The following is a 57671-nucleotide window of genomic DNA, read 5'->3' as shown; positions in this document are numbered from 1 at the left end:
CTACTGACGCAGTATCAGAAGGCTGAGATGAAGCTGTATCTGATGTAGTAGATGTTGTATTTGTTGCTGTCGCAGTAACTTCTGCTGCTTTAACATCATTATTTGTCCCAATCAATAATAATGTTCCTAATAAAATTGAAGCTGTTCCCACTGTAAACTTTCGAATTCCATATTTGTTTTGTGTGTTCGGTAAAAAATCTAATTTTTTCATGTTATTCCCCCGTAGTTCGTAAATAAAAATTAAGTATATTGCTCATTGTGCAGTCGATATGATTTTAAGCTATATAAAATTAAAGGATATAAATGATGTATAAAACATAATTAATATATTTAAACAAATGAGCAACGCTTAAATCAGTATATCAAACGATTGTAAAAATACAATCAATTTTTAAGATTTATAATATCTAATAAATTATTTAAGTTTCTAAAATATTAAGACATATATAGACAACGCGCATAGGACGAAGGATAGACGGGGTTTTATAAGAGGGGCGATAGGGGGTGAGAAGTTAATAGATTATGTATTTGCATAATCTTTATATAAAAAAACAAAAAATAAAGACTTGTTTAAAGATAAAATAGGCATCTAAAAAGTTGTTATAACGGCAGTTGTAGACATTAGGGCGATATTATTTAAAAAATAAAAACTAAAACATCAATTTTTCGGTTATTAAATTTAGTTGACTATGCAAAAAAATTGTTGTAACAATATCGACACATATGAAAGGTGGGCACCGAGGTGCCCACCTATAAACGTTTATTATTTTATATTAGAACGCTTACGTCTTCCAAAAATGAAAAGTGTTCCAAGGGCTGCGAATAATGTTCCAATTATACCAGTATGTGTCGTTTCTTTACCTGTATCAGGTAATGCATTAGACTTACCTGATTTTTCTTGTGAGCTAGATATTGTTGATGCATGAGTTGGCATAGGCGTTGGTTGTTTCGATGTCGTGTGTACGGATGTAGATCCTGGTGTTGGGTTCGGATTCGGTTCCGGAGCTGGGTTAGGGTTAGGCTCCGGAGTTGGATTAGGGTTAGGCTCCGGAGTTGGATTAGGTTTAGGTTCCGGAGTTGGGTTAGGGTTAGGCTCCGGAGTTGGATTAGGGTTAGGCTCCGGAGTTGGATTAGGGTTAGGTTCCGGAGTTGGATTAGGGTTAGGCTCCGGAGTTGGATTAGGTTTAGGTTCCGGAGTTGGTTCTGGTGTTGGGTTCGGATTCGGCTCAGGTGTCGGTTGATAGAACCCAGAATCAACTGTCATATTATCTGCATTATTAATTGACGCAGTTGTTGTAATACCATTTGAATCTAGACGGTTATCGCCGACATTAGTAAGCGTTGGCTCAAAGCCATCTGGTGTCGTAAATGTAACAGTGTAATCACCATTTTCAAGGTCATTAAATACATACTTACCAGAAGCATCTGTCGTCGTAGTAACAATTGATCCATCCGGTTTAGTAAGTGTGACAACAACGCCCTCAATACCGACTTCATTCGAATTTTGAATACCATCATGGTTCGAGTCATTCCATACATAGTCACCTAAATTATATTTGGCAGGGACAGGTGTCGGGTTAATAGTTGGTTTGAAGAACCCAGAATCAACTGTCATATTATCTGCATTATTAATTGACGCAGTTGTTGTAATACCATTTGAATCTAGACGGTTATCGCCGACATTAGTGAGCGTTGGCTCAAAGCCATCCGGAGTCGTAAATGTAACAGTGTAATCACCATTTTCAAGGTCATTAAATACATACTTACCAGAAGCATTTGTCGTCGTAGTAACAATCGATCCATCCGGTTTAGTAAGTGTGACAACAACACCCTCAATACCGACTTCATTCGAATTTTGAATACCATCATGGTTCGAGTCATTCCATACATAGTCACCTAAATTATATTTGGCAGGGACAGGCGTTGGTTCTGGTGCTGGCTTATAAAATCCAGAGTCAATTGTAAGGTTATCCGCGCCATTAATCGTCACAGGTACTGTACCGCCGTCAGAATCCGTCGCATCATTACCACCTGCATTAACCACGGTTGGTGTATAGCCATCTGGTGTTACAAACTCTACCGTATAATCTCCATTAGGCAAACCAGAGAATAAATAGTTACCGTATTCATCTGTGACTGCAGTATCAAGTATAGTTCCCTGACTATCTTTTAAAGTTACGACGACATTTGGAATAGGGGTTTCACCTGCGTCTTGAACACCATTTTGATTCGCATCTTCCCATACATAGTCGCCTAAACGATATGTTTGTGCCGTACCATCACCAGAACCGGTACTTGTTTCAACAGTAAAGCCATTATCGAAATAGAAACTTGATGATTTCCCATAATAGTCTGTCGCATTAAGGGTAGCTCTTGTCGTTAACTCAGATCCAAGAGTAGGATCAAATTTAGAATCCATAACGACAACATAAGGACCGTCGATGGCACCAAAATTTATTTCTAATTGACCGTTCGCATTTGTGTAAATACTGCCATTTTGATAGAAGTTTTGAGCTAAATCTTGATATTCTGCCGCATTAAAATCATAACTATCAGTAAGTTGACTCGGATCTGGCACTTTATAAATATGCAAATTCGTCGTGTTTAAATCGATAATCGCATTACTATTCGCGTCTTTCGGGGCAAGTATTAACTGTGCTGAACTCAAGTTTTTATCTTGTGGATTTACGTAAACGACTTCTGAGAAATCATTGGTTTTGCCTGTCGCGTCCACACTTGTAATTAACGAATCGACTGAAGCGGGATCTAAGCCGTAATCATGGCGATCATAGTTATAGGTGATTGGTGTAGTATACGTTTCACCTGCTAAATTGTAATTTAATGTATACGTACCAGCTTTTTGAGCCGTTGTACGATCAGCGAATTGACTTAAGTCAAAGCTACCTGAGATATTTTCTTTATCATTCACCCAATCTGTAAATGTATACGTTAATGTTTTCGTTGTAGTGTCATAAACGCCATTTGCGACCACATAGCCTGATGGGGAATACAAATCTATAGGGAATTGATTATTATCTGCCGAATAGTCAAGCTCGCCATCTACATTGGCATATGTTGGCATTTGAAGTGTAAAGTAATCACCACTTTTAACTTTACCATTCACCGCATAATCTGCTTTTAATCGGAAGTTCCCGCTTTGGTTAGGGTCTATCGCATCTTGAGAGATTGATGCATTTGAAACTGTGACTAAATCATTCACGTTTGTGCCTGTAGCTGTAGCTCTTGAGATGCGTGTAGGTTGTGCAGAAGTGCTAATGGAACGTAATGTCGGTGTCGTTTCAGATGTAGTCGTTACAGTATTCGCATCTTTATTATCAGAAGATTCTTTCAATAATGCGTATAAAGAAGTATTATCCGTATTTGTATTAGACACAGTGGCTGGATTTGCACCTTGTGCTGTGACTGTATTTGTAGGCTTAGATTGAACAGAGGATGTAATGCCAGTCGTTGAATTTGGTGTAACAGCACTTAATGGTGCAGTATTATCAACGGTTGATGATACTGTCGTTTTAGTAGCTGCACTAGTTGATGTAGAATTAGCTGTTGATTGCAAGTCTGATGTAGACGCTTGAGAGGTTGACTCTGACGTTGATGTAGGCGCAGTTTTATTAGCGGTAGATGTTGTATTTGAATTCGTAGTCGTTTTATTATCAGTAGAAGTAGTATTCGAAGACGTTGATGTTTGACTATCCGTACTCGGTTTAGACTGAGGCGTTGTAGGTTGTGTGGATTGATCAGAAGAAGTTGTCGTGTCTTTTACCGCAGTTGGATTAGTAGAAGTTGATGACTCAGAAGTAGAGGTATTTGTAGAAGGCGATGTCTCAGAAGTAGACGTAGAAGTAGTCGCATTAGAAGTCGAATTAGGAGTTGTGGCCGTCGCCGTCTTTGGCGTTTCAGTCGTATTCGTTGTAGGTGATGCGATTGTACTTGGAGAAGACGTCGTATTAGACGATGTGTTTTGAGATGTTGACGACGTATCAGGCGTTGATGTTGGTGTACTTTCCGCTGCTTTAACCTCCTCATGATGACCCATTAATAAAATCGAACCTAATAAAATCGATGCCGTACCCACCGTATACTTACGAATGGCGTACTTGTTTTGCTTATTTGGTAAGAAATTTTGGTTCTCCATAAAAATCCTCCATATGATATAAGTTTTTGTTGTCCAACATACTGTAACAACGCATAAAATTGCGCCATAAAGCGATACAATATTTTATTTAAAAACAATAAAATGGACAACGCATTACTTAGTATAGCAAAATATTCTGAAAGTTCAATTGATTATATAATTCGGGATTCAAAATTTAATTGAAATTAATAATTATATAATTGTCTATCTTTAGAGCCCCTTGTGTTCTCACGTTTGTAGAAAAAATTTTTACATTAAATCAAAAACAGCTTAACAGAACATTTCATAAAATGATCTGTTAAGCTGTTTATTTTAATTCAATTTATGTTAAAAGGGACATATGAAAATCACACGCATTAATAGTGTTTCATCTCGATTTTAATGTCTTTAATATTTCTTGAATCGATCACATTACCCATTTTTTCAGCAGGCAATTTAGAATTTAGGTCAATATGATGTGAAGAATTATCATTCATATTTATAATGATACTTCCTGATTTTTTGCCATTTTGATAAAGTCCATAATGTTTAATTAACTGATGTCTAATTTTGAAATCAATTTGTTTGAGCGAGATTTCTTCTTTGTAAATATTAAAGTTGACGTGAGAAATGTGACCACCATGATTAATTGTTAATCGTGGACTTACAACAGGACCTGGATAGTAACGGCTATTTGATTTCGTAATACCACCAACAGAATAATTGGTAGCTTGATAGCCGTAGCCTTCATTCACAACGAATACATCAATATTGCTAAGTTGATTTTGATAAAATTGACTTCTGTTTTGTCCAACTAACGAAATCTCATTAAATTGGTGTGAACGAGAATCTTCAACCTCAACGACTTTCCCATCTCCATAACCTTTCTGATATCTAAAATCAAAACTGTGCTTTGAGTAGTATGTATACAAACTTTGAGCATCATTGGAAATATTTTTGTAAAATGAATTTGAATAAGATGGTCCTCCGTAGTAGTAAGAGGCAGCCTCTACAGCTTGTGTATTTGTTGTAGCGACACCTGTTGTGAATATACTTAATGCTAAACTGGCTTTAGCGATTGTAGATAATTTCATATCTATAACTCCTTTAATACTAAATAATCTTTAATCATAAAATTGGGAAATATCCCCATAAATTAGGCATAAAAAACAGCTTATCGAAATGATAAATTAGCGTTTTTATCAAAGCGATAAAGCTGTTGTTAAATCATTATTGACCTTTTTTATAAATATGGCGTTCTAATTCTTTTTTATCATATGCATTGAAATATGTGAGGATATAACCATGAATATCATAGCCTCTTATTTCGTTACCTGCTAATTTGAAATAAGCAGGGGTAACTTCAATTAATTCATCAAATTCGCGTTCTTTTCTTTGTGCTTCAGTTTCTGCGACTTTAATTTCTTTCGTCACGAGCTTACTTAAAACTTTACCAGACAATGGATCTACAACGACAAAATGTAGTTTTTCTCCATTATTCAAACGGAATCCTGCACCAGATGCGTTAAATGAAAACTTACCATCTTCACCAACTTGTAAATCTGGGAATTCGTTGCCTTCTCCAAGACTAGATGTCACATTGACAACCGCATTCGCAAATTTTGTTTTTCCAGTAATTGTTTTAGTGCCTTTACTTCCTTCAACCGGTTTATCAATACCATGGTTACTTACATAATCATAACCATGTATATTATCCACTTGTAAGTCATCCGCAATCGTATTAAGCACAAAAACTTTTTTTACATTATTTGGGTTATATGAAGTAATAGCAGATGTGATACTATCGAAATGACTTGCCTTTACATTGAAAATCAACGGAATTATCGCTTCATCTTCATCATTTGGCTTAAAAGTGATAGATACTAAATCATTATCTTTTAAATTAAAGTTTTCTAATGGTTTGCGTTTAAAATCAAACTCAAAGTAGCCTTTATCATTGATATGTTTCCAAATGCCATCAACACGAGATTTAGCATCAGCATTTGACATGGCTTTTTCATATTCGCTACTATCACTTAAATTAACAAACTTATTATTAATTGCGAGTGCGACACGGCCTTTTACAGACGTGTGTCCTTTAATAATGCCAGAGTCTTTAAGAATAGGTTCTACAAAAATTTGGTGATGGCCTTTATTTCTTTCTAATTGTCTAGTGGGAACCGAATAGGCCTTATCGTAACGACCGGTTTTAACACTTTTACTTAAGTCATTACTCTCTTCTTCCATAGCGTTTTCTTCATTTTCAGACTCAATATCTAGCTCTAAGTTGAAATTTGACGATGTTATTTCTACTTCTTGATTATAAACGATTTTTCTATCGTTTAAATTATAAGTGAAATTCCCATTGCTATCAGATTTTACGAGGTCACCTTCTACGGAATCTACGCTCTTTTTATCAATATTTAGTAAAATTGTTTGATTAGGCAATGTTCTACCTGTTATCTGATTGTCACCTGGTTTTATTTCATTTAGTTCCACGAAATTTTTAGGTGTTTCTTTTTTCACAACGGTTTGTTTTTCATTTGTTTGTTCAGTGGTTTGAACGTGTGTATTTGTGTGACCTTCAGTTGTTTGTTGGGGGCTCAATACAACGCGTCTTTGGTCACTACTATAATTTGTTGACTGGCTTACATCAGAAACATGTTCAGAAGCTTCCGCCTGACCTTGCATGGTAATATACATCGCGGTCATGGCGATTGAGACCAAGCCGACTTTCATTTTACGTAATTTGAATTTCTCTCTCATTATAAACTCCTAAACTCTATTTCACATTTTTCAATATGTCTTTAATCTCATTTGGGGTGACTTTAACGTCTATACTTTTGGGTGGGTGATGTGTTGGGTTTAAAAGTAAAGTCATCTTTTTAATGACGTGTTACCTCAAATTCCCAACAATAGGGACATTGTTGGGAATTTAAGAAATCACGCTTAATATATTGTGTTGATTATTTTGAATTAAAATGCATCAATTAATTTGATTTACGTTTTCTACCTAATAGGAACAATGCACCGAGTCCTAATAAAAATGTACCAAGCAATCCAGCATGTGTTTTTTCGTAACCTGTTTCAGGTAAAGCTTTCGCTTGTGTTGTTTTAGCATGTGATACAACGTTAGTTGATACCGGAGTTGGGGCGCTTGATGATTGCATCATTGTTTGATTCATTGAAGCTACACCGAGTGTCGTTACAGGGATAGTTTGTGACGCTGGTGTCGTTTCAGCTGTTGTACTTAGTTGAGATGCAGTATTCGGACGAGATGCTGACTTTGCTTTAGTTGTTGGTTCTGTCTTTGTCTTAGGTGTTGTCTCCGAACGCGTTTCTAATGATGCTTCAGGTGATGTCACGGATTTAACCTCAGATGGCGCCTGTACGCTTACTTTAGGCATCGCTGTTGTGTTTGCCGCAACAGATAGAGCCGGTTTAGAATCAGTCATTGTTGCTGACTTTGTTTCTGTTGGCCATCCTGGTAATAGTTTAAAATTAGGTTGATCTATTCCAAGGCTTTTAAAATGACGTGCAATTTCTTCCTTGTCATTGGCATTGAAATAATCAAGCACGTTACCATGAATGTCGTAACCTCTAATTTCATCACCTACAAGACGGTAATACGCAGGGGTAATATCTAGTAACTCATTCAACGTTCGTTCTTTTTTCTCTTCTTCCGTTTCAGCTACTGTAATTTCTTTTGTGACAAGGTTGCTTAAAATCGCACCCGTTAATGGATCAACAACTGTGAAATGAAGTTTTTCGCCATTATTTAAACGGATTCCGACTTCTGAAGCATTAAATGAAAATTCACCTTTTTCATTTACTTGTAAATCAGGAAATTCATTACCTTCACCTAGGCTTGAATGAATATTAACCACTGCATTGGCAAACTTTGTTTTACCTTTGATTTCTCTTGTACCTTGACTGCTATCGACAGGTTTGTCGATGCCACGATCGCTTTCATACACAAAACCATGAATATCTTCAACTTCTAAATCAGATGCGCCATTGTTTAACGTTGCGACTTTTTTTACATCATTAGGGGAATATGATGTTGTAGCAGTAGCAACATTTGCAAAGTCACTGGCTTTAAGGTTGAAAATTAAAGGAATGAGTGCTTCTTCCTCATCATCTGGTTTGAATGTAATCGAGATTAAGTCATCTTTGTTGATTTGATGACTTTCAAAAGGTGTACGTTTGAAATCAAATTCAAAATACCCTTTATCATCAATGAATTTCCAAATACCTTCGTTACGTGCTTTTGCCTGCGCTAATGGTGTGTTTTTGTCAAAATCATCGTAACCTAAATTAATAAACTTATTATTAATAGCAAGAGCTACACGACCTTTCACAGATGTGTGGCCTTTAATAATGCCAGAATCTTTAAGAATCGGTTCTATGAGTACTTGGTGATGACCATTTTGTTTCTCTAATTGTTTCGTAGGAATCGCATAGGCTTTATCGTAACGACCTGTTGTTGTCGTATCTGTCGCCTCTGCACCTTCTTCTTCTAGCATAGCTTCTTCTGAACCTTCTTCAGATTCAATATCAAAATTTAAATTTGATGAAATCACATCAACCTTTTGATTATATACAATGTTTCTGTCATTCAAATCAAAAGTAAATTCGCCGTTTTCATTAGATTCTGCAAAACCGCCATCTCCGCCTTCAACAGAACCTAAACTTTTGCCATCAATAGTTAATGAAACGATTTGATTAGGTAACGTTTTTCCCGTGATTTTAGTATCACCAGGCGTTACTTTATCTAATTTAACGTAGTTCTCCTGTACGTTCTCTTTTGTATCTGTTTGTTTTGCCTCTACCGCTTCAGTAGGTTCAACAACTGGATTTGTTGGTGATTCAGTTACAAGTTGACGTTTAGGTTCAACTTGTTTGTCCTCAATATTTTGAATGCTTGTTGGCTGAGGGACTTCAGCCGTATTTTCAGAAGCTTCCGCCTGTCCTTGCATAGTCATATACATCGCAGCGATGGCAACCGAAACCAAGCCGACTTTCTTTTTACGTAGCTTAAAATTCTCTCTCATCATAAACTCCTAAAATTTATTTTTATTAAATATCAATTGAAATTTCTTTAATATCTTTTGGATTTATAACAACACCCATACGATCTTCTTGAAGTTTTTTATTTAATTCAAAAGTATAATAATCGTTTTTAATTCCTTTTTCTTTCATCTTGACAACTATTTTACCGTTACTAACACTACTTTTATATAAATCTTTTTCTTTAACTAATTTTTGTCTCAATCTAAAATCGATTTCTTTGAGTGTAATTTGTTCTTTGTTTGTTTCAAATCTTCCTAAGCTTTCTTGATAAATAGTATTGTCATTTTTCTTAGTTAATGTAACTGGTGGATTAGCATTATAGTCATAATATTGATTTTTATTAGTTTTAGTGATTCCATTTATTGAAAGAGTTGGTGCTTGTTTGCCGTTTCCTTCTCTCACTACAAAAACGTCAAGTTGAGATGATTCTTTATCTTTTATTATATTTTGTTCAGGACCTAATAATTTTACTTCTGTAAGTTGAGACTTATCAATAACCTTAACAACGTTACCTTCTCTTTCACCATTAACATTTCGTAAATCCCAAAATGTTTTACTATAATAATCGTGTAAGATTTGGGCCTCTTTAGAAACTATTTGGACTCCTACGTTCTGTACTGCTGCATCTGCTGATTGAGCGTATGTTGTCATTACTCCTGTTGTTAAAATTCCTAATGCTAAACTTGTTTTAGCAATCGTAGATAATTTCATGTTCATTGCTCCTTTTTTTCTATTTCCCAAAGTAATTGATTATCGGTGATTACGTAATACTAACAATCAAACTTATTATAGACCTGAAAGTTAAACGTTAAAATTAAATATTGCTTAACTTAACTTTAACGTTTATTAATTATGTTATAAATATGACTGCTTTAGTGCGTAATTACTACTAAAGGAGTATCTTTTCCAGGAATTAAAATTAGAAAAGACAAAATACTGCCTTATCAATGTTTTCAGTGTGTTGTCTAGGCCGGTCATGTATTTAAAATGATGTTCTAAATCAAGTAGCATGTGAATGACGTGTTTGGTGAGGTAGATGTTGAATCTTTTAAGAAAGTAGGCATCTAGTGGGGGAGGTGGTGGTAGAAGTAAAAAACATCCCCTAAGTGTATTTCACTTAAGGGATGTGTCTTTTATTTGCGCAAGTCTTTAGGCGTACGTTTGTTTCTTCTGAATAAGAAGAGTGCCCCAAGTCCGGCAAGTAATGTACCTATAAGACCACTGTTCATGTCTTTATGGCCAGTATCAGGTAATGTTGTTTTATGCGTTGTGGTATGTTTGTGTTCGCTAGAAACTGCTTGTGACGTAGTGTGTGTGACGTTTGGCACCACTGACGATTTTGGCGTAGATTCCGGAGCTGGTGTCGGCTCAGGTGTTGATTCTGGTGTTGGTTCTGGTGTTGGTGCTGGTGTCGGCTCAGGTGTTGGTTCAGGTGTTGGTTCTGGCGTTGGTTCAGGTGTTGGTTCTAGCGTTGGCTCCGGTGTTGGCTCCGGTGTTGGTTCTGGTGTCGGTTCAGGCGTTGGCTCAGGTGTTGGTTCCGGAGTTGGTTCCGGAGTTGGTTCTGGTGTCGGTTCCGGTGTCGGTTCTGGTGTTGGTTCTGGCGTTGGCTTCGGTGTTGGCTCCGGTGTCGGTTCCGGTGTTGGTTCCGGCGTTGGCTTCGGAGTTACCGTTGGTTGATAGAATCCAGAGTCGACAGTAAAGTTATCGCTATTATTAATCATGACTTTCGAAGTTAAACCATCTGAATCTAATTGGTGATCGCCCACATGAGTGTGTGTCGGTTTATAGCCGTTTGGTGTCGTAAAGGTAACGGTGTATTCCCCATTTTCCAAACCTTTGAAAACATACTTACCAGAAGCGTCAGTCGTCGTTGTTTCTGTTGAGCCATCAGGTTTTGTCAGTGTTATAGTGACGCCGGCAATGCCATGTTCATTAGAATTTTGGATGCCGTCTTTATTCGTATCATTCCACACGTAATCCCCGAGTTCATAAGTGGCAGGCACTGGTGTTGGAGTTACCGTTGGTTGATAGAATCCAGAGTCGACAGTAAAGTTATCGCTATTATTAATCATGACTTTCGAAGTTAAACCATCTGAATCTAATTGGTGGTCGCCCACATGAGATTGCGTCGGTTTATAGCCGTTTGGTGTCGTAAAGGTAACGGTGTATACCCCATTTTCCAATCCTTTGAAAACATACTTGCCAGAAGCGTCAGTCGTCGTTGTTTCTGTCGAGCCATCAGGTTTTGTGAGTGTTACAGTGACGCCGGCAATACCGTGTTCATTAGAATTTTGGATGCCGTCTTTATTAGAATCGTCCCAAACATAGTCCCCGAGTTCATAAGTGGCAGGCACCGGTGTCGGTTCTATTGTCGGTTGGTAAAAACCAGAATCGATGGTGAAGTTATCCCCGTCATTAATCGTTGCTTTTGTAGAAACACCGTTTGAATCTAAGTAGTGATTTCCGACATGGGATTGTGTCGGTTCATAACCTTGAGGTGTCGTAAAGGTAACGGTGTATTCTCCATTTTCCAATCCTTTGAAAACATATTTGCCAGAGGCGTCGGTTGTCGTTGTTTCTGTCGTGCCATCTGGTTTTGTGAGTGTCACAGTGACGCCAACAATACCATGTTCATTAGAATTTTGGATACCGTCTTTATTAGAATCGTTCCAAACATAGTCCCCAAGTTCATAAGTGGCAGGCACCGGTGTCGGTTCTGTCGTTGGTTGATAAAAGCCAGAATCTACAGTGTAGTTGTCATTATCATGAATTGTTGCGGTTGTAGAGACCCCATTCGAATCTAAACGGTTGTCCCCGATGTTGATTTGAGTTGGGACATAGCCATCTGGTGTCGTAAAGGTAATTGTATAGTCACCATTTTCTAAACCTTTGAAAACATATTTACCAGAAGCGTCGGTTGTCGTCGTTTCTGTCGAGCCATCTGGTTTTGTCAGTGTTACAGTGACGCCGGCAATGCCATGTTCATTAGAATTTTGGATGCCATCTTTATTCGTATCATTCCACACGTAATCCCCGAGTTCATAAGTCGCAGGTACCGGTGTTGGTTGTGAAGCGGGTTGATAGAATCCGGAATCAACGGACATGTTGTCAGCGTTATTGATTGTGGCTGTTGTGGATAATCCATTAGAGTCCAAACGATCATCACCGACATTAATTTTTGTCGGTTCATAACCTGCTGGTGTCGTAAAGGTGATCGTATAGTCACCATTTTCTAGACCGTTAAAGACGTATTTTCCAGAGGCATCGGTCGTCGTTGTTACCGTCGAGCCGTTCGGTTTCGTTAGTGTTACAGTGACGCCGGCAATGCCATGTTCATTTGAATTTTGAATGCCGTCTTTATTCGTATCGTTCCATACGTAATCGCCTAACGCATACGTGGCAGGCACGGGTGTCGGTGGTGTCACAGGTTTGTGGAACCCGGAATCGATTGTGACGTTGTCGGCATTATCTATAATAGCTGTCGTTGAAACGCCATTGGAATCTAAACGCTCATCGCCGACATTAATTGCTGTTGGCACATAGCCTTGTGGTGTGGTAAAAGTGACGGTGTATTCGCCATTTTCCAGACCGTTAAAGACATATTTTCCAGAAGCATCGGTTGTGGTTGTTACCGTTGAACCATCAGGTTTGGTTAATGTCACAATCACGCCTGCAATACCCACTTCATTCGAATTTTGAATGCCATCATTGTTAGAATCGTTCCAGACGTAATCTCCTAATTTGTATGTCGCAGGCACGGGTGTCGGTTCCGCAACAGGTTGATAGAATCCGGAATCAATCGATAAGTTATCCGCATTATCGATAGTTGCGGTTGTCGATAAGCCATTGGAATCTAAGCGGTCGTCACCGACATTAGTTAACGTTGGTTCTAATCCATGTGGTGTGGTAAAGGTCACAGTATACTCACCGTTATCTAAGCCAGTAAATAAATATTTCCCAGATGCATCGGTCGTTGTTGTTTCTGTTGTACCATCTGGTTTTGTCAATGTTACAGTAACGCCAGCAATGCCGTGTTCGTTCGAATTTTGTATACCATCTCGATTACTATCATTCCAAACATAGTCCCCTAAGTTGTGTTTACTTGCAGAAGGGATAGGGTTTGTGACAGGTTGATGGAAGCCTGAATCAATCGATAAATTATCTGCATTGTTGATAACGACAGTTGTAGACAAGCCGTCTGAATCTAAGCGATCGTCACCAACGTTAATACGTGTTGGTACATAGCCTTGTGGTGTGGTAAAAGTCACCGTGTATTCGCCGTTTTGTAAATCTGTAAAGACATATTTCCCAGACGCGTCGGTCGTTGTCGTTTCTGTCGTACCATCAGGTTTTGTGAGTGTGACGACAACGCCAGCGATACCGACTTCATTGGAGTTTTGGATACCATCGTTGTTAGAGTCATTCCAAACGTAATCGCCTAATTTATATGTGGCAGGCACAGGTGTCGGTTCAACGGTTGGGCGATAAAATCCCGAATCGATGGTGAAATTGTCTGCATTATTGATTTTTACAGTTGTTGATAAGCCATCAGAGTCTAAATGTGTATCGCCAACATGGGTTGCGGTCGGTTCGAACCCTGTTGGTGTCGTAAAGGTCACTGTGTAGTCACCGTTTTGAAGTCCTGTAAAAACATATCTTCCAGACGCGTCGGTCGTCGTCGTTGCTGTCGAACCATCGGGTTTGGTTAATGTCACCGTGACGCCAGAAATCCCGACTTCATTGGAATTTTGAATTCCGTCTTTATTGGAGTCATTCCAAACGTAATCCCCAATCTCGTATGTGGCAGGCACGGGTGCTGGCGTGCTTGTAGGTTGATAAAACCCTGAATCGATGGTGAAATTGTCTGCGTTTTGAATTATAGCAGTAGTAGATAAACCATCAGAATCAAGACGATAATCACCAACATGCGTTGCGGTCGGCTCAAATCCTGCCGGTGTCTTAAACGTCACCGTATACGTGCCATTTTGAAGTCCTTTAAACACATATTTCCCAGTGGCATCCGTCGTTGTGGTAACCGTTGAACCATCGGGTTTGGTTAATGTGACTGTGACGCCAGAAATCCCGACTTCATTGGAATTTTGGATTCCGTCCTTATTGGAATCATTCCAGACATAGTCGCCGAGTTCGTACGTAGCGGGTACGGGTGTCGGTTCGACAGTAGGTTGATAGAATCCAGAGTCCACAGAATAATTGTCGTTGTTGTTAATGGTTGCGGTCGTTGATAAACCGTTAGAATCTAAACGACTATCGCCGATATTTATTTTGGTCGGTTCAAATCCCGCTGGTGTAGTAAACGTTACCGTATATGTGCCGTTTTCAAGGCCGGTAAAGACATATTTCCCAGACGCATTCGTTGTCGTTGTCACAGTAGAACCATCGGGCTTAGTTAATGTAACTTTGACACCGGCAATCCCGACTTCATTGGAATTTTGAATTCCGTCCTTATTGGAATCATTCCAGACATAGTCACCGAGCTCATACGTAGCAGGGACTGGCGTTGGTTCAGGAGTAGGTTGATAAAAGCCAGAGTCAATCGTAAAATTATCCGCTCCGTTGATTGTTACGTCTACAATCTCACCATTGGAATCAATCGTTCTATCCGTACCTGACCCCACCGCTGTAGGAAGATATCCTTCTGGAGGAACAAATTCAATTGTATAGGTACCATTCGGCAAACCAGTAAATAAGTAGTTTCCGTAATTGTCTGTCACACCTGTTTTTACAACATCACCGTTGCTGTTTCTAAGTGTTACGACGACGTCTTCAATCGGGTCTTCACCTTCATCTTGAATGCCGTTTTGATTCGCATCATTCCAGACATAGTCTCCTAAACGATACGTTTTTACCGTGCCATCACCGGTACCAGAGCTCGTTTCGACCAAAAAGCCATTATCAAAATTATAATTTGAGGTATAGTTCTTTTGATCTGTCGCAATGAGTGTGGCTCTTGTTGATAAATCATTGCTGTGGTTAGGATCAAAATGAGCGTCCATCACCACAACAAAAGGTGTGCGGATTGCACCAAAATCGATTTCTAAGTTACCGTCAAGATTCGTATAAATCCAGCCGTTTTGATAAAATTCTGGAGCTAAATCTTGATAGCCTGCAGGATTAAAATAGTAACTGTCTGTTAACACACTTGGATCAGGCACTTGATAAATGTGAAAGTTGGTAGTGTTGTAATCAATTAAGGCATTACTATTAGGTGTATCTTTCCCCATAATTAACCGTGCAGCGCTTAAGTCTACATTTTTAGGGTTTACGTAAATAACTTCTGTAAACGTGTTGTTTTTTTCTGTTCCATCTACACGGGTAATCATCGTATCGACAGAAGATGGATAGACCCCATAATCATGATTGTCGTATGTGTAAGTAATGGATGTAGAGAAAGGTTCTCCAGCTAAATTATAGTCCAATGGATACGTGCCTGATTTTTGTGCGGTTTTACGATCGGCAAATTGTGCTAAGTTAAAGGTTCCGGAAATGTTTTCTTTGTCATTCACCCAATCTGTAAACGTATAAGTCAATGTTTTGGTATTGGTATCATAGACACCATTCGCAATGACATAACCTGCAGGAGAGTACAAATCAATCGGAAATTGATTGTTAGATGCTGAGAAATCTAATTCTCCATTGAGATTAGCGTAAGTGGGCATTTGAATTGTAAAATAGTCCCCTCCGTTTACTTTTCCATTGACGACATAATCTGCAGTTAAGCGGAAATTACCACTTTGGTTTGGGTCGATGGTTGTTTTAGAAATTTTAGGGTTTGTTACAGTGACTAATTGATTTACGTTTGCTCCCGATGTTGCGGCTAAAGTCGTGACAGTAGGAGAAGCGGTCATTAAACTAAAAGAACGTAATGTCGGTGTCGTTTCAGCCGTTGTCGAGGTGCTTTGTGGTGAAGTGTTCGAATTTGATGTTGTCGTATGTGTCGTGTCTGTTACTGTTGTATTTGTATTTGGCGAAGATGCTGAAGTGGAAGTGTCTGTCGTCGTACTTGATGTTGCTGGAGCTGTCGTTGTCGTTGATGTTGAGGTATTTGTAGAACTTACTGTAGAAGCAGTGGCCGTTGATGTGGAAGTATCTGTCGCATTGGCAGTAGACATTGATGTGTCTGGTAGCGTTGTAGGATTTGAATTTGATTGATTTGTGGTTGATGTCGTGTTTGTCGATGTAGAACTCGTTGTTGGAGACGATGTAGAAGACGTGGTATTTGGTGCGGTACTCGCAGTACTTTCAGCCGCTTTTGCCTCTTCATTCGATCCCATTAATAAAAATGTCCCCAATAGAATAGAAGCAGTACCTACAGTGAATTTTCGAACTGCGTACCGATTTTGTCTATTCGGAAGAAAATCGTATTTCTTCATGTAATTCCCCCATTTGTTTACAATAGTATATTTTAATAGTTACTCGAATAATGTATAAATATGGTCAAAATGTGTACAATATGAATCGCACGGCTATTTGATATGATATTTTATTTCTGTTTTAAAACAGACGAGTAACGCATAAATCAGTATAGCAGAATATTTAGGGAATTCAATAGATTCAAAATTTTTATTTTTTAAAGATATTTTAAAAATGTCTTTAACTAAAAATAAGCGTTTATACGGCGTTTTTTAAAAGGAATTAATATGTGATAATAGAAAAAATGAGTCATTTGCACTATAAATGATTCAAGTTCATACGCGCTGAGAAATAAAAACGTTGTCCCTTAAATAGGAAGTAGTAATCTATCACTCACGGGATATAAAACAGGTTTAGCGCGAGTTAGTCATGGAACACTACAGCATACTTTCATGATATATCACTCACGGTTGATGTGCAGCCGTTCATGTTGAATCAGCCACAATGAGGTGATGAGATGAATCGACGTCTAATACAAGTATTATTTCCAGGGAAATGACGAGCTATAAAGACTTTTATAGTGTGATTACCTTGTTTTATTAAAAGTGTTGATGGTATGACTGATGAGAACAAGTTAGATTGAAAGCAAGGAGCGGTTGCATATGGAAGTAGGTCATCATATTAAAGCATATCGAACAGCGATGCAGTTATCTCAAAGTGACTTAGCAGAGAAAATATATGTGTCGAGTCAGACGATTTCCAATTGGGAAAATGAAAGAAGTTATCCGGATTTACAAAATTTAATATACCTATCTGAAGTGTTCAACGTTTCCTTAGATCAACTTGTTAGAGGAGATGTAGAAGAAATGAAACATAACATTGATAGCTCCAATATAGAGCGTTATGGCAATATCATGGTGATAAGTATGTTTTTAACCGCAGTTTCCTTTGCGGCAGCACTCAAGTATAGTGAAGGATGGTTTGGGTTTTTGGGACCTTTTGTCATTTGGTTAATTTCCATGTATAGTGCAATAAAAGTAGATAAAATAAAGAAGAAACATGATGTAAAAACGTATAAAGAAATCGTCGATTATATGGAAAATGGTAAGAAAACAATAACGAAAGAAAGACATCGCTTTAAAAACGGTGTAGAAACTGTTGTTGTTGTGACAGGTGTCGTGAGTGTGTTTTTACTCATTACTCTTATAAGCATATGGTTATTTAACATATTACCTTTTTAAAGGAGCATTGATATGACTATTGAAAATCAATTATATGAAGAAGCTGTGAAGTTTATTCAACATAGGTATCCCACCGGCTGGGGTGGTGCAACTGCAATGTATTCTAAACAAGGGCAAATTTATATATCGGTAGCGCCTGAGATTATAAATGCTAGCACGGCTCTATGTATAGAAACAGGTGCGATTTTAGAAGCGCATAAAAATGAGGACGTCATTACGCATAGCATTTGCGTAGTAAGAGATGATGAACATAGTGATTTTAAAATTTTAACCCCTTGTGGTATTTGTCAAGAACGTCTCCGTTATTGGGGTGGCGATGTCAAAGTTGCGGTGACAAATCCAGACAGTAAATTAATATATAAACCACTAAAAACACTTCAATCCTACCATTGGAGCGAAGCATATGATGAATTAATTGATTACAGTTAACGAAAAAAAGAAACAACCAATACAGTCTTAAAATTGATTTACAATCAAACTTAAGTACAAAATATGTTAAATCCCTTTCAATAAATAATGATTGAGAGGGATTTTTAGTTTTATAGAAAAGGATAAAGAAGTAAAACAAGATAATTTAAAACATGAAATACGTTTATAAATAAGAAGTTATAAAGCTTAAAATTAATGAAAAAATATATGGATTACACAATCAATTTTCAGTATTATTAGAGTGTAATGAATATTTTAGTTTAATAAGAAACATCAGAATATTCGACCACATTTAAAAATTAAATAAATGTATTTAAAGAAATGCTTTAGTATAAAGGTTCAATTACACAAACTTATGACACGGGGGTAACTATGATACATATAAAAAAATTAAGTCTATGTATTGGTTTAGTAGTACTTACAATAATGATGGGAGGATGTGGCTTTATGAACAGTGAAAATAGTAAAGAAAACATTAATGAAACGAGTTCTGAAAAAAAGATTAAACAAAGCTTCAACAAATCATTAAAAATGTATCCGATTAAAAATCTGGAAGACTTCTATGATAAAGAAGGTTTTAGAGATGGGGAATTTGATAAAAACGATAAAGGGATTTGGGTCTTAAATTCTGAAATGGCTATACAAACTAATGGAGATGAAGATTTAAAATCTAAAGGAATGGTATTACGTATTAATAGAAATACAAGGCAAGCAGAAGGAGAATATTTTATTAGCCGCTTTAAGAATAGTAGCCATAAAGAGGAAAAATATCCGGTGAAAATGGTAAATAATAAAATTATTCCTGCAGAATCTATAGAAAATAAAAAAGTTGAAAAAGAAATAGAAAACTTTAGATTCTTTGTACAGTATGCGGATTTTAAAGATTTAAATTCATACGGTCAAGGTAATTTTGATTATAATCCGAACGTACCGAGCTATTCCGTTGAATATCAATTGTCGAATGATGACAATAATGTAAAACAATTGAGGAAGCGTTATGACATACCTTCTAAACACTCACCAAAACTATTATTTAAAGGTATAGGTGAATTCAAGGGATCTTCTATAGGATATCAGCAACTTAAAATACAGTTTGAAGCGGGAAAAAATAGAAATATTTATTTCGATGATTTAATAAAATTACAACCAAGCAGGGATTAAAATGAGTGAAAAAGAATATAAAATAACATCTGATAATATTAAAGACAATACTGAAGAAACAAGTGCCGTGTCTTTAATTAGTTATGATATAGAAAATGCAAATTTTCATACATAAGGTAAAGACATCAATATATATCGATAGTATGACAATCAAACATAATCCCAAAGTATGTAAAATCCCTTTCAATAAACGATGATTGAGAGGGGTTTTTGTTGTATAGAAAACGATAAAGAAGCAAAACAAGAAAAATTAAAACATGAAATAGGTTTATAAATAAGAAGTTATAAAGCTTAAAATCAATAAAGAAATATATGGATTGCACAATCAATTATTAGTATTATTAGAGTGTAATGAATATTTTAGTTTAATAAGAAACATCAGAATATTTATCCGTACCTAAATATTAAATAAATGTATTCAAAGAAATGCTTTAGTATAAAGTTTCAACGACACAAGCTTATGACACGGGGGTAACTATGATACATATAAAAACAATAAGTCTCTGCATTGGTTTAGTAGTACTTACAATAATGATGGGAGGATGTGGCCTTATGAACAGTGAAAATAGTAAAGAAAATAGTAATGAAACAAGATCTGAAAAAAAGATTAAACAAAGCTTCAACAAATCATTAAAAATGTATCCGATTAAAAATCTAGAAGACTTCTATGATAAAGAAGGCTTTAGAGATTCGGAATTTAATAAGAATGATAAAGGGACGTGGCTCTTAGATTCGAGCATGGTAATTAAACGAAAAACAGATGACAAGCACATAGTTAAAGGGGTAGTTCTACGAATAAACAGAAACACGAGAACATCTGAGGGGAAATATTATATAAGTCATATAGGTGAAGGGTCTTATAAAGATGACTATGAAGAAAGCTACCCGGTTAAAATGGTTAATAATAAAATCGTTCCAACCAAAGTTATTAAAGATAAAAAAATATTAGATGAAATAGAGAAATTTAAATTTTTTGTCCAGTTTGCCAATTTCAAAGATTTAAATTCATATGGCCAAGGTCATTTTGATTATAATCCCAATGTGCCAAGTTATTCAGCAGAATATCAATTATCGAATGATGATGAAAATGTAAAACAATTGAGAAAACGGTATGATATTCCAACAAATAAAGCACCTAAATTAAAACTAAAAGGGATAGGAGAATTCAAAGGATCTTCAATAGGTTATAAAAATTTAGAAATAGTTTTTGAGAAAAATAAGGATGAAGTTATTTATTACGGTGATACGGTAGACTATCAACCAAGTGGAGAGTGATGAAAAATGTGTAAAGATGACTCCGAAATAAGAGCGGATAGTTCAAATGTAATTACTAATACTTTTAAATTCATTAATATGTATGGGCGTACTTTTATAAATCAAGACTCAACGTAAGAGGGTGGAAATATGAGTAGTTTTAAAAGATTTAGTGTTTGTATTACAACAATAATGTTAGCTTTGGTAATAGCTGGATGAGGATTTAAGAATACCGAAAATACTAAAGAAACAAGTACAGAAGGGAAGATTAAGACGAGTTTTAATAATACTCTAGAAATGTATCCTATCAAAAACCTAGAGGACTTTTATGATAAAGAAGGCTTTAGAGACGGGGAATTCGATAAGAATGATAAAGGGACTTGGGTATTAAGTTCAACGATGGCTATTGAATCAAGTAAGGGAGTGCTTGTAAGTAAAGGGATGGTCCTATTTATTGATAGAAATAAAAAAATCGCACATGGTAAATATGTCATACATAATGTTTCAGAAGATCAAAATGGAGAGTTAAAAAGTCACGAAAAAGAGTATCCTGTGAAAATGGTAAACAATAAATTCATACCTACAAAACCAATCAAAGAAACACATATAGCTAAAGAAATTGAGTCATTTAAGTTTTTTGTACAATATGCAAAGTTCAAAGATTTAAATCAGTATAACAATGGACACTTTTCGTATAATCCGAATGTGCCAAACTATTCAGCGGAATATCATTTAAGCAATGATGATTATAATGTAAAGCAATTACGCACACGTTATGATATACCAACAAATAATGCGCCTAAGTTAATTCTGAAAGGTGTAGGAGAGTTTGAAGGGAGTTCAATAGGTTATAAAACCATTGAATTTGAATTCGATAAGCGACATGGTAAGAATGTGTATTTCTCTGATAGTATTAATTTTAAACCTAGTAGATAATATCATTGAGACGTTCTATCTATATGCTTTAACATCTAATTAGGGTGATTAAGAGTAATTTGGAAAAATACGTCTAGGCGTCAACATATCAAATGTAAAAGAGGTAATAAAATTGATGCGATTTTATTACCTCTTTTTTCTATTCAATTAAAGTTTATACTTTATGAATCGTCTTATTTATATCAAGAGATTCATTTGTAGAATTTTTTAGAAAGTAACGATGCGTTAGCACGATTTGTATGATGAGAAATCCTGCGTTGATTGTCCAATATAAACCTAATGCCTGGTATAATAAAAGGTAGCCTCTTTCATCTACCTTTTATTAAATTTCTCGAATTCTTTCTCTATGATTTATTGTCATTTCCGTCTATAATGTGAATGAGTCAAATTAGAAAGGTGAAGTTTATGAAAAAGGTGAGAAACAAACATTGGCATAGTCGTAACTTGTTAAACCGTTCTTTTAAAGTGTCCAGTGCTGTATTGGTTATCTCAACAGGGTTGCTGGGTAATCATATTTCTCCCAATGTGAATGCACAAAATGTTACACATGTGAATCAACAACCATCTCTGGAAGCATATATTCAACAACGTCAAGCTGAAGTAAAGCAGTGGCGAATGTTAACAGATCAACAAAAGGCACAATTGTCGTCAGATTTGAGCCAGGCGAAAAGCATTGATGCGATTGATCGTTTATTAAACGAGGTTAAATCAACTTCGACGCAAAATACGCGTCAATTAGAAGAGGCACGTGTGATACGTGAACAATTGAACAACAATATGGACCGTTTTTTTGCCGAACTCAATCACTCAGTTAATAAAGTTGATGGGGGTAAACTAAATGATGTGAACCTCGATACTACGACATCTGCACGTCATTTGCTGGATGAATTGAATCAAAAAGACCCTAAAAGCAGTGATATTAAAACAGATATTCAACAATTGTTAGCGTTACCTAATGGGGCGATGGCGTTCGACAATTACGTTGCTACGAAAACAGAAAGTTTAAAGGCGTTTGAGGCAAGACTTGTGCAACAACCGAATTTATCTGAGGAGCGTAAAGCGTTATTATCGAAAGAAATTGATGCGATAAAACATCAATTAAACACGCAAAATGATCTTGTGCTAAATCGATTGAAGTCAAGCAGCCATAAAACAGAAGCGGTGACATCGTTAATCAGACAAACATTTAATGATAGAGAAGCAGATACGATTTTAAAGCGTGTACAAACGAAAGATAAAACGGATGCGCAAATCGCAAACCAGTTGGTCAGTGAGTTTGATCGCTTATCGGCACATTCTAGTGATGATGTATTGCGTTCAATGATTGACAATACATCAAATCCTCAAGAATTGCTTGAGGCGTTGCTTTCCACACGATATGATACAGTTGAAGCGGCTAAAATAGCGTCTGACATTTTAAAAGGGCATCCGAATAGCGCGCAAATTGTAAATCGTTTAAAACAACGCTACGGACCACATATGACAGGCGATGACATTTTAGAAAATGTGTTAGATCAAGCGCATGATAAGCGTCAAGCCCTTGAAACGATACTCGGATCACAGTTCAATGATGAGACAGCGCGAGCGCTTGCGAAACGAATCGCGAATAAGGCAGATTCGCGCGCAGCATTGTTAAAACAGTTAAAGTCAGATGCGGATGGACGTCTTAATGATATCATTAAAGCGAAAAATGACCTTGACCGCATAAAAGTACAAATCGATAAAATGATAGGATTTTTAAAAGGCATGGATGGCGTTTTAAATGACCATTTACGCGGAGGGCAGTCTCACCTGTTAAATCCCTTTGGTTTATTTGACCGTGCGTTGAGCGGAAAAAGTATTTTAGACCGTATTCCGGATATCCCGAATCCTACACAAGGACGTGCGTTATCTCTAATTAAGCCATCGGATGACTTTTTAAGTGGACTATTTGACCATGAAGGTAATTTTGACTTACCTGCTGCAGGTCGAGTGGCAAAACAAACCTTACTACCATTCGGCATTGCGCTCATCCTACTTGGTAGTGTAGTGATTTGGTTCACTAAACGCCATAAATCGAAAAACTCATAATGACATTAAAGACTCCAGATGAGTTTACCACTCACTGGAGCCTTTTTATGGTTATTTACCTTTAATATATGATAATAATTCGGCATCGGATGCATCAATGGTGCGGTAAGAAATCACACCCAATCCTTTAACATTGGATTCTGAAATGACGATAGAACCGTCTGAATTGACTTTTTCAACGAAAGCCACGTGCCCATAGTATGCATCAGCGCCAAGTTGACCAGGTTCGAAGACGACAGCGCTGTGTTCAGATGGAATTGAACGGACACTGTAACCATCATTGGCTGCGTGTTGATCCCAATCGCGCGCATTACCTAAATGACCACCGATATGAAGACCAAATTGCGCCATACGATTGTAGACATACCATGTACATTGACCTTGAGGGTACGCCGCTCCACTAGCAGCTTCAGTAAATGGTTTGAAATGAGAAGCTGACGCCTCATGTGCTACGGTAAAGTTTGATATATCAGGCATGGATGTATGATCAAATTGTGTTAAGTTGTAATGTTTAATAATACTATTTAACTTATCTGCATAATGCGAGTCTGTCGCGTAAGTTGTCGCAAGATGTGCTGTGGCATCTTTAAAAGTTGTAGTGTCACTTTTCCAAGTTGGTTTGTAGATGTATGGATTTCCATCAATGCCGTTTTTAATTAAATCTGCGTAGTCCTGAAGGGAAGCTTTTTCATCTGGATAGCTCCGGAAAGATGCTGAAATTTGATATAACGCACCTCCGTTATCTTCTAACGTATTAAATGTAGCCGAGTGCCCGTGATATGTACCTTTAATCCCAAACAAGTTGTAGTGAGGCGCACGTGCCAATGCGCTGTTACCGGAATCTGATTCTAATATGGCTTGAGCAATCATCACAGATGCGTAAATATTTTCTTTCTGTCCGATATCATGCGCATCTTTTGCGATGGATTTAATAAATGCCCGTGTATCTTTGTTCTCTGTAACGATGTACGGGTTAGACGTTGATGACGTATTTGAAGTTTGAGGTAACGTGACGAATGTTGCTCTTGATCTGAAGTTGGAAGCTTTCACACCGTCTTCAAAAGATTGTTTTGGTGTTTCACTATGTTTGATTTCTTTTTGAGACGGTAACTGTGTATTTGTTTCGTTTGAATGTTTAGGTGAGTTGCCTTTTTTAGCGTCCACTTGGGTTGTCTTTGGATCAGGTGTCGTTTTCTTATCTTTGCCATATGCATCGATGAGCGCATCGTCAATGTGGTCGTTGGCCGTTGATGATGTCTCATTGCTTTCAGCATCTTGACCTTCAATATGTTTGTCTTCTGAAGTTGGCGCTTCGTTAGATGACGTCTCATCGTGCTTGCTATCAGGCGTTTCTGAAAATGTATCCTTATCACTCGGTTGGTTAGACTGAATCTTATCCGTAATGTTGTCGAGTTCATTCGCTACTGCTTGGTCTTCTTCAGAGAGATGACTGTTATCTCGTGAGGATTCAGATGTTGCTTCTGATGGAGATGCGTCATGTTCTGATGAAGGCACCTCTGTTTTCGTCGTTTCATTCGTAGTAGGATCAACGTCTGAATGCGCAGCTGATGGTGTTGGTTGCGCCAGGATAGCGTCGTTTTCTGATGTGTTAGCGTCTTTAGAAATCGTATTTGAAGGTGGGTCTAAAGCGAGCCAATTGTCCCAAAAGTGCGTCGAATGTTCTGTTGTAGGGTTGAATATGCCTAAAGGATGATTCAACGTATTTATCCATGATGGTAATAATGAAGAAGATGTCGTCTTTTTAGTTTTTTCTTTTTTAGTTTGAGACGATGTTTGTTGTTTCTCAGCCTTTTCTTTCTCATCTTTAGGCGTTTCATCAGTTCCATTTTTATCGATAGACGTCTCTGAAGAAGTGCTTTCTAATGTCGATGTTTCAGATGACGGGTTATCAGTTGCTGCATGAATCGTATGCACAGAATATGAAGGGAAGACTAATGTTGTTGAAAGCATACAGATGAGCAGTTTATGTGTCTTCATAGCGCTACCTCTCTTTAAAATTTAATCTTTATCTATGTACAAATGATAGTTGGAATTGTTAAAATGTGAATACTTGACAATAAGGTTGATGAACATCAACTTTATTTACTACACAACGTAACGAGACCATTATACCAATTTACTGGAAATATAGAAATGATAATTTGAATAATATGCATAAGAAATATAGAATAAGCTTGAGGTGCAAAATGAAAAACGCGATAAAATTATTTAAGATGGATTTGAAGAAAATTGTTAAAGCACCAGCAGTGTTCGTCATTCTTGCAGGGCTTGCGCTTCTCCCTTCTTTTTATGCATGGTTTAATTTAGACGCCAACTGGGATCCATATGGAAATACAAAAAACATAAAAGTTGCGGTCGTTAATGAGGACGAAGGAGATAAAGTGAGAGGCAAATCGTTGAATGTAGGCGATACTGTGGTGGAACAATTGAAAAAGGATGACCATTTCGATTGGGAGTTCGTCAGTCGTGAAAAAGCGGATCACGATTTACGAATGGGTAAATACTATGCGGCGATATACATACCTAAGGCGTTCACCCATCAAATTACCGGTACTCTTCGTAAAAAACCAGAACGGGCAAACATCGAATATAAAGTCAATCAAAAATTAAATGCGATTGCGCCAAAAATGACCAATGCTGGAACGAGTGCCATCGTTCAAAAAGCGAATGATAAATTTAATGAAACGGTAACGAAAGCATTATTAAAAGAAGCCAATCGTTTAGGTATTAAATTAGAAAATGAAATTCCAACCATTAATAAAATTAAAGATGCGGTTGCTACAGCAAATAATGCAGTGCCAAAAGTAAATGAAGTTGCCAAAAAGATTTTATATCTTGATGAACATCAAAATGAAATCGATCAAAAAGCGAATGAATTTAGAAACCTGGGGCGCTATAAAGGTGACGTTTTAAATGCGGTCGATAAATTGAATCAGGTGAACAATGCGGTGCCAGCCCTCAATGAGCGGGCCAAATTGATTCTCGCTTTGAATGCGTATATGCCGAACATTAAGCAAGCATTGAATGTTGCGGCAAATGATGTGCCACAAGCATTTCCTAAAATCAATCGCGGTGTCGATATAGCGAGTCAAGGCGTTGACCAAGGTTTACAAGGACTAAATGAAGCAGAACGCTTTTTAAATGATATTGATCAACGTGTGGGGCATGTCAACAATCAACGACAAAACACGCCACAAGCAAACACGCAAAAGCATATTCAAACAGCACCACAAAGTGCGCCAATGAATCGTGGGCATATTCAAACGACTCAGTTGAGTACGACCGGTCAAACGCCTTCAAATGGAGTGTATGATGCCAATGACACGAATGCGATGGCTTCGGCGTTGTCACAAGCATTATTATCGATGTCGAATCAAGCGGATCAACAAGTACAAAGTAGCCAACAAAATATCAAAGCATTAGAAAATGTGTTGTATGGTGTCATGGCGTCAAACCAACCGAAAGATTTTGTACCAACGTTAGACCATTTAAAATCGAGATTAGAACTCACAAGCAAATCGAATCAACAGCTCATAGACACATTAACTGATCTTGAAAATAGCGAAGGCGTAGACCTTTCGTCAGAAATTAAAGCGTTGGAAACAACAAACAACAATGTGAATAATTCAATTAAGAAAATCAATCAACTAAGCACGGCATTATCAAATGGCAGTTCGGGTAAGGCTGAAGCTATAGATTTATTGAAACAATTATCAAAAGTGAATGCGAGTTTAGAAGAATTAAGTCAATTCATCCAACAAGACTTAAATCAAAAATTGTCTGACGTGGCTCAAACGATCATTGCGTCTTTAAATAATGGACATATCTCGCTATCCACACTGCAATCCAAATTAAACACGATTCATCAAATTATAGATAATGGTCAGTCAATTTTACAAAATGCGAAGTCTCGATTAAATGTGATTCAAAGTGAATTGCCACTCATCGAACAACGTTATATTGACGCGATGTCCATCGCACAACGCTATTTCCCACAACTTGAAAACGATGTTGCGAAAGCTGCCGCGTTTGTGGGAAATGACTTGCCAGCATTAGAACAACGTTTAGCAGATACAACGGCAACGGCGAATCAAAATGTACCGAATTTATTTAGTCGTTATGATCAACTCGTGCGTTTACTCAATGAAAACCAACCACAAGCGAAACGAGACTTACACCAACTGGCTGAATTTATACGCAACGATTTGCCAGGCGTTGAAAAGGATTTAGCGAAAGCGGACAAATTATTTAAAGAAATTGATAAAGACGATACAGTAAATAAATTAGTTGACTTATTGAAAAATGATTTGAAAAAACAGGCGGATGTGATTGCGAATCCGATAAAAATTAACCAAGAAGATATCTTCCCAGTGAAAGATTATGGTTCTGCAAGTACGCCATTCTATACAGCGCTTGCGGTATGGGTGGGGGCACTCTTAATGGTTAGTTTATTAACAACAGATAATAAACATAAAGCGTTAGACTACTTGTCGAAACGTGAAATTTATTTAGGCAAACTTGGCCTATTTTATATTATTGGCATCATTCAAGCATTGATTGTCTCTATAGGAGACATTGTGATATTACATGCGCAAGTTGAAAGTGTACCGTGGTTTATAGGGATTACAGTGTTATCTTCGTTAGTGTTTGTGACGATTGTATACACGCTTGTGTCACTACTTGGTAACCCAGGTAAAGCATTAGCTATTATATTATTGGTTTTACAAATTGCCGGTGGTGGAGGCACATTCCCAATTGAAGTCACACCAGAATTTTTCCAAAAACTGCATCCATTTATCCCATTCTCATATGCTATTGACGCATTAAGGGAAGCAGTAGGCGGCTATGTCCCAGTGATATTAACACGCAAAATCGTTACCTTGATTGCATTTGGTGTCGGGTCCTTAATTGTAGGTATTATTTTAAAACCGATTACTGACCCAATAATGAGAAAAATTGCAGCACGCGCTGAAAAAAGTGACGTGATGGAATAACATGAAGCCTTATAACGTTGAACGTGGATTCAATGTTATAAGGCTTTTTTATGTATTAAATTGATTTAAGGTGTGTCGTACGTACGCGATCAATCAGTGTCACGATGTCTGTTTTCAGGTTATCAATTGTACGCGTTGCATCGTTTTGGTTACTCCAGTTGAGCATAATACTAATAAGACCACCAGCAATAAAATGATTGAATACGTCGGTGTCAATGTCTAACCGTTTTCCAGAGAGGAGCTCTGCATGGGTTTGTTGCCGAACGGCTAAATACACTTGTTTATAAATAATAGATGTGACTTCATCATGCATATAATGAGAGATGACATGGCGTAATATGACTTGATTGTCGTAAACATATGTTAATAAATTATCGATATATTGTTCTAGACGTAACGTCGCATTGTCGCTACGTATCGCGGACACGTGTTCTTGAGTAATGCGCGTGAGGGCGTGCTCTGTTGCACAAGCGAGGAGATGATATTTGTCCTTATAATGTCTATAAAAAGTTGAACGCTGTACGAGTGCGCGATCACATAAATCTTGAACAGTAATACGGTCGAATGCTTTAGTTTTTAAAAGTTCAGTAAATGCATGCATGAATGCTTTTTGGGTTTTGAGTACACGTAAGTCTTGTTTATTCATCGTTTAACCCCCGTTTATCGAACATTTATAAAGATGTGTCGCTTATGCGACAAAAGTGCTGAATTGACGCCCAACTTTATTTCACAAGGCGTTAAAATCTAATGTGAAAGGACGATACAGTCATTATTATCGTATTTTTGAGTGAAAAAAGGAAGTGTTAACAATGTATTATAGTAAAGGTAATTACGAAGCATTTGCGCGACCTAAGAAGCCAGAAAATGTTGAAAAGAAATCCGCATACCTTGTCGGCTCAGGGCTTGCTTCACTCGCAGCAGCCTGTTTTTTAATTCGTGATGGACAAATGGAAGGAACACAAATCCATATTTTAGAAGAAATGTCTAAGCCCGGCGGCAGTCTAGATGGGGATTATTTGCCAGTCAAAGGGTATGTCGTTCGTGGTGGACGAGAAATGGAAAATCATTTTGAGTGTTTGTGGGATTTATTCAGATCAATTCCTTCTCTAGAGGTTAAAGGTGCATCAGTGTTAGATGAATTTTATTGGTTAAACAAGGAAGATCCTAATTATTCTCGATGTCGTGTCATCGAAAAGAGAGGGCAACGTTTGGCCACTGATGGTGATTTTACGTTAACACCGACAGCATTGAAAGAAATCGTTAAATTATGTTTAACAAATGAAGCGGATTTAGACGATGTAAGCATTACAGAGGTATTTTCTAAAGATTTTTTTGACTCAAATTTTTGGATTTATTGGAAAACGATGTTTGCGTTTGAACCGTGGCATTCAGCTATGGAAATGCGCCGTTATTTATTACGTTTTATACATCATATTAATGGATTAGCAGATTTCAGTTCACTAAAATTTACGAAATATAATCAATATGAGTCGTTGGTGATGCCGATGATTCATTATTTAAGAGCACATCAAGTGCAGTTTGATTATAATGTGGAAGTTGAAGATATTAAGGTTGATGTAACCACTTCTCAAAAAGTCGCAAGGGAATTACTTATTAAACGTGATGGTCAGCGTGAAACATTGAAGTTAACGCCGGATGATCTCATTTTTGTGACAAATGGAAGTATTACAGAAAGTTCTACGTATGGAGATAATTTCACACCAGCACCTCCTTCACATGAATTGGGGGGAAGTTGGAAATTGTGGCAGAATCTGGCTAAACAAAGCCCCGAATTTGGGAATCCAGAGAAATTTTTCAAAAATATCCCTCCAAAAAGTTGGTTCGTTTCTGCGACTGCAACGACGAATCATGAAAAGGTAATACGTCAAATCGAAACATTGTGTAAACGTGATCCGCTAGCAGGTAAAACGGTCACAGGAGGGATTATAACTGTACACGACTCTTCATGGCAATTAAGTTTTACAGTCAACCGACAACAACAATTTAAATCACAGCCTGAAGATCAAGTGAGTACTTGGATTTACGCATTATATTCAGACGTGAAAGGCGATTATATTAAAAAGCCCATCACAGAATGTAGTGGCCATGAAATATGCCAAGAATGGTTGTATCATATGGGAATGCCTGAAGATCAAATTGAGCAACTCGCAAAAGATGAAATTAACACAATCCCTGTTTACATGCCATATATTACAGCTTACTTTATGCCACGCGCATTAGGTGATCGTCCACGTGTAGTACCACATCAATCTCGTAACCTTGCATTTATTGGTAATTTTGCTGAAACAGAACGCGACACAGTATTTACGACGGAGTATTCAGTGAGAACCGCTATGGAAGCTGTGTATCAACTGTTAAACATTGACAGAGGCGTACCTGAAACGATTGGCACAGAATTCGACGTTCGAGAATTGATGAAAGCCATGTATCACCTAAATGATCGTAAAGGACTCTCAGAAATAACGAAAACGAACAAAGTTCAGCGGACGCTTTTCAAAGGGATAAAACGCAAAATCAAAGGCACTTATATCGAAACATTACTTAAAACGTATCATTTATTATAAATGATGCAACATAAAAAGGACACGCGCCTATCCGACTGGGATAGGACGTGTCCTTTTCTTAATGTCATTTAACCGCTCCGCTCAATAACATTAATGAGATTACTTCATAATTGAAGCAAAAAAGTTTGAAAGTGAATGAGAGAATGATGATACAGTGTCTGCTGCTGCAATGGCTGTTTTCACTGTTTTTGGATTTTGGTAAAGTGCGTATAACACTTTTCCTGTATTTAATGCTTCAGTAGCATAATTTCTTGCTTGCACATACGTGTTATAAAATACGTTTCCGTTCGGTTTAATATCAAGTGGTTTAATGTGTGTTTTTGAACCATTGCCAAGTGCCGCTAAAACAAGTTTATCGATTGTACTTTTATGTTTAAAGTACGTGTTGAAATAATATTTTGCTTGTTCATATTTCGCTTTAAATCCTTGGTGTGATTGTGCAACATTATGATAGCCTTGAGTAAAATAATTTTTCAATGATTTGTAGTAGCTTGATGTTGTTGTCTGTTGTTCGGATTGAGTTGTTTGCGTTGCTTTTGATTGTGTTGTTTTAGTTTGCGTATCCGTTTTTGATGTTGATGCCTTATTTGATGTTTTGTTTGTTTCAGGTTTTTGAAGACGTTCTTTTTCTGCTTTTTCACGATGTGTTGTAAGAATGCCATCAAGTTGTTTTTGTAATTGCGCTTGAACGTGGTGAGGTGCTTTGTTCACTTCACGTTGTGCAAAACGGTGGCTGTTTACTGAATAGTCTTTGTTTAATGCCACTAATGCTTTATTTGCAGATGCAATGCGATCATTTTGACGTGCTTCCATTGCTTCTTTTGTAACTGGGATAGCAGGGAATAACTTTTCTAATTGTTCAAGTGTTAAGTTTTTTGTACCGTTAGGTCCTAACAATTCTTCAATGAATTTCTTTTGAGCATCAGAGTGTTCATAAAGAGGATACGTAGTACCTCTTTCTTTAACATGGCTTGATTTATGCGCTTGTTGTTTGTGCGATGCGTTATCTTTAGTTACTGGGATAGCAGGGAATAACTTTTCTAATTGTTCAAGCGTTAAGTTATTTGTACCGTTAGGCCCTAACAATTCTTCAATGAATTTCTTTTGAGCATCAGAGTGTTCATAAAGAGGATACGTAGTACCTCGTTCTTTAACATGGCTTGATTTATGCGCATGTTGTTTGTGAGATGCTTTATCTTTAGCTACTGGGATAGCAGGGAATAACTTTTCTAACTTTTCAAGTGAGATGTTTTTCGTCCCGTTAGGTCCTACAAGCTCATCAATAAGGGCTTTACGTACCACATTGTCTTCATAAAGAGGATAGGCAATGGCCTCTTGATATTGATGATTGCCTTTCTTTTGAGCAGCCTCTTTTGATGCTGGAATTGTAGGGTACAAACTTTTTAATTGAGTAATAGCTAAATTGTTAAGACTTTTAGATCCAAGCAAGCGTTTTAAAACGTCTTCATTAGACTCTACATCAAGCGGATATGTAATCGCTTCTTGATATTGATGTTTTGTTTTTTGGGTACGTTTTGTTGTCTTAGTTTTTGAATGTGCTACGTTTTTTTTAGCTGCTTCTTTAGCTACTGGGATAGGAGGAAATAATTTGTCTAACTCCTCAACTGTTAAGTTTTTTGTCCCATTTGGCCCTAATAATTTTTCAATAAATTTTTTTTGAGCTTTTGTGTTTTCAAAAAGTGGGTACGTAATACCTCTCTCTTTAATTTGAGTGCCAAAGTTTTCATAAAGCGGGTACGTAATACCTCTTTCTTTAACATGGCTTGATTTATGTGCATGTCGTTTGTGTGATGCTTTAGCTCTTGGCTGAATTGTTGCGTCTTGCGCTACTGGAATAATTGGAAATGAATTAATAATATTTGGTAATTGATCATCTGTTAATGTATTGTCTCTGTTTGAATTTGTTAAATATTCAAGAGAGCCTTTTTCAGATGGTACTGAAATATTTGGTAAATGAATATTTCTAAATTGTTCAGCACTAACAGTGTTATCTTTATTTGAGCTTAATAAGTAATCTAATTTTTGTTTGTTGTTTTCAAGGTCAATTACGCTATCTTTAGTGAATCTTCGGAATTCATCTACAGATGCCGTATTTCCACTGTTAGATCCTTGTAAAGCTTTTAATTCGTTACTTTTAAGAAAATCGTCACGTCTATCAAAATCTTTTTGAGTAGGTTTAACTAAACGATTGAATTCGTGTTCTGACACTTTACTTTTTGTGTTGGCGTTTGAAAGACGATGTGATTCAATCCAAATTTGTTGTGCATGGTCAGGGTTTTTGTGAAGTTCTTTCACTAAACGTTCAAGGTCACCAATTGGTAATTTATTGTTTTCTAATAAATTAATATACGCTTTACGTTGTGCCACACGACGCTCAGGGTTGGCAACGTCTTTTGAAGCTTCAGAAAAGACATTTTGCGCTGTTTCTTTTGTTGGATTTTCATGTAATTGTTTTAAGAATTCACTACGTTGTTTTTCATCTAAACCTTTTAATTGTAAAAGAAATTGGAAGGCTTTTTGGACAACATGTTGCTCTTCTTGTTTTGCTTTAAGGTCTTGTGCTGATGGTTTGTGACCATTGTCTGGTGTTTTGTAGCTTGTTGTGTCTGCTTTACCTACATTAGTATCAGATAGAGTATGTTTGTTTTTGACATTATTAGGTACAACATTAGGTACAACGTGATGATTTGCATTGTTAATCGGTTGATCTATACTAATTAATTTTTGAAGTTCTTCTTCAGTAGCTGAGTTATCTTTGTTTTGACTTGGAACGCTGTTAGATTCAATCCAAATTTGTTGGCTGTGATCTGGATTCTCAATTATTTTTTTGATATAACGCTCACGGTCAGCTGAAGATATATCTGGATTGTTTACAACTGAAAAGTAAGCATTGCGTTGTGCTAATCGACGCTCAGGATTGTTGACGTCTTTTGTTGATTCAGAAAATACATTTTGTGCGGTTTCTTTTGTAGGATTGTCGTGTAATTGTTGTAAGAATCGACTGCGTTGTGCTTCATCAATCCCTTTTAAATGGATTAAATGATAGTAGGCACGTTGCACATCTTTATGATCATTTTGATGCGCTTGTTGTTGAGGCGCATGCTGTTGATGTGTTTGGTAATGATGCGTAGATTGTTGATGTGTAGTGTATTCTGAAGCTTTTGCTTCTCCATTAGCAACCATTGTTGCAAGTGTAAGTGTTGCTGCTCCAATTAATAATCTCGAAATGTTCTGTTTTCTCATGATGTTGTCTCCTCTGTGTGTAAAATAATCATCCCAAGCAATTAGAAGTTTAGCACGCGGACATGGGTATGGGAATTAAACGAAGCTTAAATAAATGTAAAGCATTCATTAACTAAATTAAACAAATGCTTAACTTAAATCATTAAATACTGATAATATAGCATTTTTAACAATTCGGAGTTAATTTGAAAAATGACCTTATCCGCGCATACTTAAAGACGATTACATAAAAAGAAAAATGTGATTTAAAGAGATAAAAGATAGTATTGAAATTAAGACGTGTGACATTGTATAATTGCAAATAGTAATCATTACTATTTATAGAAGGGAATCACGTATGAAAAAGCATTTAAAAATTTTATTAGGGTTAGCGTGTAGTTGCGCTGTGTTAGTTGGCTGCGGTCCACAAGAGGACAAAGATAAAAATGATGATAAGTTGAGCGTAACGACAACTGTTTTTCCTTTACAATCATTTGTGAAACAAATTGGAGGAGCGCATGTTAAAGTGAATACGCTTTATCCTGCTGGCGCAGATTTACATCATTTTGAGCCCTCTCAAAAAGACATCATCAATGCCAGTCAATCCGATTTATTTATCTACACAGGGGATAATTTAGATCCTGTAGCCAAAAAAGTGGCATCGGCTATTAAAGCGGATGATAAAAAGTTATCATTAGAAAATCATATCGATAAGTCTGAATTGTTAACAGATACACATGAGCATGGATCGGATGAGCATCATCATGAAACAGGACATCATCACGGGGGATATGATCCTCACGTTTGGTTAGATCCAAAATTCAATGAGAAATTTATTGAATCGATTCGTGATGAACTTGTAAAAAAAGATCCGAGTCATAAAAATACTTATGAAAAGAACGCCGAACAGCTACTTAAAGATGTGGCAAATATAGATAAAAAATTAGAAAAAGCAACACAAAACCATAAGGGACATGCAGTCTTTATTTCTCATGAATCATTAGGTTATCTTGCCAATCGCTATGGCTTTAAACAAGTAGGGATTCAAAGCTTAAATGCAGAAGACCCTTCACAAAAACAACTTCAAAACATTGTGAAAGACATCAATGAAACGAAAGCAAAGTACATTCTGTACGAAGACAATCTTTCGAATAAAGTTACAGAAACAGTACGACAAGAAACGCGTGCAGAACCACTTCGCTTTAACAATATGGAGTCTGTTTCCAAATCACAGGCTAAAGACGCCACATATCAAAGTTTGATGAACGAAAATATTCAACATATTGAAAAAGCATTAAATGATAAGGTGACATTGGATACTAAGGATGACAATGATACTCAGAAACATGCCAAAGCCATTTATGACGGCTATTTCAAAGACAGTCAAGTTAAAGATCGCGCATTGTCAGATTATGAAGGAGAATGGCAGTCAGTCTATCCACTATTAAAAGCGGGAGCGCTTGATGAAGTGTTTGAACATAAAGCGAAGCAAAAAGGAGATAAATCCGCAAAAGCGTATAAAGCGTATTACAATGTGGGGTATCAAACAGATATCAACAATATTACGATTTCAAATGGTACCATTACATTTATGAAAAATGGACAGTCTGTAACAGGACAATATGAATATGCCGGTAAAGATATTCTTAAATATGAAAAAGGAAATAGAGGCGTACGGTACACGTTTGAGTTAGTTGGAACGGGTTCTAAAGATTTACCGAAATACGTGCAGTTTAGTGACCATAATATTGCGCCTACAAAAACAGGCCATTTCCATATATTTATGGGGAATGATCGTGAAGCGTTATTGAAAGAAATGGAAAATTGGCCAACATATTATCCGTCACACTTAAGTGAAAAAGAAATAAAAGAAGAGATGTTAGCACATTAACGATAAATATGAGATGAGTGTAATTAGGCTCCTCTCAAAGTAGATGTTTTACTTCATAATGCTTAAAAATCATAATTTGAAACGCAATCCAATTTGTTATGATGATACATCGATGCCAAGCATTTTCATAAGAAAACCATCGTTAAAACGCCTTCAAAAATTCATGCTTAAATGAATTTTGAAGGCGTTTTTCGTGTCTTCTGAAGTGAATCCATAAGGGATGATACCGTCAGAACTTTGTGGCCCTATAAGTAAGGCGATGCGATTAAAAAAGGAATACTATAGTGTATTTACATTTTTTTTACTGTGAGTAATAAGTAGATGAAAAAAGGTGCACCAAACGCTGCGATAAAGACCCCAGCAGGAATTTCTTTAGGTAAAAACAAAGTACGCCCAACCAAATCAGCTAATAAAATAGAAAGGGCGCCAATACAAGCAGACATCATCACTTGCTTCAACGTACTTTGTTTAATTAAAGTTTTAGCAATGTGAGGCGCAATTAAGCCCACAAACCCAATGTTGCCAACGTAACTTACAGATACGGATACAAGTAGCGTTGCAACAATGAGTTGTAATAATTTTGTTTGTTTTAAATGCAACCCTAAAGCCCGACCAATATCATCATCTAAGGCAGCAACCTTCATTCTTGGGATGAGAAGGATAAGTATTGGGATGATGGCGATTATCGTGATTAAGACAGCAAACGTATCTTCAAATGCGCTACCATACAAACTTCCCACTAACCAAGTATACGCTTTAGAGGCCGCAAATTCTTTAGAAGTCACCATTAACCCATGTGTTAGAGCAATAAAGAGTGTCTGCAAAGCGATACCTATAATAATTAACGTGGAAGGACGTATAGGTGTGCGGAATTGGAATAATAACAAACACATCATTGCTAACGTCCCACCTAATATCGCAAATAATGGCAACATGTGAATACTAATACTGTTAAAAAGTGTGATCACGCTAACAGCACATAAGCTTGCACCACCCGTGACACCAATAATATCTGGTGATGCAATGGGATTTTTGAGTACATTTTGAAGTAATAACCCACTGATACCAAAAGCCATACCAGTTAAAAGGGCGAGCGTGATTCTCGGTAGTCGAAGTACTTCCAGTGTGAATTGATTCACACTTTCTGAAGGGTGCATAAAATATGCGATGATTTCAGATAAAGTAATAAAGGAAGTACCACACATCATGCTTAATATAATGACTAAAAGAAGTAAACCCATAGTTAATAACACCCAAAGTGTTTCTTTAAGCGACATTTTAATAATCATAGGCGATAAACTCCTTTTCGCATTAAGTAGATTAAGACGCTCGCTCCTAGCACCGCTGTTATGACACCTACCGGAAGCTCTGAAGGCTGAATGATAACTCTCGCAATAATATCTGCACTTAACATTAAAATCGCACCTAACATAGCAGAATGAGGGATAAGATATTTATAGTTAGGTGGTAAAAGTTTTTTGCTGATATTAGGGACAATTAAGCCTATAAACACGACAGACCCTACTAAAGCAACGGATAAACCTGCTAAACTACTAATCAACAATATCAATATCCATTTTGTAATTTTAATGTTTTGTCCTAATCCAGTAGCGATGTCGTCATTTGTCATTAAAATATTAATTCTTGTAGACATAAAAAATGCAATGATGAAAAGTACGAGAAACAATGGAATGACCCAAGCGGTATCCCATATATTACGTAATGCAACGGAACCTGAAAGCCAAAACAAAAGTCCTTGTAAGTTCGTTTCATTCATAATCAAAATACCTTGTGTAAAGGCGGTGAACAACATCGATATTGAAGCACCCGCTAAAATGACACGTTGCGGTGAAAATTGTGTTTGTCGAAACATCCCAAGTGCAACAACAAGTAATGTTACTAAAATGGCACCTAAAAATGCGACGATCGTTAATATTTCAAATGATTCAATTTGAATGAAGGTAATACTAAAAACAATAAAAAAGACGGCGCCGGCATTTACTCCAAATAAACCAGGCGACGCAATCGGATTACGCGTAAGGGCTTGCATTAAAAGTCCAGACACTGATAATGCAGCTCCTGTAAGCATCGCAATGATTGTTCTTGAGGCGCGCGTACCAGTAATAAGTGTATGTATATCGTTGTTTGAATCAAAATGGAATAACGCTTGTATCAAAGAAGGGAAGGATACAAACGTTATTCCTATCATAAAACTTAATATTGTCACAACGATAAGACATAAACCGGCTATTATAAGCTGCTGCGTCGGTTTAACTCTCATAGCGTGGCTCCTTATTTTGTGACTTTTTGAATGTCCAATTCTTTATATAATTGATCAATTAATTCTAACGCTGAGTGATAACCACCTGCTAAATTCCATGTGATTTCATCAACATTGTTCACGACATGACCTTTTTTAACGGCGTCTAAATTTTGCCATTCGCGACTAGACGTCCAATCTTTTTCAGTTTTCGATACTAATTTAGCATCAGCCGCATGTGGGTCTGATTTGAAAATGAAAATCTGGTCTGCATTGATTAACGGAATGCTTTCTTTAGAAGCCAGTTCGATAATATCTTTACCTTTATCGACTTCTTTTTGTTGCGCATTCGGACGTTTGAAGCCTAAATCTTGTAAAATATCGCCAGCGTATCCGCCTGAATAAATACGTGTGTTACCAGCACGGAAGTTGACAACTGAAGCTGAGATTGGCCATTGATCACCATATTTTGCTTTCGCATCTTTTTTAAATGCGTTCACTTTCTCATCATATTTTTTTAGTAAATCTTGTGCTTCTTTTTCTTTACCAAGTGCTTTACCCATTAATTCAGTAGTGTCTTTAAACTTATATACAGTTTCGTGACTCACTGTTGGGGCAATTTTCGACAACTGATCATAGACTTTTTCATTACGTACTTTTGATGCAATGATTAAGTCTGGTTTCAATTTCGAAATCTCTTCTAAGTTTGGCGCTGGTTCTTGACCTACGATTTTAGTGTTTTTTAATTTATCTTTTAAATAATCGTACTTCGGTTGTTGTTTCCAGGATTCAACAGCACCAACGGGTTCAACACCAAGCGCCACTGCTACATCCGTTGCACCTTGATACAATGTGACAATTCGTTTAGGATGTTTAGGAACATCTGTCGTGCCGAGGGCATGTTTTATTGAAACGGTGTCGCCATTCTTATTTTGTGATGCTGTTTTGGAATCATTTCCACAAGCGGCAAGTACAAGTACAACCGCAAGAGACAGCATCAACAGTTGGTATAAATGCTTCATCGAGTATGGAAGCCTCCTCTAAGTTGATAATGAGAATCATTCTCAGGATTATTATGATAGAAATTACACAATTAGTCAATATAATTTTTGATTAATAAATTTGAAAGTCTACAGAATAGGGTTGATACAAATGAATAAATAAAATAAACCCCTGTGTGAGCTTCACAGGGGAGAGTGCCGTCAGTATGAAGGGAGACTGCTAAGTTAAATGAATAGGCTTATTTTTGTTGATACAGCACTTCAAATATTTTTCGTTGGTATTTATATTTAATTAAATAATATAAACCGACTTCAATGAGAAGATATATTAGGCTACAATACATCGCGATTTTATAGTAGGAAATGACACTATATTGGTCAAGATAAATGACGATGCCCCATGTAATCATCAGCGCTACGATAAAAGGGAGGAGAAAAATCCATATAATTGTGCTTGAAAGAGCATGCTTGATTGTTTGGAAATACCTAAACGTATCATCGTCTCATATTTTTTAATTTCAGTTTCTGCTGAAGAGTATAACCTTGAGTAAGTTAAACTGGCAATTCCGATTAGAAACGAAATACATAAAACGCTCCCTACATAAGCAATAATATTTCGTTGTAGTTTTTCGGTTGTATAGTACCAGTAAGCGGATGATAACGAATCATCATCCTGATTGATGTTTAACTGCTTTGCTAAAGCTTGACTATTGTAATGCTGCCAGTCATCAAATTGATAAGCGAAAAAGCGATTATTTTCAAGTTGTTGTGAAAGGCGTTTATATTTAGTATCAGAAATAACAGTGACACTTGTAAAATAGCCTGATAACGCAATTGTTTCAGATGTTGCCCCTTTATTGTTGTTGATTTGATGGCGCTCAAGGTCTTTTCCCATGAGCTCTCCCATCTTTGGGACGTTTTTACCATCGGTACCAATCATATAGTAATCATGGTCTTTCAAAGCTACAGGCTTTCTTTTAAGGTATTTAGCAATCTTGTTATACATTGAATTGGAAATCAGTACATCTCTATTTGGGGTCGAAAATTTTAAATAATTAACTTCTAGAAATTTAAAGCCTTTGTAATCTTTCAAAGTTTCTTTAATTTTATTGGCTTTTTCTTTATCATCAATGTTCTTATTTAAAGCACTGTACATCAATGAATACGGTAAGATTTTTTGAGTTGTCTTTTCTACATTTCTAGGTGCACCAATGATATAAATTAAAGAAGTCAATGTTATTGTAAATAACATCATTGTAATGGTCATCGTCTTTAAATTGGTATGAATGTGATAATTAAAATTACTGAGTTTAATCAGTCCGGCGCCTTTAAATTTCAATTTAGTCTGTTTCATGATTAACATATAGACAACAAATAAAAGGTTAAATATAAAATAACTGATTAAAATGAAAGCCAGGAGATAAAGCGGGTACATCAAAAGGCTTTCGCTATGTCTATTATAAATTAAAATTGGAATAATAATGGCAACACCTAATCCAATAATTGGTAAATAGCTATTTTCTGCTTCATCCTCTTTTTTTAGCAAACTTATAATCTTCTTCTTTCTTAAAACGATGGGTGCAATGATAGAGATAAAAAGAAATAATCCACCCATTAACAATAGAGTGAAAATCATCGCTTTAATAGGTAAATAGAAGTAAAGGTTCAATCCACCGATGATTGTTTCAGCTATCATTAAAAAGAATTTGGAAAAGACAATTCCTAAAATTGTTCCACAAATAAGCGCACCTAGAGAGATTAACCCATTTTCATAAAAAATAATGCGTTTAAATTGCTTGTTGGTCGACCCTATAATATTTAAAATTGCAAATTGTCTACTTCTTAATTTTAGAAAGTTATTTACAGAATACAAAATGAATACAAACGAAAAGAACAGTGAGATAAGCAATCCTAAATTTAGGATCACACCAATGGTGCTATCTTTATCTACAACTTTGAGTGCAGGGTGGAACGTTAAATTCGTAAAGATAAAAAATACAAAAACTGAAAAGGTACAACTGATGAAATGGAAAAAATAGGTTTTGAGGTCACGACTGATATTTTTGTATGCAAAATTAAGCAAGGTCAACTTCGTCACCTCCGAGCAACGTCATTGTATTCAAAATCTGTTGTTTATATTTGCTTTGGCTCGATTTATTTAAGATTTCTTGATAAATATTGCCATCTTTTATAATGTACGTTCTATCGGAATATGCCGCGATATTAGGATCGTGGGTTACCATAATGATAGTCACATTTAAAGTGTCATTTAATTTTTTAAATAGTTTCATGACATCTTTAGCGGATTTAGAATCCAAATTTCCTGTAGGCTCATCTGCTAATACGATTGAAGGTGCGTTAATGACAGCTCTTGCGATTGCTGCACGTTGTGCCTGTCCACCAGATACTTCATATGTTCGTTTATCCAAAATATTTTCTATGCCTAACATTGCACTGATTTCTTTAAGTTTGGCATCCATTTCTTTAAAATCCATGCCTTCTAAAGTTAAAGGTAAAATGATATTTTCACCAATCGTTAATGTATGAATTAAATTGAATTGCTGAAATACAAATCCAAGGGTGTTACGTCTAAATTTTGCGAGTTGTTCATCGTTAATAATATGAGGGTTTATGCCGTCTATTTCTACTGTGCCGTGTGTGGGTTCATCAATGGTAGAAATCGTATTGAGAAACGTACTTTTACCGCTTCCACTTGGCCCCATAATGGCAATAAATTCTCCTTTATCTACTTCCATATTGATATCGTTTAATGCTTTGAATGCAACTTTTCCTTTATACGTTTTTTCTAAATGAGATACTTTTAGAATCATGATATTTGCTCCTCTATTTAAACTTTTATTTTATCTCGTTAACAAGGTCATCTTTTATACATCAATCTTAGCAATCAAAATGTAGTAAAAAAATCCGATTACATTACAGAACCTTACAGATTTGTAATGTTACGGATTTATGGAAAAGTAATCTTATTTGATGAATCAACGTTTCTTTATTGTTAACTAAAAGTGTACGTGTGCTTGTGTCCCTTGATTAAGTTGTGACTCGATAGTAATCGTATGACCGAGGTTGTCGATGACTGTTCGTGCAATATAAAGGCCGATGCCACTTGAATCTGCGTTATTACGGCCATTGCTACCCACGTAAAAGATGTCAAATATACGTTTGAGTTCTGCTTCATGAATTCCCATGCCTTCATCAATCACTGAAAGTGTCACACCATTAGCATCACGATGAACTTGGATAATAACAGATTGTCCTTTATAACTATATTTAATGGCATTTGTGAGTAATTGATGTAACACTAATTTCAACCATTTAGAATCTGAATAAACATACGTATCGTCAGAAATTTCTAATCTAGGATAAACTTGAGCAGTGATAAAGTAGTCTTTCAAGTTGTTAATACATGTTTTACATATGTCTTGCAAATATACTTTTTCAGACACAAAATCATTTTTGAAATCATCAAGTTGATACATACTTAACATTTGGTTTAAGTTATATTGAATTTTGTCTAAGTTTTGATTGATAGGTTGAGCCAACATATCGTTTTCATGGTTCTCTAACATCAACTTTAGTACGGAAACAGGCGTTTTCATTTGATGTACAAAGCGATAAACTAACACTTTTTGCAATTGTTTATCTTCTTTATATTTCACGGATTGGTGTGCTTGTTCTTCGATAAGATGATCGATTAATGCATTAAATTGTTTCTCCATATAACTTCTAGGATCATGAATCATATAATCATTTAAGTTTGAATGTTTTTGCAATAATTTACCGTAAAGTTGACCACTTCGATATAAACGAAACATGACATATAGGAATAAAACAAAAGCGGTTAAGAAGCTGAAATAGAGTGCTTCTTTAATCCAGATGCCCTTTAAAAATAATAAGATACTAAAGAAAAGCGATTGTACTACAAACATAATGATAAAAAGCGACGCATAATCAAATATAAATAATTTAAGGATATGTTTATTTTTCATAGGTCACTTTATATCCAATCCCACGTATTGTCACAACTTTAATATTAGACTGAAGGTCTTGTAACTTTTTGCGGACACGACTCACAGTCACATTTAACGTATTTTCCTCAACAAAATGCTCATTGTCCCAAATTTTAAGTAGAATTTTTTCTCGGCTGACAGAGTTAGGATAATGTTCGAACAAAGAGTGAATCAATAATGACTCATTTTTCGAAAGATCAATTTCTGTACCATGACAGGACAATGTGAATTTTGATTTATTAAACGTACAATCACCACACTGAATGTTTGTCTCTTTCACCGCATAGTCTCCATAAGCTCTCCGTAACTGTGAGGTTATTTTTGCTAATAATAAATCATATGAAAATGGTTTAGTAATGTAGTCATCGCCACCACTCATCATTGCATGCACTTGATCCATGTCGTCTGATCTAGCAGACATAAACATAATCGGTGCTAATGTGATTTTACGTAGTTCCTGACACCAATAAAAACCGTCATAATACGGAATATTAATATCTAAAAGGATTAAATCAGGTTGTAAAGATTTGACAGTATGATCAATGTCTTTAAAATTGTCACATAATATAACGTCATAATTATACTTTAATAAATAGGTTTTTATGAGTTGTGCGAGTTGCTGATCATCTTCAATTACAAAGATTCGATACGCCATCGTAAGACCTCCTTTGAAGCGGTTTAATTATTATGCGTGAGTGATCATTTGCTGAAATTGAATATTTGTGTACGCTATATTATTAAATTGAAGGTAGCAATACCTTTTCTAATCTATACAGATAATTATAATATATGAACACAATATTGAAACATAAGACTTAATATGTATTTCTAAAGAATCATACAACATTAGATTTAATAATATAGATATGGGTCTATTCACTTCAATTAAGTTCAATACAAGGTAATTTCTAACAACTTTGGTTATAATAGTGAAAAAATAATGAATTGAGGTTACGACTGTGAAAAGAAGGATTTTATGGCTTGTAGGGGCTTTAGTGACAGTCATAGTGGCTATTTTAATCATAATGATAGTGGTACATAAACGGACAATATTTGAAGAAGAAGCAAAATCTAGATTCGTTCAAGATACGACACCGACAGTCTTTTTGCATGGCTATAGTGGGACGATCAATTCGATGAAATATTTAGTGAATGTAGCCAAAGATCAAGGTGTGACGCAAGATGTAGTGATTGCGTACGTATCTCTTGATGGTGATGTCACGCTTGAAGGTGACTTTTCCAAAAATACCAAAAACCCATTGGTCCAAATTGTTTTAGAAGACAATACACAAGTGGATTTAAACGAAAATGCATTATGGATTCGTAATGTATTGGAAAAGCTCAAACAAAAATATGGTATTAAACATTTTAATTTTGTCGCACACTCGATGGGAAATGTTTCTTTTGCGCAATATATGATTGATTATGGGGAAGATACGTCATTGCCTCAACTTAAAAAACAAGTGAATATCGCAGGAACATTTAATGGTGTTATCGGCTTAAATGAAGAATATAATGAAATTAAAGTTGATCATCAAGGCAAACCATCACGGATGAACCCGCCTTATCAAGAATTTATGCAGTTAAAATCCATTTATAAAGGTAAAAATATCGAAGTATTAAATATTTACGGCGATGTGTTGGATGGGACACATTCCGATGGCCGAGTATCCAATAGTTCGTCACAATCATTAAAATATTTGTTAGGCGATAGCCCTAAAAGCTATAAAGAACTAAAATATGAAGGTGATGAGGCGCAACATAGTGCACTTCATGATAATGCAGAAGCAGCAAATGCGATGATTCAATTTTTATGGGAAAAATAAAATTATATAATGACATATCGAACACATATAGCTAACGAATTTTAGTTATATGTGTATTTTTTTAATTTATAAATGTTGATATATAAAGGTTTTAAGAGAGATGCCAAAAAAATTTATAAAAACTTCTGTAATGCTGTTGATATATTTGTAATGTTATCGTAATATAAAAGTGTAATTTAACAATATACAGGAGTTGATATGATGTTCAAAATGTCTAAAGTCGTTTTAGCTACGAGTATTTTATTAACTGGAGTATCTTTTAACGCATTGCCAACGGAATCAAGTGTTGCTCAAGCAGCAGTAACGCCATATTACACATATACAGGTTACGCTGGACAGAATGCAAAATTTGTCACTAACAAAACGTTTATTCAAGCATTAAAGTTTAATAATGTGACGATAAACAATGTCAAAGTAGACGCGAGAGATCCAAAATACAAAGCGACTGATCCATATTATTTTAAAAAGAAATATGACCAAGTAATTGAATACATCAATCATAAACCGACTGCTATTACATTTTCAGTAACAAACAAATCATTAAAAGTTTCAGATGTGAAAAAAGCATATGCAAATTATCCTATGGCTCATGATTCAATACACAGAGGTATGACATATAATGTTAATGGTAAAAAAATCAGCTTTGTGTATAATGGCAATGACGTGACAAGTGTTATTATTGGCAGATATCACGCTTAAGATGGCATACACCTCCACTATCAGCGTAGTGGGGGTGTTTTTTTATCGAAAATCGATAATTTTTATTGATATTCGATAAAATAGATGATATGATTTTATTGAAAAACGATAAAAAGAGGTGTGGATTATGAAAGCGATATTTAGAATAACGATGTTAATGTTGGTGTTGCTTTTATTTTTTAGTATTGTTGTAGCTATTAAGTCTCTTATGAATTATTATGCGCTATTTGACTTGGATTTTGTAGATATTGAAATGAAGTATCATGCTTATGCGCTTATTTATATCTTGCAATGTGTCATGTTTATTGTCGTGGGTATTTTAACTTTAAAATTATTCTTTAAGATTTTTAAAGGCTTTGATTTTTCAGATGCGAATCATACGAAGATTACGGGCATTGCCATGTGTTTATTCATTTATGGGGTGCTTCCAAACTTTCAAGCGCTCATGACAATTAGAGAAAGCTATAAGGGCGTATTAAATACAAGCGATATGAGTCATGCGCTCATTATGATTATTGGTGTAACAATTTTAATACTCGCAGCAGTTTATGAAAAATCTCAAAAAATTAAAGCAGAACATGATTTGACAATTTGAGGTTATACAGATGATTAAAATAAAATTAGACGAAGTACTGAAAGAAAAAAACATATCATTAACAGAATTATCAGAAGCGGTAGACATCACGATAGCTAATTTATCCATTTTAAAGACCGGAAAGGCAAAAGCCATTCGTTTTAGTACACTAGAAGCAATTTGCGATTATTTAGAGTGTCAACCTGGGGATATCATAGAACATGTCAAAAATAAATAGTGAAGGGCTAAGACGTCGCCCTATCTGTGAAGCCAACAAAGTTTACTATAAAATAATCTTTGTTGGCTATTAATGTCTAAATTTTTTAGATTTGTCGAGGTCAGTCGCCTAGAACAGGGAAGCGCTTAGAATTCCTTTTTAAAAAATGAGAAGATATATGAACGTTTTGCCTCTTTGTGTGTAAATTCTAGTCTAATATAGATCCGTTAGAATCAATGACTTTTTTATACCAGTAGAATGATTTTTTCTTTGTTCGTTTTAATGTTCCATTACCGTGATTATCACGGTCTACATGTATGAGACCATAGCGTTTACTCATTTCTCCTGTAGTAAAAGACACACTGTCGATGATGCCCCACGGTGTGTACCCTATGACGTCAACACCATCTTCGTTAATTGCTTGAATCATAGCTTCGATATGTTGTTTTAAATAATGAATACGGTAGTCATCCTGTATTTCACCGTGTGCATCGATTGTATCGACGGCACCTAAACCATTTTCTACGATAAATAAGGGCAGTTGATAACGATTATAGAGTGTATTGAGTGTATAGCGTAATCCTATGGGGTCAATAGCCCAAGCCCAATCACTTTTTTCAAGGTAAGGGTTTTCTATGGAGCTTGGTAAACTGCCAAAAACAGGATTGTGATTAAAGTGGACGTCGTCTCTATGTTTCACTGTTGTAGACATATAGTAACTAAAGCCGATAAAGTCTACGGTGCCTTGAGCTAATATCGTTTCATCACCATCGCGTAATCCGATATGTAGATGTTTTTGTTCAAACATCTTTTTAGCTTAATGTGGATAATATCCTCTCACTTGAACGTCAGGGAAGAAAAAGCGCTGCCTATTACTTATTTCTGCTTCCATTATATCTTCCGGATGACAAGAATATGGATAAATTGGAACGTGAGATATCATATTGCCAATTTTAAAGTTAGGGTTAATGGATTTCCCCACTTTTACTGCGAGGGCGCTTGCAATAAGTTGATGATGGGCGACTTGATATAATACGTCTTCAGCATCCTCATCATCGTTCAACAAAACGCCTGCATTCGTCCATAAAAATAGAGGGTTACTCGTGTCCATTTGATTGTTAATTTCATTAAATGTCATCCAATATTTGACTTTGTGTCGATAGCGCTTGAAGACCACTTCAGCAAATCTTACAAATGCATCGACGACCTTTCTACTTCTAAAACCCCCGTAGTGATGTGCAAGGTGCAAGGGCATTTCGAAGTGAGAAAGGGTGATGATAGGTTCAATATGATGTTTGAGTAGTTCATCAATCACTTTGTCATAAAAACGAAGTCCTTCTTCGTTAGGTGTGAGTTCATCGCCTTTAGGGAAAATACGTGACCACGCGATAGAAGTGCGAAGACATTTCAAATGCATATCAGCAAATAATGCGATGTCTGATGGATAGCGGTTATAAAAATCAATGGCGTCATGATTGGGATAATATTGATGGGATTCGATAGTTTGTGTGATTTGACGAGGGTGATGCGGGCTGCCTGCAGTCATTACATCAATCACACTTAGTCCTTTGCCCTCTTGATCGTATCCGCCCTCAAATTGGTTTGCAGCGAGCGCGCCACCCCATAAAAAATTGTTTGGTAATTGTGACATCATCGTCATCCTTTCGTGTTGAAATCTAAGCATTACAAAAGTTATTTGTTCATATACATTATAAATGTACCGGTATAATTTGTAAAAACGTGTTCAATGATGAAACGGTGTTTTTAATGATATAATATATAGAAATGAATAAGAGTGAGGCATATTGATGTTAAAGTATGAAGAAATTGCACAGCAGATTCGTAGCATGTTAGAAAACGGCGTTTACCAAGCGGGTGACCGTCTACCTAATATCGAACAATTAAAAACGAAATATTGCGTCAGTAAGAGTACTGTGATTAAAGCACTTGAAACGTTAGAGAAAAACGGCTATATCTATCAGTCTCGTGGAAGGGGTATATTTGTCAGAAGTCCCAAAAGGTCAGGATACATTAATTTATTTACAAGTAATGGTTTTACAGACGATTTAAAACATCATACTGTCACGAGCCAAGTACTTGAGGTTCAAAACATTAAACATCCTAATGAAGAGATTCGGCACCAATTGCATTTAAATGAGCATGATGCGGTTTATTATGTTAAAAGAGTCCGCTATATCGATGGGGTAGTTTTGTGTATCGAACATGCCTATTTTAGTCAAAAATTAGTGCCCTATATGAGTGGAGACATCGCTAAAGGATCAATCTTTCAATATTTGGAAGAAAATTTGAAAATAAAGATTGGCTATTCAGATATTTATTTTCAAGTAGACACGTTGACGGAAGAAGAAGCGGATTTACTGCATCATAAAACAGGCGATCCTACCCTTAGATATGAACAAGTTTTCTATACAAAGACGGGTGTGCCATTCGATTATAGTCAAATTGTTTTCGATCAACACAATGCGCAATTTTATATTCCTTCTATTAAATGATTTCAAAGGGGGAAATGATATAGCAATAGGAATTCATCAATAAGTGAGGTGTAACATGAATATCGTCAAGACAAATACGTTAAGCCAAGAAGATAAACATGCATTTTTTCATTGTTATTGCGGGGGGAGCAGGATGGTGGTATCTTCCGGAGATTATGACTTGAATATATTACCTGGACTAGCTGCAATCGAAGGTGATGAAATTATCGGTATATTAACGTTTTTAGTGTTTGATGCCCATGTCGAAATCATATCTCTACATTGTACAGAGCAAAATAAAGGGGTAGGTACACGTCTCATTAACATGATGGATGATGTTGTAAAACAATATCAAAAACATAAGTTAAAAGTGATTACCACAAATGACAATTTGGATGCATTACGATTTTATCAAAAGCGAGGGTTTAGGGTTGTCAATGTGATACCAAATGCTGTAGAAACTGCTAGAGCTAAAAAGCCTGACATTCCAAAATTGAGTGAGTCGGGCATTCCTATAAAAGATGAATTGGTTTTATTAAAAACATATGTTTAACACTCAAATGCGCAATACCGTTTGAATGCTTTTAGCGCAAAGTTGAATCATATTTTCTTAGTTTACTTAGTTATATATGATATAATTAAATTATAAAAATTATTTAAATTAAGGGAGATTTAATTTTAAATTTCTCTTAATTTTTTTTATTAAAGTCAGTTCACACTTTATACTAATAGTGAGCTAGGGATTATCATCGTAAGTACATTGATTTTACTGCGTACCAATTAGCTTAACGCATATTTTAACCAAAGCTTAGTCAACACGAATGACATATATGCCTTGTGCGTTTAAAGAGGGATTGCAAGTAGTCGTACCATGACATGCTGGTGGAACTTTAAATCATTTAGTCAGAAGTTACAATGCCGTTTCGTCTCTCTAAATTCATGAATGTTTGTGAAAAGAAAAGGATTGTTGTATAATCCGTAATTGTTACGATTTGAAATATTGATTTCAAGAATTAATTAAAAAGAGAGTTGATTGATATTAAACAGAGAATTCTTAGCTTAGATGTTATGCGAGGAATTAGTTTAATTGGAATATTATTTATGAATGCTTTAGGTGTTCATTATTTTACAGTTTTTGATGAACCTTTCCATTACTACAAAGATTCCTGGAGTCAATTTTTATATCAACTTAATTTAGTGTTTATACAGAACGCTTTCTATCCTATATTTGCCTTTTTATTTGGTATAGGGTTAGCGATTATGTATACCAATATGATCAATAAAGGTATGAAACCTGGTATCGTATTATATCGTCGTATTATTGCGATGCTAGCGTTTGGGCTTATTCACGGTTATTTCTTATACAATGGTGATATTTTACACACATATGCTACGCTTGGATTAGTCGTTATACCATTTTTATTTATTCATCGTCGTTATGCGTTGATGATATCAATAGGCTTATTACTTTTGAATTTCTTACTGTACGTGTCATCGCTATTCAATGAGCAGGCGACGAGGTTAATTCCATTCAATCGCAATCCACATACGACAGAAATTTTGCAAAGCGGACACATTTTGGAAATCATTAAATGGAATATGAATGAGTTTAACCAAGTTAACACGATGTTAAGTATAGGTAATTTCTTTGCAGGTATTTTAACCGTTTTTCCATTTATTATGCTAGGTACATGGGCATATCGATTCGAGTTGTTCGATAAAATGCGTCGTCATTTGAAGGTGATTTCGGTAATCAGTGTGATGGCCTTAGCCATCGGTATTTTCATTAAAATGCAATCATTTGATGTGATAGGCTCTGCAATTGCACCACAAATTGTGTTTGTCGGTGGAACGTTTATGGCTATTGGCTATTTCTGCCTCGTGACGCTATTATGCCAGCTTCCAAAATCAGCAAAAGCGTTAAACCCTATGGTGGCTGTTGGTAAATTAGGATTCACAGTATATATTACGCAAAGTGTCATTTTGTTCTTTGTATTTTACATTTTAAGATTATACGGTACGATGACGATAAGTCAGGTTTATCTTCTAATTATTGGTGTGGTTGTACTGCAAATTGTCGCATGTAATATATATATGAAATTTTATAAGATGGGGCCACTTGAATGGTTATGGCGCAAAATCACATATTTAAAATAATTAAAAAATAAGAAAGAGGGATGCACATGAAAAAGCATTATTTATTTTTAGCGTTTTATATGTTTGTCATGGGTTTGGGTTTGATTATAACCAAACAGGTGTTCAATACCCCATATGAATCAGCACATTTTGGACAAACCTTTTTGCCGTTCATGGCAATACTTGCTATAATGACGGTCATTTATGGATTGCGTCATAAATCATCACTCGTTTTAGCGCCAGCAAGTGGGCACGGATGGTTATTCATTTTACCCTTTATTACAATTACGCTACTTGGTGCTTTCACTTTAGTAGATAATGCCAATGCAGGTCTAATGTTTGTATTGCCAATGATTGATGCGATATTGATTGGTATTGCAGAAGAAGGCGCGTTTAGAGGTATTATTTTAGGTGGATTGGCCCAACGCATGAAACCGATTTATGCTGTATTTTTATCAGCTGTTTTATTTGCTGCGTTGCACTTATTAAATGTTCTTGGTGGTGTGACGTTGAGCGATGTCTTGAACCAAATGCTATCAACGTTATTGATGGGTATCTTTTTAGGAGCTGTGTACATTTATACACGAAATATTTTATATCCAATTTTCTTCCATTTCATTTGGGATTATGTTTTCTTAAATAACGGATTAGGTTCCGTATCCTTTGCACCAATGTTATTTATTGGCACAGTAGTATTAGAAGTTATCGTTATCGTTTGGATTCTTTGGAAAATGAGACATGTGCAAACGCTTATGCCGAAAAGTGGCGACACATCTATCAAACATTAAATACAAATAACCCGTTCATTACGCTCCAAGTGTAATGAACGGGTTATTATATGTTTATATATAAGTCATTTAAGGTTAATTTAATTTTAAATCCATCTTAATTTTTTAATTTATAAAAAATAAATGTTTTATAATGTAAATGAGTAAGTCTTGTTTGATTCGAGGCATGCATGTTCTGCATCTCCCAATAGAGCAAGACTCAAAAAAATTTTAGAGAGAAAGTGAGTGGTTCGTATGGAAAAACACACTAAGTTCATCATTGCATATTTTATTGTCTCAGGTATAGGTATGAGTATTATGAATTTTGGGCTAGGTATCGAATATGGTACTGAAAATTTCCTATTCGCCTTTATTGCAGTCCTTTTCATTTTAGCTCTGATGACAAGTATTTATGGTTTACGTCATAGAGCGTCATTTTCAATTCAAACACCGAAACCAGAGATAACATTTTTCTACTTCTTACCATTTATTCCATTTGTAACATTGACTGCTTTGGCACTCATTACTGCAGGTGCAACGTTTAGTGTAACACCGCTTTATTTGTTCCCGATTGTGAGTTCATTAATTATTGGTATCGCGGAAGAAGGCGCATTCAGAGGGATTTTACTTGGGGGACTTGCACGTCATATGAAACCAATCTATGCGGTCTTGATTTCAGCACTCCTTTTTGCGCTATTACATTTGAAGAATGTCGTAGGTGGCTTGCCATTACCTGATGCAACGTTACAAGCTGTGACGTCGATTCCTATAGGACTTTTCTTAGGTGTACTCTATGTTTATACACGAAAAATTATTTTCCCAATATTGTTCCACATGTTTTGGGACTATATTTTTATTTCAAATGTATTCGATGCGTTTAAATATGCACAACAATTTTTAAATGTGATTGAATACTCATTGTATATTGTTACGGTGATATTGTTAGTTCACATGATTAAAATGCCATCTTTAGGTAGAAAGACAGAAGAAAAACTGGAAAAGGCATAGGCATTTATGGATATATCTGATATGTTCGGAAAGATGTTATATATCAAATATCACATTTTAACAAAGGCTGCAGAATTCTTTTAATGAATTTTGAAGCCTTTTTAAAATATTGTAGGTGTCACGATTGCCATTAAAGTCACATTTGATGTGGCTTCAGGTTTCTTTTTAGGATGAACGATTTTAGCATTTCGGGGGACAGGCTTTTAGAAATCATTGACTTTCTGTAAACATGTATGCCATTTGGAATCATCTTATTGTATGATAAAAAGGGAAACGTTAAAATATTGGAGGTTGTTTTGTGACACAATCGCAGCCAAAGTTTTTAAACATTTATAATACGTTGTTCGAAGAGATTCAAATGGGAAAGTTTCCAGGAGGGCAAGCACTCCCGACTGAGAAAGTATTGTGTGAGCGTTTTGGTGTGAGTCGAATGACACTACGTCAAGCGATTAAAATTCTCGTTGAAGATGGTGTGATTGAAAGTATTCGTGGTAAAGGTCACATTGTCATTCCGCAAATGAGGGCACATCACGCATCAAGTGTGACTTTGCTAGAACACCCGCTACATCAAATGTCACGCCACGCCATGACGTTAGGTTCATTGAACTATCGAGTAGATTTAGAAAGCGAGTATACGAACCATCTATTTACAGATCATCCTTCTGCTGTCATTGCGATGGAGCGTTATTATTTTGAAAAAGATAATGAAAGTAACCATGCAGATGCACTGTGTTTTACATTTATTCCAGTGAATGTTATTGATACTTTTAAAATTAATACCCAAAGTGAACGTCAAATGTGTCAATTTGTAGAAGAAACGGTCTATATGAATGCCTATCAATCTGATTTGAAATACTCGATTACGAAAGCACCTATCTTTAAAAATCATAAGCATGTTTTTGAAGGCGGCCCTTCATGTTGGCTTGTTGTTGAAAATGTGTATGGCAATCACACGAGCCCAATTTTAGTTAATAAATGGTATTTACCACAAGAACGTTTTGAAATCATCGTCTCACGTGTGAGAACAGATCATACAAATTAGACAACGTTCTTGAATAAAATAAATAAGGAATATGAAGAAGCGATACTGCAATAGCAGTGTGGCTTTTTTGTATTGTTTAAGGGGGGCGTAAGACGCAATGCAGTGAGAAAGTTGTTCTAAAAGTTGTCATATTTTACATGTTGAAAGCGCTATCTACATCATGTATTATATAAGTGGTTAGACAAATAGACAAATATATAGACAAATAAATGGGGGTTTTTATTATGAAAGCAACACCACATATTAAACCGATGAACGACGTGGAAATCGCCGAAACGGTGTTATTACCAGGGGACCCATTACGCGCAAAATTTATTGCTGAAACGTATTTAGAAGATGTACAACAATTTAATACGGTACGTAATATGTTTGGTTATACGGGAACGTACAAAGGCAAGAAAGTGTCTGTGATGGGGTCAGGCATGGGGATTCCGTCTATAGGTATTTACTCTTATGAGTTAATTCATACGTTTGGCTGTAAAAAATTAATCCGTGTAGGCTCTTGCGGTGCGATGCAAGATCACATTAACTTGTATGATGTTATTATTGCACAGGGTGCATCAACAGATTCAAACTACGTCAATCAATACCAATTACCAGGACATTTTTCACCAATTGCATCATATCATTTACTTGAAAAAGCCGTAGCCAAAGCACGTGACAACGGAACAACATATCATGTAGGGAATATTTTATCGAGCGACATTTTCTACAACGCAGATGAGACGGCATCAAAACGTTGGATGCGCATGGGTATTTTAGGTGTTGAAATGGAATCTGCAGCACTTTATATGAATGCCACGTATGCGGGCGTTGAAGCTTTAGGTATTTTTACCGTGAGCGATCACTTAATTCGAGAAGAATTTACGACTCCAGAAGAAAGAGAACGTGCGTTTACGGATATGATTGAAATTGCACTTTCTTTAGCATAAGAGGTGAGTCATGATGGATTATGTCAAAGTTAAAAGAGCTGTACCAATATTACTATTTTTATTCGTTTTCAGTTTAGTCATTGATAATTCATTTAAGCTCATTTCAGTTGCAATTGCTGATGATTTAAATATTTCAGTGACGACCGTGAGTTGGCAAGCGACACTTGCGGGTCTAGTAATTGGGATCGGTGCAGTGGTGTATGCGTCTTTATCTGATGCCATTAGCATTCGTACATTATTTATTTATGGTGTATTTTTAATTATTATTGGGTCAATTATTGGCTATATTTTCCAACATCAATTTGCGCTCGTATTGGCAGGACGCATTATCCAAACAGCAGGACTTGCTGCAGCAGAAACGTTATATGTCATTTATGTCGCAAAGTATTTATCTAAAGATGATCAGAAAACATATCTTGGATTGAGTACGAGTAGCTATTCTTTATCACTTGTTATTGGGACATTGTCTGGTGGATTTATTTCAACGTATTTACATTGGACAAACATGTTTCTCATCGCATTAATTGTGATATTTACATTGCCGTTTTTATTTAAATTATTACCAAAAGAAAATAATACAAATAAAGCCCATTTGGACTTTATTGGATTGATTTTAGTAGCAACTATTGCGACAACAGTGATGTTATTTATCACCAACTTTAATTGGTTATATATGATTGGCGCATTGATTGCCATAGCAGTATTTGCGCTATACATTAAAAATGCCAAACATCCACTAGTGGATAAATCATTTTTCCAAAACAAACGCTATGCATCATTCTTATTTATTGTATTTGTCATGTATGCGATTCAATTGGGCTATATTTTTACATTCCCATTTATCATGCAACAAATTTATCATTTTGAATTAGATACAACGTCACTCTTATTAATTCCAGGTTATTTAGTTGCAGTGGTTACAGGGGCATTGAGTGGGAAAATTGGTAATTACTTAACATCCAAACAAGCAACGATTACAGCAATTGTTCTCATTGCACTCAGCCTATTCTTACCATCATTTACTGTAGGTCAACACGTTTCAATATTTGTGATTTCGATGATCTTCTTTGCAGGTAGCTTTGCGTTAATGTATGCACCATTATTGAACGAAACGATTCGCACTATTGATATTCATATGACAGGTGTCGCAATTGGATTCTACAATTTAATTATTAACGTGGCAGTTTCAGTCGGAATAGCAATCGCAGCTGCTTTAATTGATTTAAAAGCGTTGAATTTCCCAGGAAATAATGCTGTTGAAACGCATTTTGGCGTTATCTTGTTTATACTTGGTTTGATGAGTTTGGTGGGTCTAGCATTATTTGTAATATTGAATAGATGGACAAAATCGGAAGTTAGTAAAGAAAGTTAAAGGAGTTTGAATATGAATTTTGAAAAATATATTGATCATACACTATTAAAGCCGGAATCTACACGCGCGCAAATCGACAAGATTATTGACGAAGCGAAAAGCTATCACTTCAAATCGATTTGTGTGAATCCTACACATGTTGCGTATGCACATGAAAAATTAAGAGATTCAGATGTACTTGTATGTACTGTGATTGGTTTCCCACTTGGCGCGAATACACCTGAGGTGAAAGCGTTCGAAACGACGAATGCCATTGAGAATGGGGCTGATGAAATTGATATGGTGATCAACATCGGCGCATTAAAAGATGGTCGTTATGATGATGTTCAAAAAGATATTGAAGCGGTCGTGAAAGCTGCACAAGGTAAAACAGTTAAAGTCATTATTGAGACGACATTATTAACAGATGACGAGAAAGTGAAAGCATGTGAATTATCAAAAGCAGCACAAGCGACATTTGTGAAAACATCGACAGGTTTCGCAGGTGGTGGCGCTACAGTGGAAGATGTGAAGTTAATGAAAGAAACAGTAGGCGATGCACTTGAAGTGAAAGCGTCCGGCGGTGTACGTAACTTAGACGATTTCAAAGCAATGGTTGATGCCGGTGCGACACGTATTGGTGCGAGTGCAGGTGTTCAAATTATGCAAGGTTTAGAATCCGATTCAGACTACTAAGCAAGCATCAGACAAAAGGAGGGGTTACAATGGCAACATTTAACCGCGTACATTTAATCGTAATGGACTCTGTGGGAATTGGTGAAGCGCCTGATGCCCACAAATTTGGAGACGAAGGGTCACATACACTCCGTCACACATTAGAAGGTTTTGACCAAACATTACCCAACTTACAACAACTGGGTCTAGGTAACATTGATGACTTACCGGTCATCGACCGGGTAGACCATCCGATGGCGTA

Annotated in this window: 38 protein-coding genes and 5 pseudogenes (1 of these 43 running past the window's edge); 24 read left to right on the top strand and 19 right to left on the bottom strand. The window is 36.1% G+C overall.

Annotated features, from left to right (window positions below):
* The 7 genes and pseudogenes from G8Y85_RS09210 to G8Y85_RS09180 form a co-directional block, all read right to left on the bottom strand.
* On the bottom strand, nucleotides 1–211 hold part of the coding region annotated (locus G8Y85_RS09210; protein ID WP_165805736.1) for an SdrD B-like domain-containing protein (this coding region is incomplete at its 3' end). The annotated region extends 2542 nt beyond the left edge of the window; 211 of 2753 annotated nt are visible.
* 552 nt (nucleotides 212–763) lie between these two features.
* Complete coding sequence (locus G8Y85_RS09205) at nucleotides 764–4153, bottom strand: SdrD B-like domain-containing protein (protein WP_107368453.1); 3390 nt, start codon at nucleotides 4151–4153, stop codon at nucleotides 764–766.
* Between the two features lie 356 nt (nucleotides 4154–4509).
* Entirely contained in the window at nucleotides 4510–5226 is a 717-nt protein-coding gene (locus G8Y85_RS09200) for an exotoxin beta-grasp domain-containing protein (RefSeq protein WP_060552108.1), read from the bottom strand.
* Between the two features lie 136 nt (nucleotides 5227–5362).
* Entirely contained in the window at nucleotides 5363–6898 is a 1536-nt protein-coding gene (locus G8Y85_RS09195) for an Ig-like domain-containing protein (protein WP_107368452.1), read from the bottom strand.
* A gap of 224 nt (nucleotides 6899–7122) precedes the next feature.
* A complete protein-coding gene (locus G8Y85_RS09190) occupies nucleotides 7123–9186 on the bottom strand; it encodes an LPXTG cell wall anchor domain-containing protein (RefSeq protein WP_107368451.1) in 2064 nt (687 codons plus the stop codon).
* Nucleotides 9187–9211: 25 nt separating this feature from the next.
* Nucleotides 9212–9916, bottom strand: a complete 705-nt coding sequence (locus G8Y85_RS09185) for an exotoxin beta-grasp domain-containing protein (protein WP_107368450.1) — start codon at nucleotides 9914–9916, stop codon at nucleotides 9212–9214.
* 458 nt (nucleotides 9917–10374) lie between these two features.
* A pseudogene (locus G8Y85_RS09180) lies at nucleotides 10375–16071 on the bottom strand (SdrD B-like domain-containing protein); the annotation flags it as partial.
* Here G8Y85_RS09180 and G8Y85_RS12400 point away from each other — a divergent pair.
* On the top strand, nucleotides 16049–16375 hold the full coding sequence (locus tag G8Y85_RS12400) for a hypothetical protein (RefSeq protein ID WP_246864161.1): 327 nt from the start codon (nucleotides 16049–16051) through the stop codon (nucleotides 16373–16375). The pseudogene G8Y85_RS09180 and the gene G8Y85_RS12400 sit on opposite strands and share 23 nt — an antisense overlap.
* A 143-nt stretch (nucleotides 16376–16518) precedes the next feature.
* Here the strand turns inward: G8Y85_RS12400 and G8Y85_RS12535 are convergent.
* Nucleotides 16519–16596 (bottom strand): annotated as a pseudogene (locus G8Y85_RS12535) (YSIRK-type signal peptide-containing protein); the annotation flags it as partial.
* Nucleotides 16597–17238: 642 nt separating this feature from the next.
* On the opposite strand from G8Y85_RS12535, the gene G8Y85_RS09175 reads away from it, so the two are divergent.
* The 6 genes and pseudogenes from G8Y85_RS09175 to G8Y85_RS09150 all read left to right on the top strand — a co-directional run bounded on the left by G8Y85_RS09175 (nucleotide 17239) and on the right by G8Y85_RS09150 (nucleotide 23667).
* Nucleotides 17239–17817 carry a helix-turn-helix domain-containing protein gene (locus G8Y85_RS09175; RefSeq protein ID WP_107368448.1) on the top strand — a complete coding sequence of 193 codons (579 nt, stop codon included), beginning with the start codon at nucleotides 17239–17241 and terminating at the stop codon, nucleotides 17815–17817.
* 12 nt (nucleotides 17818–17829) lie between these two features.
* Complete coding sequence (locus G8Y85_RS09170) at nucleotides 17830–18246, top strand: cytidine deaminase (RefSeq protein WP_107368447.1); 417 nt, start codon at nucleotides 17830–17832, stop codon at nucleotides 18244–18246.
* 372 nt (nucleotides 18247–18618) lie between these two features.
* Nucleotides 18619–19407: a tandem-type lipoprotein gene (locus tag G8Y85_RS09165; RefSeq protein ID WP_107368446.1), complete on the top strand. Its 789-nt coding sequence runs from the start codon at nucleotides 18619–18621 to the stop codon at nucleotides 19405–19407.
* Between the two features lie 477 nt (nucleotides 19408–19884).
* Entirely contained in the window at nucleotides 19885–20682 is a 798-nt protein-coding gene (locus G8Y85_RS09160; protein WP_107376523.1) for a tandem-type lipoprotein, read from the top strand.
* 129 nt (nucleotides 20683–20811) lie between these two features.
* Nucleotides 20812–21597: pseudogene (locus G8Y85_RS09155) on the top strand (tandem-type lipoprotein).
* A 405-nt stretch (nucleotides 21598–22002) separates the two neighbouring features.
* The gene (locus G8Y85_RS09150) at nucleotides 22003–23667 is read left to right on the top strand and encodes a coiled-coil domain-containing protein (protein WP_107368753.1); all 1665 of its coding nucleotides are present in this window, start codon (nucleotides 22003–22005) and stop codon (nucleotides 23665–23667) included.
* A gap of 51 nt (nucleotides 23668–23718) precedes the next feature.
* On the opposite strand, the gene G8Y85_RS09145 is transcribed toward G8Y85_RS09150, so the two are convergent.
* Nucleotides 23719–25665 (bottom strand): amidase domain-containing protein, encoded by a 1947-nt coding sequence (locus G8Y85_RS09145; protein WP_107396926.1) that lies wholly within the window; start codon nucleotides 25663–25665, stop codon nucleotides 23719–23721.
* A gap of 209 nt (nucleotides 25666–25874) precedes the next feature.
* On the opposite strand from G8Y85_RS09145, the gene G8Y85_RS09140 reads away from it, so the two are divergent.
* The gene (locus tag G8Y85_RS09140) at nucleotides 25875–28682 is read left to right on the top strand and encodes a YhgE/Pip domain-containing protein (RefSeq protein ID WP_165805734.1); all 2808 of its coding nucleotides are present in this window, start codon (nucleotides 25875–25877) and stop codon (nucleotides 28680–28682) included.
* 55 nt (nucleotides 28683–28737) lie between these two features.
* Here the strand turns inward: G8Y85_RS09140 and G8Y85_RS09135 are convergent, their stop codons facing one another.
* The gene (locus G8Y85_RS09135; protein ID WP_107368756.1) at nucleotides 28738–29328 is read right to left on the bottom strand and encodes a TetR/AcrR family transcriptional regulator; all 591 of its coding nucleotides are present in this window, start codon (nucleotides 29326–29328) and stop codon (nucleotides 28738–28740) included.
* Nucleotides 29329–29491: 163 nt separating this feature from the next.
* Here G8Y85_RS09135 and G8Y85_RS09130 point away from each other — a divergent pair, with 163 nt between their 5' ends.
* Nucleotides 29492–31267, top strand: a complete 1776-nt coding sequence (locus G8Y85_RS09130; RefSeq protein ID WP_107396924.1) for an oleate hydratase — start codon at nucleotides 29492–29494, stop codon at nucleotides 31265–31267.
* Nucleotides 31268–31366: 99 nt separating this feature from the next.
* Here the strand turns inward: G8Y85_RS09130 and G8Y85_RS09125 are convergent, their stop codons facing one another.
* Nucleotides 31367–34531 carry a B domain-containing protein gene (locus G8Y85_RS09125; RefSeq protein WP_107396923.1) on the bottom strand — a complete coding sequence of 1055 codons (3165 nt, stop codon included), beginning with the start codon at nucleotides 34529–34531 and terminating at the stop codon, nucleotides 31367–31369.
* A gap of 337 nt (nucleotides 34532–34868) precedes the next feature.
* Between G8Y85_RS09125 and adcA the strand changes: the two genes are divergently transcribed.
* Nucleotides 34869–36401 carry a zinc ABC transporter substrate-binding lipoprotein AdcA gene (gene adcA, locus G8Y85_RS09120; protein WP_107368759.1) on the top strand — a complete coding sequence of 511 codons (1533 nt, stop codon included), beginning with the start codon at nucleotides 34869–34871 and terminating at the stop codon, nucleotides 36399–36401.
* Nucleotides 36402–36691: 290 nt separating this feature from the next.
* On the opposite strand, the gene G8Y85_RS09115 is transcribed toward adcA, so the two are convergent.
* From G8Y85_RS09115 to G8Y85_RS09085, 7 genes are all read right to left on the bottom strand, one after another.
* Complete coding sequence (locus G8Y85_RS09115; RefSeq protein WP_107368760.1) at nucleotides 36692–37690, bottom strand: FecCD family ABC transporter permease; 999 nt, start codon at nucleotides 37688–37690, stop codon at nucleotides 36692–36694.
* Nucleotides 37687–38682: a FecCD family ABC transporter permease gene (locus G8Y85_RS09110; RefSeq protein ID WP_107368761.1), complete on the bottom strand. Its 996-nt coding sequence runs from the start codon at nucleotides 38680–38682 to the stop codon at nucleotides 37687–37689. Before G8Y85_RS09110 ends, G8Y85_RS09115 begins: the two co-directional genes overlap by 4 nt.
* A gap of 11 nt (nucleotides 38683–38693) precedes the next feature.
* The gene (locus tag G8Y85_RS09105; RefSeq protein ID WP_107368762.1) at nucleotides 38694–39683 is read right to left on the bottom strand and encodes an ABC transporter substrate-binding protein; all 990 of its coding nucleotides are present in this window, start codon (nucleotides 39681–39683) and stop codon (nucleotides 38694–38696) included.
* 394 nt (nucleotides 39684–40077) lie between these two features.
* Nucleotides 40078–41751 carry an FtsX-like permease family protein gene (locus G8Y85_RS09100; protein ID WP_210433363.1) on the bottom strand — a complete coding sequence of 558 codons (1674 nt, stop codon included), beginning with the start codon at nucleotides 41749–41751 and terminating at the stop codon, nucleotides 40078–40080.
* Nucleotides 41738–42493, bottom strand: coding sequence for an ABC transporter ATP-binding protein (locus G8Y85_RS09095; protein WP_060552088.1), 756 nt, complete (start codon nucleotides 42491–42493; stop codon nucleotides 41738–41740). The genes G8Y85_RS09100 and G8Y85_RS09095 overlap by 14 nt, the downstream gene beginning before the upstream one ends.
* Before the next feature lie 186 nt (nucleotides 42494–42679).
* Nucleotides 42680–43669 carry a sensor histidine kinase gene (locus G8Y85_RS09090; protein ID WP_060552087.1) on the bottom strand — a complete coding sequence of 330 codons (990 nt, stop codon included), beginning with the start codon at nucleotides 43667–43669 and terminating at the stop codon, nucleotides 42680–42682.
* Nucleotides 43659–44345 (bottom strand): response regulator transcription factor, encoded by a 687-nt coding sequence (locus G8Y85_RS09085; protein WP_107368764.1) that lies wholly within the window; start codon nucleotides 44343–44345, stop codon nucleotides 43659–43661. The genes G8Y85_RS09090 and G8Y85_RS09085 overlap by 11 nt, the downstream gene beginning before the upstream one ends.
* Before the next feature lie 370 nt (nucleotides 44346–44715).
* Here G8Y85_RS09085 and G8Y85_RS09080 point away from each other — a divergent pair, with 370 nt between their 5' ends.
* From G8Y85_RS09080 to G8Y85_RS09065, 4 genes are all read left to right on the top strand, one after another.
* Nucleotides 44716–45516: an alpha/beta hydrolase gene (locus G8Y85_RS09080; protein ID WP_107368773.1), complete on the top strand. Its 801-nt coding sequence runs from the start codon at nucleotides 44716–44718 to the stop codon at nucleotides 45514–45516.
* Nucleotides 45517–45726: 210 nt separating this feature from the next.
* Nucleotides 45727–46215, top strand: coding sequence for an immunodominant staphylococcal antigen IsaB family protein (gene isaB / locus G8Y85_RS09075; protein WP_133173788.1), 489 nt, complete (start codon nucleotides 45727–45729; stop codon nucleotides 46213–46215).
* 127 nt (nucleotides 46216–46342) lie between these two features.
* Nucleotides 46343–46810 carry a DUF2975 domain-containing protein gene (locus tag G8Y85_RS09070; RefSeq protein WP_240928881.1) on the top strand — a complete coding sequence of 156 codons (468 nt, stop codon included), beginning with the start codon at nucleotides 46343–46345 and terminating at the stop codon, nucleotides 46808–46810.
* Between the two features lie 10 nt (nucleotides 46811–46820).
* Nucleotides 46821–47027, top strand: coding sequence for a helix-turn-helix domain-containing protein (locus G8Y85_RS09065; protein ID WP_060552083.1), 207 nt, complete (start codon nucleotides 46821–46823; stop codon nucleotides 47025–47027).
* A gap of 187 nt (nucleotides 47028–47214) precedes the next feature.
* On the opposite strand, the pseudogene G8Y85_RS09060 reads toward G8Y85_RS09065, so the two are convergent.
* Nucleotides 47215–48657, bottom strand: a pseudogene (locus G8Y85_RS09060) (6-phospho-beta-glucosidase).
* Nucleotides 48658–48814: 157 nt separating this feature from the next.
* Here G8Y85_RS09060 and G8Y85_RS09055 point away from each other — a divergent pair.
* The 10 genes and pseudogenes from G8Y85_RS09055 to G8Y85_RS09010 form a co-directional block, all read left to right on the top strand.
* Nucleotides 48815–49519, top strand: coding sequence for a GntR family transcriptional regulator (locus tag G8Y85_RS09055; protein WP_107368767.1), 705 nt, complete (start codon nucleotides 48815–48817; stop codon nucleotides 49517–49519).
* Between the two features lie 133 nt (nucleotides 49520–49652).
* Nucleotides 49653–50051, top strand: coding sequence for a GNAT family N-acetyltransferase (locus G8Y85_RS09050; protein ID WP_060552080.1), 399 nt, complete (start codon nucleotides 49653–49655; stop codon nucleotides 50049–50051).
* Between the two features lie 515 nt (nucleotides 50052–50566).
* Entirely contained in the window at nucleotides 50567–51655 is a 1089-nt protein-coding gene (locus G8Y85_RS09045; protein ID WP_133173787.1) for a DUF418 domain-containing protein, read from the top strand.
* 26 nt (nucleotides 51656–51681) lie between these two features.
* Nucleotides 51682–52422 carry a CPBP family intramembrane glutamic endopeptidase gene (locus G8Y85_RS09040; protein ID WP_157951753.1) on the top strand — a complete coding sequence of 247 codons (741 nt, stop codon included), beginning with the start codon at nucleotides 51682–51684 and terminating at the stop codon, nucleotides 52420–52422.
* A 234-nt stretch (nucleotides 52423–52656) separates the two neighbouring features.
* Nucleotides 52657–53409, top strand: a complete 753-nt coding sequence (locus G8Y85_RS09035; protein ID WP_107368770.1) for a CPBP family intramembrane glutamic endopeptidase — start codon at nucleotides 52657–52659, stop codon at nucleotides 53407–53409.
* Between the two features lie 298 nt (nucleotides 53410–53707).
* Nucleotides 53708–54451, top strand: a complete 744-nt coding sequence (locus G8Y85_RS09030) for a GntR family transcriptional regulator (protein ID WP_060552076.1) — start codon at nucleotides 53708–53710, stop codon at nucleotides 54449–54451.
* A gap of 224 nt (nucleotides 54452–54675) precedes the next feature.
* Nucleotides 54676–55383, top strand: coding sequence for a purine-nucleoside phosphorylase (deoD, locus tag G8Y85_RS09025; protein WP_085622600.1), 708 nt, complete (start codon nucleotides 54676–54678; stop codon nucleotides 55381–55383).
* A 10-nt stretch (nucleotides 55384–55393) separates the two neighbouring features.
* Complete coding sequence (locus tag G8Y85_RS09020; RefSeq protein WP_107368771.1) at nucleotides 55394–56755, top strand: MFS transporter; 1362 nt, start codon at nucleotides 55394–55396, stop codon at nucleotides 56753–56755.
* Between the two features lie 12 nt (nucleotides 56756–56767).
* Complete coding sequence (deoC, locus tag G8Y85_RS09015) at nucleotides 56768–57430, top strand: deoxyribose-phosphate aldolase (RefSeq protein WP_165805733.1); 663 nt, start codon at nucleotides 56768–56770, stop codon at nucleotides 57428–57430.
* Nucleotides 57431–57459: 29 nt separating this feature from the next.
* A pseudogene (locus G8Y85_RS09010) lies at nucleotides 57460–57671 on the top strand (phosphopentomutase); the annotation flags it as partial.

The organism is Staphylococcus sp. 11007852 (assembly GCF_011394325.1).
Lineage (GTDB): Bacteria > Bacillota > Bacilli > Staphylococcales > Staphylococcaceae > Staphylococcus > Staphylococcus agnetis.
Note: the sequence above shows the minus strand (reverse complement) of the source record. Positions and strands in the feature narration are given on the sequence as shown.

Excerpts from the sequence above, each read along its gene's own strand:
- G8Y85_RS09205 (WP_107368453.1), bottom strand. The coding sequence starts at position 4,153 with ATGGAGAACCAAAATTTCTTACCAAATAAGCAAAACAAGTACGCCATT.
- G8Y85_RS09200 (WP_060552108.1), bottom strand. The coding sequence starts at position 5,226 with ATGAAATTATCTACAATCGCTAAAGCCAGTTTAGCATTAAGTATATTC.
- G8Y85_RS09195 (WP_107368452.1), bottom strand. The coding sequence starts at position 6,898 with ATGAGAGAGAAATTCAAATTACGTAAAATGAAAGTCGGCTTGGTCTCA.
- G8Y85_RS09190 (WP_107368451.1), bottom strand. The coding sequence starts at position 9,186 with ATGAGAGAGAATTTTAAGCTACGTAAAAAGAAAGTCGGCTTGGTTTCG.
- G8Y85_RS09185 (WP_107368450.1), bottom strand. The coding sequence starts at position 9,916 with ATGAAATTATCTACGATTGCTAAAACAAGTTTAGCATTAGGAATTTTA.
- G8Y85_RS09175 (WP_107368448.1), top strand. The coding sequence starts at position 17,239 with ATGGAAGTAGGTCATCATATTAAAGCATATCGAACAGCGATGCAGTTA.
- G8Y85_RS09170 (WP_107368447.1), top strand. The coding sequence starts at position 17,830 with ATGACTATTGAAAATCAATTATATGAAGAAGCTGTGAAGTTTATTCAA.
- G8Y85_RS09165 (WP_107368446.1), top strand. The coding sequence starts at position 18,619 with ATGATACATATAAAAAAATTAAGTCTATGTATTGGTTTAGTAGTACTT.
- G8Y85_RS09160 (WP_107376523.1), top strand. The coding sequence starts at position 19,885 with ATGATACATATAAAAACAATAAGTCTCTGCATTGGTTTAGTAGTACTT.
- G8Y85_RS09150 (WP_107368753.1), top strand. The coding sequence starts at position 22,003 with ATGAAAAAGGTGAGAAACAAACATTGGCATAGTCGTAACTTGTTAAAC.
- G8Y85_RS09145 (WP_107396926.1), bottom strand. The coding sequence starts at position 25,665 with ATGAAGACACATAAACTGCTCATCTGTATGCTTTCAACAACATTAGTC.
- G8Y85_RS09140 (WP_165805734.1), top strand. The coding sequence starts at position 25,875 with ATGAAAAACGCGATAAAATTATTTAAGATGGATTTGAAGAAAATTGTT.
- G8Y85_RS09135 (WP_107368756.1), bottom strand. The coding sequence starts at position 29,328 with ATGAATAAACAAGACTTACGTGTACTCAAAACCCAAAAAGCATTCATG.
- G8Y85_RS09130 (WP_107396924.1), top strand. The coding sequence starts at position 29,492 with ATGTATTATAGTAAAGGTAATTACGAAGCATTTGCGCGACCTAAGAAG.
- G8Y85_RS09125 (WP_107396923.1), bottom strand. The coding sequence starts at position 34,531 with ATGAGAAAACAGAACATTTCGAGATTATTAATTGGAGCAGCAACACTT.
- adcA (WP_107368759.1), top strand. The coding sequence starts at position 34,869 with ATGAAAAAGCATTTAAAAATTTTATTAGGGTTAGCGTGTAGTTGCGCT.
- G8Y85_RS09115 (WP_107368760.1), bottom strand. The coding sequence starts at position 37,690 with ATGATTATTAAAATGTCGCTTAAAGAAACACTTTGGGTGTTATTAACT.
- G8Y85_RS09110 (WP_107368761.1), bottom strand. The coding sequence starts at position 38,682 with ATGAGAGTTAAACCGACGCAGCAGCTTATAATAGCCGGTTTATGTCTT.
- G8Y85_RS09105 (WP_107368762.1), bottom strand. The coding sequence starts at position 39,683 with ATGAAGCATTTATACCAACTGTTGATGCTGTCTCTTGCGGTTGTACTT.
- G8Y85_RS09095 (WP_060552088.1), bottom strand. The coding sequence starts at position 42,493 with ATGATTCTAAAAGTATCTCATTTAGAAAAAACGTATAAAGGAAAAGTT.
- G8Y85_RS09090 (WP_060552087.1), bottom strand. The coding sequence starts at position 43,669 with ATGAAAAATAAACATATCCTTAAATTATTTATATTTGATTATGCGTCG.
- G8Y85_RS09085 (WP_107368764.1), bottom strand. The coding sequence starts at position 44,345 with ATGGCGTATCGAATCTTTGTAATTGAAGATGATCAGCAACTCGCACAA.
- G8Y85_RS09080 (WP_107368773.1), top strand. The coding sequence starts at position 44,716 with ATGATAGTGGTACATAAACGGACAATATTTGAAGAAGAAGCAAAATCT.
- isaB (WP_133173788.1), top strand. The coding sequence starts at position 45,727 with ATGTCTAAAGTCGTTTTAGCTACGAGTATTTTATTAACTGGAGTATCT.
- G8Y85_RS09070 (WP_240928881.1), top strand. The coding sequence starts at position 46,343 with ATGAAAGCGATATTTAGAATAACGATGTTAATGTTGGTGTTGCTTTTA.
- G8Y85_RS09065 (WP_060552083.1), top strand. The coding sequence starts at position 46,821 with ATGATTAAAATAAAATTAGACGAAGTACTGAAAGAAAAAAACATATCA.
- G8Y85_RS09055 (WP_107368767.1), top strand. The coding sequence starts at position 48,815 with ATGTTAAAGTATGAAGAAATTGCACAGCAGATTCGTAGCATGTTAGAA.
- G8Y85_RS09050 (WP_060552080.1), top strand. The coding sequence starts at position 49,653 with ATGGTGGTATCTTCCGGAGATTATGACTTGAATATATTACCTGGACTA.
- G8Y85_RS09045 (WP_133173787.1), top strand. The coding sequence starts at position 50,567 with ATGCGAGGAATTAGTTTAATTGGAATATTATTTATGAATGCTTTAGGT.
- G8Y85_RS09040 (WP_157951753.1), top strand. The coding sequence starts at position 51,682 with ATGAAAAAGCATTATTTATTTTTAGCGTTTTATATGTTTGTCATGGGT.
- G8Y85_RS09035 (WP_107368770.1), top strand. The coding sequence starts at position 52,657 with ATGGAAAAACACACTAAGTTCATCATTGCATATTTTATTGTCTCAGGT.
- deoD (WP_085622600.1), top strand. The coding sequence starts at position 54,676 with ATGAAAGCAACACCACATATTAAACCGATGAACGACGTGGAAATCGCC.
- G8Y85_RS09020 (WP_107368771.1), top strand. The coding sequence starts at position 55,394 with ATGATGGATTATGTCAAAGTTAAAAGAGCTGTACCAATATTACTATTT.
- deoC (WP_165805733.1), top strand. The coding sequence starts at position 56,768 with ATGAATTTTGAAAAATATATTGATCATACACTATTAAAGCCGGAATCT.